This window comes from Inquilinus sp. Marseille-Q2685 (assembly GCF_916619195.1).
GTDB lineage: Bacteria > Pseudomonadota > Alphaproteobacteria > DSM-16000 > Inquilinaceae > Inquilinus.
The window spans coordinates 952,138-1,007,004 of sequence record NZ_CAKAKL010000002.1 but is presented as its reverse complement, the minus strand read 5'-3'; the positions used below and the strand labels follow the sequence as shown (position 1 = coordinate 1,007,004).

The 54,867-nt window shown below is 70.2% G+C and carries 58 protein-coding genes (2 of these 58 cut by a window edge); 40 read left to right on the top strand and 18 right to left on the bottom strand.

Annotation, left to right across the window (positions count from 1 at the left end; all coding sequences use genetic code 11):
* Positions 1–708, bottom strand: partial view of an MFS transporter gene (locus LG391_RS13910; protein WP_308013048.1) — the 5' portion only. It extends 576 nt beyond the left edge of the window; the window shows 708 of its 1,284 coding nt (coding positions 1–708); it begins with the start codon at positions 706–708; its stop codon lies beyond the left edge, outside the window.
* A gap of 114 nt (positions 709–822) precedes the next feature.
* On the opposite strand from LG391_RS13910, the gene LG391_RS13905 reads away from it, so the two are divergent.
* From LG391_RS13905 to LG391_RS13895, 3 genes are all read left to right on the top strand, one after another.
* Entirely contained in the window at positions 823–1,743 is a 921-nt protein-coding gene (locus LG391_RS13905) for a LysR family transcriptional regulator (protein ID WP_225768599.1), read from the top strand.
* A gap of 396 nt (positions 1,744–2,139) precedes the next feature.
* The gene (locus tag LG391_RS13900; RefSeq protein ID WP_225768598.1) at positions 2,140–2,841 is read left to right on the top strand and encodes a PhoH family protein; all 702 of its coding nucleotides are present in this window, start codon (positions 2,140–2,142) and stop codon (positions 2,839–2,841) included.
* Positions 2,842–2,931: 90 nt separating this feature from the next.
* Positions 2,932–3,438 (top strand): ferritin-like domain-containing protein, encoded by a 507-nt coding sequence (locus tag LG391_RS13895; protein WP_225768597.1) that lies wholly within the window; start codon positions 2,932–2,934, stop codon positions 3,436–3,438.
* A 110-nt stretch (positions 3,439–3,548) separates the two neighbouring features.
* Here the strand turns inward: LG391_RS13895 and LG391_RS13890 are convergent, their stop codons facing one another.
* Positions 3,549–3,860, bottom strand: a complete 312-nt coding sequence (locus tag LG391_RS13890; RefSeq protein WP_225768596.1) for a general stress protein — start codon at positions 3,858–3,860, stop codon at positions 3,549–3,551.
* A gap of 217 nt (positions 3,861–4,077) precedes the next feature.
* On the opposite strand from LG391_RS13890, the gene LG391_RS13885 reads away from it, so the two are divergent.
* Entirely contained in the window at positions 4,078–4,458 is a 381-nt protein-coding gene (locus LG391_RS13885; RefSeq protein WP_225768595.1) for a helix-turn-helix domain-containing protein, read from the top strand.
* Between the two features lie 2 nt (positions 4,459–4,460).
* Here LG391_RS13885 and LG391_RS13880 read toward each other — a convergent pair whose 3' ends face one another.
* A complete protein-coding gene (locus tag LG391_RS13880) occupies positions 4,461–5,171 on the bottom strand; it encodes a Crp/Fnr family transcriptional regulator (RefSeq protein ID WP_225768594.1) in 711 nt (236 codons plus the stop codon).
* A gap of 238 nt (positions 5,172–5,409) precedes the next feature.
* On the opposite strand from LG391_RS13880, the gene LG391_RS13875 reads away from it, so the two are divergent.
* Positions 5,410–5,925: a hypothetical protein gene (locus tag LG391_RS13875; RefSeq protein WP_225768593.1), complete on the top strand. Its 516-nt coding sequence runs from the start codon at positions 5,410–5,412 to the stop codon at positions 5,923–5,925.
* On the opposite strand, the gene LG391_RS13870 is transcribed toward LG391_RS13875, so the two are convergent.
* Positions 5,922–6,332, bottom strand: coding sequence for an NUDIX hydrolase (locus LG391_RS13870; protein ID WP_225768592.1), 411 nt, complete (start codon positions 6,330–6,332; stop codon positions 5,922–5,924). The genes LG391_RS13875 and LG391_RS13870 overlap by 4 nt on opposite strands.
* 101 nt (positions 6,333–6,433) lie before the next feature.
* Here LG391_RS13870 and LG391_RS13865 point away from each other — a divergent pair, with 101 nt between their 5' ends.
* Together LG391_RS13865 and LG391_RS13860 are read left to right on the top strand one after the other, a co-directional pair.
* Entirely contained in the window at positions 6,434–6,985 is a 552-nt protein-coding gene (locus LG391_RS13865; protein WP_225768591.1) for an AAA family ATPase, read from the top strand.
* A 16-nt stretch (positions 6,986–7,001) separates the two neighbouring features.
* Positions 7,002–7,469, top strand: coding sequence for a nucleoside deaminase (locus tag LG391_RS13860; RefSeq protein ID WP_225768590.1), 468 nt, complete (start codon positions 7,002–7,004; stop codon positions 7,467–7,469).
* A gap of 13 nt (positions 7,470–7,482) precedes the next feature.
* On the opposite strand, the gene LG391_RS13855 is transcribed toward LG391_RS13860, so the two are convergent.
* Positions 7,483–7,884, bottom strand: a complete 402-nt coding sequence (locus tag LG391_RS13855; RefSeq protein ID WP_225768589.1) for a YbaY family lipoprotein — start codon at positions 7,882–7,884, stop codon at positions 7,483–7,485.
* Positions 7,885–8,119: 235 nt separating this feature from the next.
* Between LG391_RS13855 and LG391_RS13850 the strand changes: the two genes are divergently transcribed.
* Positions 8,120–9,853: a calcium-binding protein gene (locus tag LG391_RS13850; protein ID WP_225768588.1), complete on the top strand. Its 1,734-nt coding sequence runs from the start codon at positions 8,120–8,122 to the stop codon at positions 9,851–9,853.
* A gap of 48 nt (positions 9,854–9,901) precedes the next feature.
* Here LG391_RS13850 and LG391_RS13845 read toward each other — a convergent pair whose 3' ends face one another.
* From LG391_RS13845 to LG391_RS13825, 5 genes are all read right to left on the bottom strand, one after another.
* Positions 9,902–10,387, bottom strand: coding sequence for a YajQ family cyclic di-GMP-binding protein (locus tag LG391_RS13845; protein WP_225768587.1), 486 nt, complete (start codon positions 10,385–10,387; stop codon positions 9,902–9,904).
* 36 nt (positions 10,388–10,423) lie between these two features.
* Entirely contained in the window at positions 10,424–11,332 is a 909-nt protein-coding gene (locus LG391_RS13840) for a ChbG/HpnK family deacetylase (protein WP_225768586.1), read from the bottom strand.
* On the bottom strand, positions 11,298–12,317 hold the full coding sequence (locus tag LG391_RS13835; protein WP_225768585.1) for a glycosyltransferase family 2 protein: 1,020 nt from the start codon (positions 12,315–12,317) through the stop codon (positions 11,298–11,300). The genes LG391_RS13840 and LG391_RS13835 overlap by 35 nt, the downstream gene beginning before the upstream one ends.
* 8 nt (positions 12,318–12,325) lie before the next feature.
* On the bottom strand, positions 12,326–13,939 hold the full coding sequence (locus tag LG391_RS13830; RefSeq protein WP_225768584.1) for a glycosyltransferase family 39 protein: 1,614 nt from the start codon (positions 13,937–13,939) through the stop codon (positions 12,326–12,328).
* A 331-nt stretch (positions 13,940–14,270) separates the two neighbouring features.
* Positions 14,271–15,014, bottom strand: a complete 744-nt coding sequence (locus LG391_RS13825; protein ID WP_225768583.1) for a CHAP domain-containing protein — start codon at positions 15,012–15,014, stop codon at positions 14,271–14,273.
* 654 nt (positions 15,015–15,668) lie between these two features.
* On the opposite strand from LG391_RS13825, the gene gabD reads away from it, so the two are divergent.
* The 7 genes from gabD to LG391_RS13790 all read left to right on the top strand — a co-directional run bounded on the left by gabD (position 15,669) and on the right by LG391_RS13790 (position 23,606).
* Positions 15,669–17,126, top strand: a complete 1,458-nt coding sequence (gene gabD, locus LG391_RS13820; RefSeq protein ID WP_225768582.1) for an NADP-dependent succinate-semialdehyde dehydrogenase — start codon at positions 15,669–15,671, stop codon at positions 17,124–17,126.
* Positions 17,123–17,833, top strand: a complete 711-nt coding sequence (gene rpiA, locus LG391_RS13815; protein ID WP_225768581.1) for a ribose 5-phosphate isomerase A — start codon at positions 17,123–17,125, stop codon at positions 17,831–17,833. The genes gabD and rpiA overlap by 4 nt, the downstream gene beginning before the upstream one ends.
* 76 nt (positions 17,834–17,909) lie before the next feature.
* Positions 17,910–18,590, top strand: a complete 681-nt coding sequence (locus LG391_RS13810) for a bifunctional 2-polyprenyl-6-hydroxyphenol methylase/3-demethylubiquinol 3-O-methyltransferase UbiG (RefSeq protein ID WP_225768580.1) — start codon at positions 17,910–17,912, stop codon at positions 18,588–18,590.
* A gap of 126 nt (positions 18,591–18,716) precedes the next feature.
* Positions 18,717–20,099: a glutathione-disulfide reductase gene (gene gor, locus LG391_RS13805; protein WP_225768579.1), complete on the top strand. Its 1,383-nt coding sequence runs from the start codon at positions 18,717–18,719 to the stop codon at positions 20,097–20,099.
* Positions 20,096–20,845, top strand: coding sequence for a bifunctional 2-polyprenyl-6-hydroxyphenol methylase/3-demethylubiquinol 3-O-methyltransferase UbiG (locus tag LG391_RS13800; protein WP_225768578.1), 750 nt, complete (start codon positions 20,096–20,098; stop codon positions 20,843–20,845). Before gor ends, LG391_RS13800 begins: the two co-directional genes overlap by 4 nt.
* Before the next feature lie 138 nt (positions 20,846–20,983).
* Positions 20,984–22,372 (top strand): class II 3-deoxy-7-phosphoheptulonate synthase, encoded by a 1,389-nt coding sequence (locus LG391_RS13795; RefSeq protein WP_225768577.1) that lies wholly within the window; start codon positions 20,984–20,986, stop codon positions 22,370–22,372.
* Positions 22,373–22,433: 61 nt separating this feature from the next.
* Positions 22,434–23,606 (top strand): nicotinate phosphoribosyltransferase, encoded by a 1,173-nt coding sequence (locus tag LG391_RS13790; protein WP_225768576.1) that lies wholly within the window; start codon positions 22,434–22,436, stop codon positions 23,604–23,606.
* 9 nt (positions 23,607–23,615) lie between these two features.
* Here the strand turns inward: LG391_RS13790 and LG391_RS13785 are convergent, their stop codons facing one another.
* Positions 23,616–24,140 carry a hypothetical protein gene (locus LG391_RS13785; protein WP_225768575.1) on the bottom strand — a complete coding sequence of 175 codons (525 nt, stop codon included), beginning with the start codon at positions 24,138–24,140 and terminating at the stop codon, positions 23,616–23,618.
* An 86-nt stretch (positions 24,141–24,226) separates the two neighbouring features.
* Between LG391_RS13785 and pabB the strand changes: the two genes are divergently transcribed.
* Both pabB and LG391_RS13775 read left to right on the top strand, forming a co-directional pair.
* Positions 24,227–25,648 (top strand): aminodeoxychorismate synthase component I, encoded by a 1,422-nt coding sequence (pabB, locus tag LG391_RS13780; protein WP_225768574.1) that lies wholly within the window; start codon positions 24,227–24,229, stop codon positions 25,646–25,648.
* Positions 25,648–26,451 (top strand): aminotransferase class IV, encoded by an 804-nt coding sequence (locus LG391_RS13775; protein WP_225768573.1) that lies wholly within the window; start codon positions 25,648–25,650, stop codon positions 26,449–26,451. The genes pabB and LG391_RS13775 overlap by 1 nt, the downstream gene beginning before the upstream one ends.
* A gap of 5 nt (positions 26,452–26,456) precedes the next feature.
* Here the strand turns inward: LG391_RS13775 and LG391_RS13770 are convergent, their stop codons facing one another.
* The 3 genes from LG391_RS13770 to thrS all read right to left on the bottom strand — a co-directional run bounded on the left by LG391_RS13770 (position 26,457) and on the right by thrS (position 29,477).
* Complete coding sequence (locus LG391_RS13770; RefSeq protein ID WP_225768572.1) at positions 26,457–27,374, bottom strand: PHB depolymerase family esterase; 918 nt, start codon at positions 27,372–27,374, stop codon at positions 26,457–26,459.
* Between the two features lie 80 nt (positions 27,375–27,454).
* Positions 27,455–28,174 carry a hypothetical protein gene (locus LG391_RS13765; RefSeq protein WP_225768571.1) on the bottom strand — a complete coding sequence of 240 codons (720 nt, stop codon included), beginning with the start codon at positions 28,172–28,174 and terminating at the stop codon, positions 27,455–27,457.
* 88 nt (positions 28,175–28,262) lie between these two features.
* Positions 28,263–29,477: a threonine--tRNA ligase gene (gene thrS, locus LG391_RS13760; RefSeq protein WP_225768570.1), complete on the bottom strand. Its 1,215-nt coding sequence runs from the start codon at positions 29,475–29,477 to the stop codon at positions 28,263–28,265.
* Positions 29,478–29,827: 350 nt separating this feature from the next.
* On the opposite strand from thrS, the gene LG391_RS13755 reads away from it, so the two are divergent.
* The 8 genes from LG391_RS13755 (at position 29,828) to LG391_RS13720 (ending at position 37,299) form a co-directional block, all read left to right on the top strand.
* A complete protein-coding gene (locus tag LG391_RS13755; protein WP_225768569.1) occupies positions 29,828–30,235 on the top strand; it encodes an MbcA/ParS/Xre antitoxin family protein in 408 nt (135 codons plus the stop codon).
* Positions 30,226–30,918 carry an RES family NAD+ phosphorylase gene (locus LG391_RS13750; RefSeq protein WP_225768568.1) on the top strand — a complete coding sequence of 231 codons (693 nt, stop codon included), beginning with the start codon at positions 30,226–30,228 and terminating at the stop codon, positions 30,916–30,918. The genes LG391_RS13755 and LG391_RS13750 overlap by 10 nt, the downstream gene beginning before the upstream one ends.
* Positions 30,919–31,031: 113 nt before the next feature.
* Positions 31,032–31,706, top strand: a complete 675-nt coding sequence (gene ribA / locus LG391_RS13745) for a GTP cyclohydrolase II (protein WP_225768567.1) — start codon at positions 31,032–31,034, stop codon at positions 31,704–31,706.
* Positions 31,703–33,013, top strand: coding sequence for a bifunctional diaminohydroxyphosphoribosylaminopyrimidine deaminase/5-amino-6-(5-phosphoribosylamino)uracil reductase RibD (gene ribD / locus LG391_RS13740; RefSeq protein WP_225768566.1), 1,311 nt, complete (start codon positions 31,703–31,705; stop codon positions 33,011–33,013). Before ribA ends, ribD begins: the two co-directional genes overlap by 4 nt.
* Before the next feature lie 113 nt (positions 33,014–33,126).
* A complete protein-coding gene (gene secD / locus LG391_RS13735) occupies positions 33,127–34,740 on the top strand; it encodes a protein translocase subunit SecD (RefSeq protein WP_225768565.1) in 1,614 nt (537 codons plus the stop codon).
* Positions 34,740–35,699, top strand: a complete 960-nt coding sequence (gene secF, locus LG391_RS13730; protein ID WP_225768564.1) for a protein translocase subunit SecF — start codon at positions 34,740–34,742, stop codon at positions 35,697–35,699. The genes secD and secF overlap by 1 nt, the downstream gene beginning before the upstream one ends.
* Before the next feature lie 7 nt (positions 35,700–35,706).
* Positions 35,707–36,816, top strand: coding sequence for an acetoin utilization protein AcuC (locus tag LG391_RS13725; protein WP_225768563.1), 1,110 nt, complete (start codon positions 35,707–35,709; stop codon positions 36,814–36,816).
* A gap of 12 nt (positions 36,817–36,828) precedes the next feature.
* The gene (locus LG391_RS13720; RefSeq protein ID WP_225768562.1) at positions 36,829–37,299 is read left to right on the top strand and encodes a DUF192 domain-containing protein; all 471 of its coding nucleotides are present in this window, start codon (positions 36,829–36,831) and stop codon (positions 37,297–37,299) included.
* Positions 37,300–37,301: 2 nt separating this feature from the next.
* Here the strand turns inward: LG391_RS13720 and LG391_RS13715 are convergent, their stop codons facing one another.
* Complete coding sequence (locus tag LG391_RS13715) at positions 37,302–37,607, bottom strand: hypothetical protein (RefSeq protein WP_225768561.1); 306 nt, start codon at positions 37,605–37,607, stop codon at positions 37,302–37,304.
* Between the two features lie 170 nt (positions 37,608–37,777).
* Between LG391_RS13715 and LG391_RS13710 the strand changes: the two genes are divergently transcribed.
* The 4 genes from LG391_RS13710 (at position 37,778) to LG391_RS13695 (ending at position 43,678) form a co-directional block, all read left to right on the top strand.
* Positions 37,778–39,034 carry an efflux RND transporter periplasmic adaptor subunit gene (locus LG391_RS13710; protein WP_225768560.1) on the top strand — a complete coding sequence of 419 codons (1,257 nt, stop codon included), beginning with the start codon at positions 37,778–37,780 and terminating at the stop codon, positions 39,032–39,034.
* Complete coding sequence (locus tag LG391_RS13705; RefSeq protein WP_225768559.1) at positions 39,034–41,019, top strand: MacB family efflux pump subunit; 1,986 nt, start codon at positions 39,034–39,036, stop codon at positions 41,017–41,019. The genes LG391_RS13710 and LG391_RS13705 overlap by 1 nt, the downstream gene beginning before the upstream one ends.
* A 2-nt stretch (positions 41,020–41,021) precedes the next feature.
* Positions 41,022–42,455 carry an efflux transporter outer membrane subunit gene (locus LG391_RS13700; protein WP_225768558.1) on the top strand — a complete coding sequence of 478 codons (1,434 nt, stop codon included), beginning with the start codon at positions 41,022–41,024 and terminating at the stop codon, positions 42,453–42,455.
* Positions 42,456–42,640: 185 nt separating this feature from the next.
* Entirely contained in the window at positions 42,641–43,678 is a 1,038-nt protein-coding gene (locus LG391_RS13695; RefSeq protein WP_225768557.1) for a helix-turn-helix transcriptional regulator, read from the top strand.
* 92 nt (positions 43,679–43,770) lie between these two features.
* Here LG391_RS13695 and LG391_RS13690 read toward each other — a convergent pair whose 3' ends face one another.
* From LG391_RS13690 to LG391_RS13680, 3 genes are all read right to left on the bottom strand, one after another.
* Entirely contained in the window at positions 43,771–44,445 is a 675-nt protein-coding gene (locus tag LG391_RS13690) for an O-methyltransferase (RefSeq protein ID WP_225768556.1), read from the bottom strand.
* Positions 44,442–45,905: a dihydropyrimidinase gene (hydA, locus tag LG391_RS13685; RefSeq protein ID WP_225768555.1), complete on the bottom strand. Its 1,464-nt coding sequence runs from the start codon at positions 45,903–45,905 to the stop codon at positions 44,442–44,444. Before hydA ends, LG391_RS13690 begins: the two co-directional genes overlap by 4 nt.
* Positions 45,906–46,137: 232 nt before the next feature.
* Positions 46,138–46,743: a S24/S26 family peptidase gene (locus LG391_RS13680; RefSeq protein ID WP_225768554.1), complete on the bottom strand. Its 606-nt coding sequence runs from the start codon at positions 46,741–46,743 to the stop codon at positions 46,138–46,140.
* An 82-nt stretch (positions 46,744–46,825) separates the two neighbouring features.
* On the opposite strand from LG391_RS13680, the gene LG391_RS13675 reads away from it, so the two are divergent.
* From LG391_RS13675 to LG391_RS13625, 11 genes are all read left to right on the top strand, one after another.
* Complete coding sequence (locus LG391_RS13675) at positions 46,826–47,056, top strand: hypothetical protein (protein ID WP_225768553.1); 231 nt, start codon at positions 46,826–46,828, stop codon at positions 47,054–47,056.
* Positions 47,057–47,088: 32 nt separating this feature from the next.
* Positions 47,089–47,316 carry a hypothetical protein gene (locus LG391_RS13670; RefSeq protein WP_225768552.1) on the top strand — a complete coding sequence of 76 codons (228 nt, stop codon included), beginning with the start codon at positions 47,089–47,091 and terminating at the stop codon, positions 47,314–47,316.
* Complete coding sequence (locus tag LG391_RS13665; protein ID WP_225768551.1) at positions 47,313–47,516, top strand: hypothetical protein; 204 nt, start codon at positions 47,313–47,315, stop codon at positions 47,514–47,516. Before LG391_RS13670 ends, LG391_RS13665 begins: the two co-directional genes overlap by 4 nt.
* Before the next feature lie 116 nt (positions 47,517–47,632).
* A complete protein-coding gene (locus tag LG391_RS13660; protein ID WP_225768550.1) occupies positions 47,633–49,396 on the top strand; it encodes a methanol/ethanol family PQQ-dependent dehydrogenase in 1,764 nt (587 codons plus the stop codon).
* The gene (locus LG391_RS13655) at positions 49,377–50,189 is read left to right on the top strand and encodes a substrate-binding domain-containing protein (RefSeq protein ID WP_225768549.1); all 813 of its coding nucleotides are present in this window, start codon (positions 49,377–49,379) and stop codon (positions 50,187–50,189) included. The genes LG391_RS13660 and LG391_RS13655 overlap by 20 nt, the downstream gene beginning before the upstream one ends.
* Position 50,190: 1 nt before the next feature.
* On the top strand, positions 50,191–50,736 hold the full coding sequence (locus tag LG391_RS13650) for a c-type cytochrome (protein WP_225768548.1): 546 nt from the start codon (positions 50,191–50,193) through the stop codon (positions 50,734–50,736).
* Positions 50,733–51,734, top strand: coding sequence for a cytochrome c oxidase subunit II (coxB, locus tag LG391_RS13645; protein ID WP_225768547.1), 1,002 nt, complete (start codon positions 50,733–50,735; stop codon positions 51,732–51,734). Before LG391_RS13650 ends, coxB begins: the two co-directional genes overlap by 4 nt.
* Positions 51,731–53,659: a cytochrome c oxidase subunit I gene (gene ctaD, locus LG391_RS13640; RefSeq protein ID WP_225768546.1), complete on the top strand. Its 1,929-nt coding sequence runs from the start codon at positions 51,731–51,733 to the stop codon at positions 53,657–53,659. Before coxB ends, ctaD begins: the two co-directional genes overlap by 4 nt.
* Positions 53,656–54,252, top strand: a complete 597-nt coding sequence (locus LG391_RS13635; RefSeq protein WP_225768545.1) for a cytochrome c oxidase subunit 3 — start codon at positions 53,656–53,658, stop codon at positions 54,250–54,252. The genes ctaD and LG391_RS13635 overlap by 4 nt, the downstream gene beginning before the upstream one ends.
* Positions 54,252–54,602: a hypothetical protein gene (locus tag LG391_RS13630; RefSeq protein WP_225768544.1), complete on the top strand. Its 351-nt coding sequence runs from the start codon at positions 54,252–54,254 to the stop codon at positions 54,600–54,602. The genes LG391_RS13635 and LG391_RS13630 overlap by 1 nt, the downstream gene beginning before the upstream one ends.
* Positions 54,599–54,867, top strand: the beginning of a protein-coding gene (locus LG391_RS13625) for a cytochrome c oxidase assembly protein (RefSeq protein WP_225768543.1). It continues 634 nt past the right edge of the window; the window shows 269 of its 903 coding nt (coding positions 1–269); it begins with the start codon at positions 54,599–54,601; its stop codon lies beyond the right edge, outside the window. Before LG391_RS13630 ends, LG391_RS13625 begins: the two co-directional genes overlap by 4 nt.

Below are 54,867 nucleotides of genomic sequence, written 5' to 3'. Positions count from 1 at the left end.
GAGCAGGGCCTGCGGCCGCAGCGGCCGGGGGGTGAAATGCGCCGAGGGCGGCAGGCTGCGCCAGAACAGCACGGCGCAGACCAGGCCGGTCAGCCCGACCACGCCGAGCCCGAGTCGCCAGGAGGCGAGGTCGGTCAGCACGCCGGCGATCAGGCGCCCGCCGAGCCCGCCCAGGGCGCTGCCGCCGATGAACAGCCCCATCGCCAGCCCGACCGAGCGCGGATGCATCTCCTCGCTCACATAGGCCATGGCGACCGCCGGCAGGCCGCTGAGCGTCAGCCCCATCAGCGCCCGCAGCAGCAGCAGGCCGTGCCAGGACGGCATCAGCGCGGCCAGCACCGTCAGCACGGCCGAGGCGAACAGCGAGGCCACCATCACCGGCTTGCGGCCCCAGGCCTCGGACAGGGCGCTGGCCACCAGCATGGCGAAGGCCAGCGTGCCGGTGGTCAGCGACAGCGACAGGCTGCTCTCGGCCGCGCCGATGCCGTAGGTCTCGGCGAAGACCGGCATCAGCGGCTGCACGCAGTAGAGCAGGGCGAAGGTGGCGAAGCCGGCGGCGAACAGCGCCAGGTTGGTGCGGTGGAACGCGGCGGTGCCGTGCTCGATATAGGCGACGACATCCTCGGCCGCGACCGTGCCGGCCGGCATGGTGCCGGCGATCGAAGGGGACGCGGAGGAGCGCGGCAGCGACTGGACCGATGAGGTCACGGGATCTCTCCGGCCGGGCCTGCGGAGGGGAAGGGCGCCCGGCGCTCAAAAAACATGGCCACCAGGATTGATACTGTCCAATATGTTTGGCGGCATGTTTGATAGTTTTGGCGAATGATGGAGCTGAGGCATCTGCGTTATGCCGTGGCCCTGGCCGAGGAGCTGCATTTCGGCCGGGCGGCGGCGCGGCTGGGCATCTCCCAGCCGCCGCTCAGCCAGCAGATCCAGGCGCTGGAGGAGGAACTCGGCGCCCGGCTGTTCGAGCGCAGCAACCGGCGGGTGGCGCTGACCGAGGTCGGCCGGCTGTTCCTGGAGCAGGCGCGGACGGTGCTGGCTGCGGCCGACCGGGCGGCGGAGGTGGCGCGCCGGGCGCAGCGCGGCGAGATCGGCGAGATCCGCATCGCCTTCACCGCCTCCGCCCCCTTCACCACGCTGATCCCGCAGACGATCTTCGCCTTCCGCCGCAGCCACCCGGACGTGCATCTGGAGCTGCAGGAGATGCCGACCCGGCAGCAGATCGAGGCGCTGGCCGAGCGCCGGCTGCAGATCGGCTTCCTGCGCAACCCGACCTTCCCGCCGGTGCCGGACGGGATCGAGGTGCGCGAGCTGTTCCGCGACCCGCTGGTGGCGGTGCTGCGGACCGACCATCCGCTGGCGGCGGATGCGCCGGCGCCGCTGGCCCTGGCCGAGCTGGCCGGGGAATCCTTCGTCTGCTACCCGCGCGACCAGGGCACCAGCCTGTACGACCAGATGATCGGCCTGTGCCGCGATGCCGGCTTCAGCCCGCGGCTGGGGCAGGAGGCGCGCGAGGTCTCGACCATCGTCGGGCTGGTCGCGGCCGGGCTCGGCGTGTCGCTGCTGCCCGCCTCGCTGCAGCGGATCCAGGTCGAGGGCGTGGTGTTCCGCCGGCTGTCCGACCCGGGCGCCGTCACCACGATGTGGCTGACCTGGCGCCGGGACGAGACCTCGCCGGCGGCGCGCGCCTTCATCGACATGGCGACGCAGGTCGATGCATCTTTTAGTGGTAGCCGCTAGATCTAGCCGCAGCCCGGCCAGGGTTCGGCCACAATTGGTATGAATTTTCCGTGTCGCCGCGTCTTTTCGCTGGTGCAGCACGAGGGTTGGTGCGACCCTCATCCCTGGCGACGCGATTTCCGTCGTCAGTGATCGGAAAGGCGACATGCGACGGGCAACGGCCTGGCATCACCATCCGCTTCCCGGCTCCGACCAGGGGCAGCATCAGCATCGACATTCGTTCGAACGCCCCCTCGCAGGGGCGTTTGTCTTTTTCGGCCGCCCGTTCCGATCCCCGACCTGTCCTGTTCCACCCGACCCGACGGAGGGTTCCGGCGAATGAGATCACCCGATCAAGGGGGCGGCGGCTGGGATCCGCTGTTCGAGGATGCAAGCGAGAGCAAAGGACGACGTTCCATGGCCAAACGCAACGCCTCCAGTGCCCGTGTCGTCGCCATCAGCGAGGGCTACGACGATGATTTCCGGGAGCAGAGCTACCTGAAGACGGTCAAGCCGCGGACCGCCAATCAGGAGGTCCTGATGAAGGCGATCGACGGCCACGCCATGACCCTCGCCCTCGGCCCCGCCGGCACGGGCAAGACCTATCTCGCCGTGTCCAAGGCGGTCGAGGCGCTGACCGCGGAGCGGGTCAGCCGCATCGTCATCACCCGGCCGGTGGTGGAGGCGGGCGAGAGCCTCGGCTACCTGCCCGGCGACATCAACGAGAAGATGGACCCCTGGATGCGCCCGATCTACGACGCGCTGTCCGACCGTCTCGGCGCCAAGCAGGTGCGCCAGATGACCAAGGAGGGGATCGTCGAGATCGCGCCCCTGGCCTATATGCGCGGCCGCACCATCTCGCGCAGCTTCGTCATCGTCGACGAGGCGCAGAACATGACCTTCCAGCAGCTGAAGATGCTGCTGACCCGGCTCGGCTGGCACTCGACCATGGTGATCACCGGCGACCCCGACCAGACCGACCTGCTGCCCGGCCTGTCCGGGCTGGAGGAGGCGGCGCGGCGGCTGGAGCCGCTGGACGGCGTCGCCGTCGTCCGGCTGACCACCGCGGACATCGTGCGCCACCCGCTGGTCGCCGCGATGATGCCGCTCCTCGCCTGATCGGAACCCCGGACCGGCCGCTGCCATTGGCTGGTGTGAGGGCCGCCGCGCCGTCGGCGGCCCTCGTCACCAGCAACAGCGAGGCCGGCCATGGCGACGAAGACGCTGCACGATCTGTTCCTCAATGAGCTGAGAGACATCTACAACGCCGAGAAGCAGCTGACCCGCGCGTTGCCGAAGATGGCGAGCGCGGCCACCAACCCGGAGCTGAAGCAGGGCTTCGAGCATCACCTCGAGCAGACCAAGGGTCAGGTCGAGCGCCTCGACACCGTGTTCGAGAGCCTCGACGCGCCATCGCGCGGCCAGACCTGCGAGGCGATGGAGGGGCTGCTGGCCGAGGCGCATGAGCTGACCGAGCTCGGGCTCGAGCCCGACGCGCTCGACGCCGCGCTGATCGCGGCGGCGCAGAAGGTCGAGCATTACGAGATCGCCACCTACGGCACCATCTGCACCTGGGCCAAGGCGATGAAGCACGAGAAGGCCCTGAACCTCCTGCTGGAGACCCTGGCGGAGGAGAAGGAGACCGACGAGACGCTGACCAAGCTGGCGAAGACCGCGGTCAACACCGCGGCGGCCCAGCACGCCCACGCGGCCTGAGACCATCGGCCGGGCCGTTCCTGCAGGACGGCCCGGCCGAATCGCGATCCGAAACAAAAAAGAAGGGCAGGCCCAGCCTGCCCCGATGACCCGAATTCAGCGCCGCGGCGTCAATGCGGCCCGTGGCCGGAGAGGCCGCCCTTACGGCCCGCTTCGGCCGCGCGCTCGCGGTCGTTGGCGAAGTTGCCGCCGCTTTCCTGCCCGCCCTTGCGGCCTGCCGCCGCGGCCCGGGCCGGATCGTTCTTGAAGTTCCCGCCGCTGTGCTGGCCGCCCTTGCGGCCGGCCTCCGAAGCGCGGGCGGGGTCATGGGCGAAGTTGCCGCTGCTCATCTGGCCGCCCTTGCGGCCGGCTTCCGCCGCACGCTCCCGATTGTAGGCGAAGTTCCCGGCGCCGCCCCGGTGCGGAGTCTGGCTGTTCGCCATGGTCCAAGCTCCCTTGCTGTGGGCTCACTTCATGGGAATAGGCCGCAGCGAGGCGAGGTTCCCAATGAAAAATCCTTAATTTCGAACCGGTTCGCCGGGCTTCGCTTGCACGGCTTCCGATATGTCTACGGACCTGCGGCAACGAGGCGGTTCCGTTCAGGATTTCAGTTCCGATAACATACCGTCGAGCTTTGTCGCGGCGGCGGAGGAACCGGTCATGGTGGCGCGCAAGATGGTGGACGGGGCGTTCCATCCCTGTCCGGTCCGGGACGTGCTGGACCGGATCGGCGATCGCTGGAGCCTGCTGGTGCTGCAGACGCTGGCGCCGGGGGTGAAGCGCTTCACCGTGGTCAAGCGCGAGATCGGCGACATCTCCCAGCGCATGCTGGCGCAGACGCTGCGTCGGTTGGAGCAGGACGGCCTCGTGTCCCGCACCGTGCATCCGACCATCCCGCCGCGGGTCGACTATGCGCTGACGCCGCTCGGCCGGTCGCTGATGGAGCCGCTGGACGCGCTGGTGCGCTGGGCCGACCTGCATCACGACAAGGTGCGCGCCGCCCGGATGGCCTATGTGCCGCCGGCCGCGGAGGCCGCCTGACGTCAGGCGGCAGCCGGCTTCTGCGCCACTCTTTCGAGCGCCGCCGCGTCCAGAAGCTGCAGCCGGCGACCCTTGATCCGGAACAGCCCGTCGCGCTGCAACTGCTTCAGCGTCCGGTTGGCGTGCACCAGCGAGATGCCCAGCGCGTCGGCGACATGCTGCTGGGTCAGCGGGAAGGGCATGCCGTCGTTCCGCACCATGTCGCGAGCCTCGGCCCGGCCGTACAGATCGAGGATCAGCGCCGCCACCCGTTCCAGCGCCGTGCGCTGGCCCAGCGACAGCAGCTGCTCCTCCATCACGCGCTTCTGGTCCGCAGTCAAGGCCGCGAAGCGGAAGGCGATCTCCGGCTGGTCCTGGTACAGCCCGGCGATGTCCTGGTAGGGGACGACGCAGAGCGAGATGTCGGTGATCGCCTCGATCGAGGTGACGGCCCGGTCGAAGAACTGGGCCTGAAAGCCGATCACGTCGCCCGGCAGGACGAAGGACAGGATCTGCCGGCGACCGTCCTTCAGCATCTTGAAGCGCATCGCCCAGCCGCTGGCGACGGTGTAGAGCGGCGGGTCGGGGTCGCCTTCGGTCATGATCCGGGCACCGGCGGCGAAGGCGACGTCCTCGACCCGGCGCCGCTGGATATAGTCGAGCAGCTCGGGATCGAGAATCTTGAGCTGCGGCATGTCGGCGTCGAGCTTCACGTTCAGGTCGTTCGGGGACATGGCGGCACTCCGGTGCTGATCGGCGCAGTCGGGTGGGCGGCGACGCCGCGGCGGAAACGAGAAAAACGCGGAAGCGAGCGGCTTGGCTTCGTGCCGTGGACATCACCAGAAACGTACCGATGCGGCGGCCGGTTCCGAACGGCGGGCCCGCGACGCGGACATCGGATTGACCCCGCGGCGGCGGCGAGGCTATGTCGGGGCGGGGCGTTCCGGCCCCGCCGGACTATCGGGAGCCCCCATGCTGCGTCGCCTGCCGCTCGCCCTTGCCCTTCTCGTCGCCGCCTGCGCCACCCAGCCGGTGCCGGGGCCGCGCACCGGCTATCAGCCGCAGACCACCGCGCATCTGACCGGGGCGATCGCGGTCAACCCGATGGACTATCGGCCGCGCGGCGGGGTGGCGCCGCAGGGCAGCGTTCGCGACGTGCCGGGATATGTCACCAGCGCCCTGAAGGCGGAGCTGCGTCGCGCCGGCGCCGGTCTGAACTCGTCGCGCTGCATCCTCGACGGCACGATCCGCGACTTCAAGGTCGACCGGGCCGGGCCGGAGGAGCATTACGGCGTCGATATCCGCTATGTGCTGGCCGTCGCGGGCAACGTCCAGTTCGACCAGGCCTTCGGCACCACCTTCACGGTGGCCCGCGGCCAGCCGGTCGACCGGGCGGTGGACGACGCCATCGCCAAGAACCTGAACTTCCTGCTGAAGGACGACTGGTTCGCCACCCTGCTGCTGCGCGAATGCAGCGCCCGCACCTAAGGGCCGGCCGAGTCCAGCGACCGCAAGATGTCGCGATAGGTCTCGATCGCGAGGTCGGTCAGCCGGACGGCCTCGTCGATCGGGATCCAGCGGATCTCGCTGTGCTCGTCACCCAGCATCCGCGGCTCGCCCCCGGTCCAGCCGGTGACGACGAAGACGTGGTACCGGGCCTCGCCGTTCCGGGACGGATCCGGATCCGGCAGCGTCGTGACCAGACGGTGGCGGACGGGCGTGACCCCGGCCTCCTCCTGCACCTCGCGGACCAGCGCCTGCTCCGGCGTCTCCCCGGCTTCGAGATGGCCGCCCAGCACGTCCCAGCAATCCGGATAGAAGCGGCGCTGCGGCGTACGGCGGCCCAGCAGGACGCGGCCGTCGCGCAGCAGGATGGCGCAGGCGATGTGCTTCATCGTGTCCCTCGGGCATCGTCGGCGGCGGGCTGTTGACATCGCGGTGATACCGTCGCGCCATGCCTGTCTACCACAGGCGATGACCCAGGAGCTTTGCCGCCGTGCCGATCGAAGCCGACCTGCCCGATATCCTCGTCGTCACCGGCATCATGGCGGCTGGCAAGTCGACCGTGGCCCAGGCGCTGGCCGAGAGGCTGCCGCGGGCGGTGCATCTGCGCGGCGACGTGTTCCGGCGCATGATCGTCTCCGGCCGCGTCGAGGTGACGCCCGACCTGCCGGCCGAGGCGATGCGCCAGCTCGACCTGCGGCACGAGCTGGCGGCGGCGGTGGCCGGCCGCTATGCCGAGGCCGGCTTCACCGTGATCTGGCAGGATGTGATCCTCGGCCCGACCCGGGCGCGGGTCGCCGAGCTGCTGCGCGGCCGGTCCTTCGGCATCGTCGTGCTGTGCCCGCCGCCCGGGGCGGTGGCCGAGCGCGAGGCGGGGGGGGCGAAGACGGGCTACGGCGCCCGGACGCCCGCCGATCTGGACCGCGGCCCGCGTGCCGACACGCCGCGGCTCGGGCTGTGGCTCGACAGCTCGGGGCTGACGGTCGGCGAGACCGTCGACGCCATCCTGGCCCGAGCGGTCGAAACCAGGACGGGCCTGTCATGACCGCGGGGAGAGAACGATGACCACGCATGAACGCTTCCTCGCCCAGGCGATCGAGCTGGCGCGGCGCAATGTCGAGGAACGGGGCGGCCGCCCCTTCGGCGCGGTGCTGGTGCGGGACGGTGCGGTGATCGCGACCGGCGTCAATGAGATGGGCGCCACCGGCGACCCGACGGCGCATGCCGAGCTGCAGGCGATCCGGTCGGCCGCCCATGCGCTCGGCGCGCTGCGGCTCGACGGCTGCACCGTCTACGCCAGCGGCCATCCCTGTCCGATGTGCCTTGCCGCGATGACCATGACCGGCGTCGCGGCGGTCTACTACGCCCATTCCAACGACGAGGGCGCGCCTTACGGCCTGTCCACCGCCGGGGTCTATGCGGAGCTGGCCAAGCCGCCGGCCGACCAGGCGATGACCATCCGGCACCTGCCGGTTCGGCTGGACGGGCTCGACCTCTACGCGCTGTGGCGCGACCGGCAGCAGGGCTGAGCGGGCGCCCGGCTCAGGGCGACCGGACCCGGGTCATGACGATGTCGACCGTGCTGCCGCCGCCCTGGGTCAGCACCGGATGGCGGGTGTCGGTGACGAACAGCTGCTTGCCGCCGCGTTCGACCCGGGCCGAGACGGCGTAGCTGTGGCGCCGATCGATCTGCGCCGGGTCGTAGGACAGGGTGAAGGCGGCCGGCACGCGCACCGGGGCGATGCGCTGCTCGGCAATCACGGTCGACGGCGCGTCGGCCAGAGAGACGTCGAGCAGCTGCACGATCAGCTCCGCATCCGCCGGCAGGGCGATGCGCTCGCGATAGGTCGCGGTGCCGGTGACGGCGGCGCTGGCAACCGGGATGGGCGCCGGCGCGGCGGTCTCCCCGGTAGGGCCGCAGGCGGTGAGAAGAAGTGTGGCCATCGTAAGGGTTGCTGGAAGGAACAAGCGGTTCATCGGCGGTCCTTAGCCCGGGTACTGCTCTGCTCACGACAACGTTCGACGGCCCGATCGGTTGCGCTCCGGTGATTGGGATGGGCGCAAAGTTTCAATAAGCGCTTATTATAATTACGGATAATTTTTCTGCGCATTGTCTTGATCCGATGGATGGAGGTATGGATGACGTCTCATATTGTGACGATTGGCCTAGGAGTTTGAAATGGCGTCGATTACAGGGACCAGCGGCAACGATTTCATTCACGTTCCCGGCCAGGGCGGCACCGCTCCCGGCTTCAACGACATGCCGGTGGCGACGGACTCCGGCGATACGATCAACGGCGTCGCAGGCAACGACCGCATCATCGGCGGCACGGGCGCGGACATCATCACGGGCGGGATCGGCGACGATACGGTCAATGGCGGTGCAGGGGACGATCTTCTACTGGGCAGCGCCGGTGCCGACACGCTGGCCGGCGGCACCGGTTTCGACACGTTGAGCTACGCCGCCAGCGCGGCCGGCGTGTCACTGATCACCAGCCCGACGCCCGGTAGCGGCGGCGACGCCCAGGGCGACCTGATTCTGCAGGATTCATCGATCGAAAAGTTCATCGGCTCTGCTTTCGACGATCACATCACCGCCGATGCCGGCGTCCTGGATGGCGGAGATGGCAACGATGTGCTGTCGGTATTCAGTTACTATTATCGAGGGCCCGTCACTCTCATAGGAGGAGCCGGCGACGATACGCTGAACGGCAACGGGCTTGACGCGACATTCATCGGTGGCGCGGGCGCAGACCGATTCGTCGGTGCTGCGAGTGGTCCGGCAGCCGGCGTCGGCACCGTGTCCTATGCCGACAGCTCGGCCGGCATCCGCATCAACCTGACCGGCGGGGCAAATGGAGGGGCAGCCGGTATCGGCGGCGATGCCGAAGGCGATATCTTCATCCGTATCAAGAGCGCAATCGGCAGCTCCTTCGACGACATCCTCACGGGCAACGATGGCGGCAATGTCCTCCGCGGCGGGGATGGCAATGACATCCTCCTGGGACGGGGGTCGGATTCACCCGATTTCCTGGGTCGCGATATCCTCGATGGTGGAAACGGAATCGACACGGCCGATTATGGCGCCAGCACCGTGGGCGTTCATGTGGACCTGATCCAAGGAGTAGGCGACGACGGATCGTCTCTCGCGGACCAGTTGACCTCGATCGAGAACGTGACTGCCAGCAGCCATGACGATGTCGTGATCGGCAATGGCGAGGTCAACGGTCTCTGGGGGTTCGCCGGCGACGATAACCTGTCGGGCAACGGCGGAAACGATTCCCTGAAAGGCGGGGCCGGCCAGGATCTGCTCGAAGGCGGGTCGGGCGCTGACCGCCTCGACGGCGGCGATGGTATCGATACGGCGACCTACACCCATTCGGCCCTGGCGGTCACCGTCGATCTCGGGACCAATCGCGGGCTGTTCGGCGAGGCGCAGGGCGACACCTTTGCCGGCATCGAGAACGTCGTCGGCTCCGCCGGTGGCGACACGCTGACCGGCAGCGCCGGCGCCAACATGCTGTCCGGCGAGGACAGCAACGACCGGTTGACCGGGGCCGGCGGGGCCGATGTGCTGAACGGCGGCGCCGGCGGGGACCTGTTCACCTACCGCACCGTCGGCGACAGCACCGTCGCCGTCGCAGGCCGCGACACGATCCAGGACTTCAACAGCCTGGAACAGGACAGGATCGACCTCGGCCAGATCGATGCGGATGGCAACGCCGGCAACGGTGGCAACGCCTTCAGCTTCATCGGCACGGGCCCCTTCACCGGGGCGGGGGCCGAGGTGCGTTTCACCGCCGCGGGCGACGACCTCATGGTCGAGGGTGATACGAACGGCGACAAGATTGCCGATTTCGCCATCCTGGTGCAGGGGACCCTTACCCTCACCGCGGCCGATTTCGTGCTGTGACCGGGTGGGCGCCGGTTCCCGTGGGAATCGGCGCCCAAAGCCCCCGGGTCAGTCGCGGAAGTTCAGATACTGCAGCGGCTGCTCGATCTTCAGGCCGCGGACCAGGGCGATGGTGGCCTGCAGGTCGTCGATCTTCTTGCCGGTGACGCGCAGCTCGTCGCCCTGGATCGCGGCCTGGACCTTCTGCTTGCTGTCCTTGATCGCCTTTATGATGGTCTTGGCCAGGTCGCGGTCGATGCCCTGCTTCACCACCACCTCCTGCCGCACCATGTTGCCGGAGGCCTTCTCCGGCGTCTTGAAGTCGAGGGCGCCGGCATCGAGCTTGCGCCGGGCGAAATAGCCGCGCAGCAGCTCGTGCATCTGCTTCAGCTTGAGGTCGTCATCGGCCAGGATCGTCAGCGTGTTGTCGCTGCGCTCGATCGTGCATTTCGACCCCTTGAAGTCGAAGCGCTGCGCCACCTCGCGGGCGACGCCGGCGATGGCGTTGTCGACTTCGGTGAGATCGGTCTTGGAGACGATGTCGAAGGACGGCATGGGATTCCGGAGATCTGCGGTGCGTGACCGAAGAGTCTAGCCGATTTCTCGCCGGAGGGGAGCCTCCGCGGCCGGGGCGGGGCCGTTGGCCGCCGCCGGCGCGCCGAAGGGCGCCAGCGCCGCGCCATGCCGCCGCAGCGCGGCCGGGAAATCCGGCCCGGCGAAGTAGCGATACTCCACCGCACGCATCCCGGTGACTGGGTCGAGGGCGGCGAGCCTGGCGTCGACCAGGCCGGGATGGCACATGATCACCGCCCGGTCCGGCGCGGTCTCGAGCCAGCGCTCAAACAGCACGCCGTAGCCCCGGTCGACGAAGTCGTAGATGCCGCAGAAGCTGTCGTTCCGCCGGCCGGCCACGCCGGCGAGCACCGCGTCCGAGCGCAGGCTCAGCGCCTGCAGGGCCAGGGATTTCGCGGCAAAGGGACGGCGCAGGATCCGCCGCGGCCGGTCGCCGCAGCGCCGGATCCAGCGCGGCCGCAGCCCGGCCGAGCGCAGGGTCAGGGCCAGGGTCTCCGCGACGCCGGGCAGCAGATGGACATGCTGGTGCCCATCGATGAAGTCCGGCGGCCGGCCGAAGGCGGCGGCGAAGGCGGCGTGCTGCGCCTCGATCTCGGCCGACAGCGCCCCCGGCGGCAGGCGCCGGGAGAGGCTGAGCCGGATCAGGGCGGCGAGGGTCGGGAACCGGCGCCAGCCGGCATCGACGCGCAGCTGCGGCGACAGCGGGGCGAAGGGGCCGGTGAGGCAGAGATGCAGGCCGATCTCGATCGACCCGGCTGAGGCAGCCAGGTCGCGCAGCGGGCCGGCCGCCTCCATCCAGAAGCGCCCGACGGTCAGGCAGCTGGTGCCGGACAGCCGGCCTTCGGCCAGCAACTGGCGGATCGCCAACGACACGCCGGGGGCGAGACCGTAATCATCGGCGACCAGGGTGATACGCCTGGAGGGCATGGCTCATCTCTTCCACGCGGTCGCGCCGCCTGTGCTCGGCGACGACATAGAGGGGACGGTCCTTCACCTCGTCGAGGATCTGGCCGAGATACTCGCCGAGGATGCCGAGATTGATCAGCAGCACGCCGCCGATCAGCACCAGGATGGCGATAACCCCGGGCACGCCGGGCAGGGCCACGCCGTGAACCAGGCAGACGACGGTGATCCAAAGCCCGTAGGCGAAGGCGGTCAGGGCCATGGCGAAGCCGAGCAGCGTCGAGATCCGCAGCGGCATGCGGCTGAAGGAGGTGACGCCGTTGAGCGACAGCAGCAGCAGCTTCCAGAACGACCATTTGGTGGTGCCACCGATCCGCTCCGCCGGCTGATAGTCGATCCGGCGCTGCCGGAAGCCGACCCAGACCGACAGGCCCTTGAAGAACCGGCCGCGTTCGCGCAGGCCGCGCAGCGCCTCGGCTGCCCGCGCCGACAGCAGCCGGAAATCGGCTGCATCCGGCGTGATGCGGAAGGTGTTGCCGGAATTCATCAGCCCGTAGAAGGACTTGACCAGCAGGCGGTAGACCGGTCCCTCCTGCCGCCGGCGGCGGACGGCGTAGACGATGTCGTCGCCGTCGACCAGCCAGTGGCGGACGAAGGTGTCGATCAGCTCCGGCGGGTGCTGGCCGTCGGAATCCATGAACACCACCGCATCGCCCGTCGCGGCATCGAGGCCTGCGGTCAGCGCCGCCTCCTTGCCGAAGTTGCGGCTGAGGCGGATCAGCTCGACCTGTACCCGGCCTTCCGGCAGGGCGGCGACGATCCCGGCGCTGCCGTCGCGGCTGCCGTCGTCGACATAGATCGCTTCGACCGCCAGGCCATGCGCCTCGTCGAGCCGGGCGGCCAGGGCCTCCAGCTGGCGGTGCAGCGCCGCGATCGAATCCGCCTCGTTGTACAGCGGCACGACGATCGACAGGCGGCGCGGGGTGATGGTCGCGAGGGTGTGGTTCATCGCAGCCCTCATGCTGCAGGGCAGGTGACGGCGGGGGCGGCCCGGCCGGGCAGAATGGCGAGCCAGACGGTGCGGCTTTCGAGCGCCGTGCCGAGCGCCGTCCGTGCCGGCCAGGCGAAGGCGGTGACGTCCTGCGGGCACAGCCCGGCGATCGGGCGGCCCGGCACGGGCTCGCGGCGCGAGGCGTAGACGGCGCCGCTACGCAGCAGGCGGCCCTGGTCGACCCAGGGCGAAAGCGCCGGATCGGCATCCTCGAACACCTGCGGCCGCGCGGTGCCGTAGAGAGAGACGGTCCCGGCCTCCGGGATGGTGCCGATCACGGTCTCCGGCGCGCCGGGCTGGCTCTTCCGCCACAGCGCCTCCGCCGCCGCGGACAGGGCCGGGCCGTCGAGATTCATGATGTTCGGCCTGCCGGACAGGCCGGGCTTGACCAGCATCAGCGCGGCGAAGCCGATCACGAAGGTCGTCGCCAGGGCGGAGGCGGCGGTGCGGAAGCGCGGCGCCGAGAGACCCGTGGCGGCGAGCGCCGGCAGGAGGAGGGCCAGGAGCGGCGGCGCTGCCAGAACGAAGCTCATGCCCCACATCGTCCGGATGCGGATCCCGGTGGCCGCGGAGGCGAAGGCGAGGGCGGCGATCGGGACCATATAGACGAAGGCGAGATAGCACCCGGCCGGGGAACGCAGCCGCCGGCGGGCGAGATGGAGGAGGACGGCGATCCGGTCCCGCCCCAAGGGGGTGAGCCCGATCGCTGCCGCCAGCAGCATCGGGGCGATGGCGAAGACCTGGTCGCCGAGGAAGGCGAGGGGGGCGATCAGATGCCCCGCCGGGCCGACCAGCGTGCCGTCGCTGCGCTCGGCCAGGTAGCCCAGCGTGCTGAAATCGTTCTGCGCCAGCCACAGCAGGTGCGGCGCGATCACCAGCAGGAAGGCGGCCAGCCCGAGATAGAGGCCGGGCCGAGCGAATTGCCGCCGGCCGGCGGGCGACAGCAGCAGATAGGCGAGCAGCGTGGCCAGCAGCACGGTGATCGAATACTTCGCCAGCAGGCCCATGCCGGCGACAAGCCCGGTCAGGAGCCACCAGACCGCACGGTCGCGGGTGACGGCGCGCCAGAACAGCGCCATCGTCCAGGCCCAGAAGGCGAACTGCACGGTGTTCGGGTTGAAGCGCGGCGCGGCGTAGGTGGTGAAGTGCGTCAGGGCCAGCAGCACCACCGCGACCAGCGCGGCGCGGCGCCCGGCGATGTCGCGGGTCACCAGCCAGACGGCGGCGAAGGCGGTGGCGATGAAGGCCTGGCTCAGCGCGTAATAGGCCCAGTTGGCGCTGCCGAACGCGGCATGCACGATCTCGGAGGACCAGGCGGCGAGCGGCGGGTGCTTGTGGTAGCCCCAGAGCCAGTGCTGCCCCCAATAGAGCCCTTCGAGCGTGTCGGGATGCAGGTTGCCGGCCAGCAAAGCCGGCAACAGGGTCCAGGCCAGGAAGCTCGCGCCGAGAAAGGCGGGAACCCAGAGGGGGTGGATATTGCGGATGGTTGAGCGCGCCGCCGTGCCGGGGCCAGGATGCGGGTTCCCCAGGATGGCCGGGGGGGCGGTGACGGATGCGGATCGGACCGCCTCGGTGCTCACGATGTCGTCGCAGCTCAATGGAAACGCTCGGCCACGGCCCCGGTCGTTGGGTGGCGGGGATGCAGCACGATTAGAAATAATGATTCCGTTGGGCTTCCGGTATTTACAATTTTGTATACATTTATGGTATGGCGGTTACTTGGAGATGCGAGCTCGTGTCACGGACATCGGCCGCTTCTCGATCAAGTATTATGGAGAGAAGTTAAAACTTTCCGGAGGCGGAAAGCTGTGATCTTGCTTATGGCCCTCTTGTTCGACAGCCCCGCAAAGACGAAGGCCCGCCGGCGGTCGCGGGCGGGCCTCGCTGGAACCAAGGAGCGGGAAGTGTCGGTCAGTCGGCGCGTTCGGCGACCTGGGTGTTCGGCGCGTAGATGAAGCCGTAGGTCGGATAGACCGTCGTCCCCATCTGGCCGGTCGGCTGGTGCCAGAAGCGGGTCTGGCTCCAATCGTTCTTCGCCGACACGTCGATCACCCGGGCCGGCTCGTTCACCCGGCCGCGCGGCGCCCAATTGGCCTGGTCGACGATGATCTCGCGGGAGCTGACCACCCGGCGCACCACCGCGACATGGCCGCGTCGCATCGAACCGTAGCGCTTCAGCACGATCACGGAGCCGGCGACGGGCATGCGGCCGCGGTTGTATCGGCCGGCGGCGGCATCCCACCAGCGCCATGCATCGCCGGAGATCTGGAAGCCGGTCAGCTCGCGGGCGAAGGGGACGCAGGACCAGCGGCGGCCTTGGGCCTTCAGCGCGGCCACGCGCTGGATCTGCCGCTGTTCGGTGACGTTGCGGGCCGTCAGCTGGGCGCGCGGGATCGGCGCATCGGCCACGGCAGGAGCCCGGGGGCGCATCCGGGGCGCCGGCGCGGCGGCCGTCTTCCGCTCGGTACCCGGGGCCGGGCTGGCCGCCCGGTTCGTCGCGGCCTGGTCGGTGGTCACGGCATTGCGAACGGCGCCTTCGACCTGATCGCTGGGCTGGCCGGCGGCCGCGGCCGCTGCGGCGTTCAGCTCACGCGTCGTGCGCGACGCGGCATGCGCTGTTTCGCTGAGAAGGGCGACGCTGCAGACGAGCGTCAACAGACTTGCAGTGAGGGTCCTGAGAGGGCGCTTGGCCCGACGTCGAGGTCTGATTTTGAGATCATAGTCAGTGTCGCGGGTCATCACTGGCCCGTCCCCCCTGCGCTGTTCAACCGGACTGCACTCGCTCCCTTGGCGCTCCAAACGGATGCAGCGCCCTTCCGTCCGGCTCGTCCGATGACCCCAGTCATCGCCCCCTCGCCGGCAAGGACGTCTAGTAACATTCTGAAATATTCCCGCCAAGCGAAAATGACACCTTTTCGCCCGATTCCTGCCCGCTTTGGAGCGCCAATACAGAAGCGACGCCGGTTCATGTATTGCAGGCGGGCGTAAAAAAATTATTCGACTTTTCTGGAGTGCATAGGTCGCTTCGATCGCCTATTCGTCCGGCCGAAAACACGATGCTGGAAAGTCGAGTGGTTCAATTGATTGGTAAGACTATTTAAGAGCAGAGAAGCGAAGCGGCTGCTAACATCTTCAACGTCCGACAAATCCGGACGGTGTTCCGGTTTTGGACCTTGCGGCGAAGCGGCAAGCCCCGCGTCCGGCGCATAGCAGAATTCCGGGCGCCCTGGCAGCCCCCGGCCGGCCGCGCTACAACCTCCCTCCGAGATCCAGGCGGACGGACACGCCGAGAAGAGGGAGACCGAACCGATGCAGCTCACCGACTCGAAGCTTTTCCGCCAGCAATGCTACATCGACGGGCGCTGGGTGGACGCCGATGACGAGCGGGTGATCGAGGTCACCAACCCGGCCGACGGCGCCAGGCTGGGCGTCGTGCCGCGGGCCGGCGCCGCCGAGACCCGGCGCGCCATCGCCGCCGCCGACAAGGCCTGGCCGGCTTGGCGCGCCAAGACGGCGCAGGAGCGGGCGACGGTCCTGCGGCGCTGGTTCGAGCTGATGATGGCGAATCAGGAAGACCTGGCGAAGCTGATGACGGCGGAGCAGGGCAAGCCGCTGGCCGAGAGCCGAGGCGAGATCGCCTATGCCGCCAGCTTCATCGAATGGTTCGCCGAGGAGGGCAAGCGGATCTACGGCGACACCATCCCGGCGCCGGCCGGCGACCGCCGGATCGTCGTGATCAAGCAGCCGGTCGGCGTCTGCGCCGCGATCACGCCCTGGAACTTCCCGGCGGCGATGATCACCCGCAAGGCCGGCGCGGCGCTGGCCGCCGGCTGCACCATGGTGGTCAAGCCGGCCAGCGAGACGCCCTATTCGGCCCTGGGCCTGGCCGAGTTGGGCGAGCGCGCCGGCATCCCGGCCGGCGTGTTCTCGGTCGTCACCGGCAGCGCCGGCGAGATCGGCGGCGAGATGACGTCGAGCCCGATCGTCCGCAAGGTCACCTTCACCGGGTCGACCGAGATCGGCAAGCTGCTGATCCAGCAGTCGGCCTCGACGGTGAAGAAGGTGTCGATGGAGCTGGGCGGCAACGCGCCCTTCATCGTCTTCGACGACGCCGACCTCGACGCCGCGGTGCAGGGGGCGATCGCGTCCAAGTACCGTAACACCGGCCAGACCTGCGTCTGCGCCAACCGCCTGCTGGTGCAGGACGGGGTTTACGACGCCTTCGCCGCCAAGCTGGCCGAGGCGGTCGGCAGGCTGAAGGTCGCCGACGGCATGGCCGACGGCGCGCAGCAGGGGCCGCTGATCAACATGAAGGCGGTCGAGAAGGTCGAGGAGCACATTGCCGACGCGGTCGGGAAGGGCGCGCGGGTCGCGCTCGGCGGCAGGCGCCACGCCCTGGGCGGCACCTTCTTCGAGCCGACGGTCCTGTTGGACGTGACGCCGGAGATGAAGGTGGCGCGGGAGGAGACCTTCGGCCCGCTGGCGCCGATCTTCCGGTTCAAGACCGAGGAGGAGGCGATCCGCATGGCCAACGACACCGAGTTCGGCCTCGCGTCGTACTTCTACAGCCGCGACATCGGCCGGATCTGGCGGGTCGGCGAGGCGCTGGAATACGGCATCGTCGGCATCAACGAAGGCATCATCTCGACCGCCGTCGCCCCCTTCGGCGGGGTGAAGGAGAGCGGCCTCGGACGCGAGGGCTCGCATTACGGCATCGAGGACTATCTCGAGGTCAAGTACCTGTGCATGGGCGGGCTGAACCGGTGAGCGAGACGCTGTCGCCGCAGGAACGAGGCAAACGCGCCGCGGGCGAGGCCGCGGCGGCGCTGGTCGAGGACGGCATGCGCCTCGGCCTCGGCACCGGGTCGACCGTCCGCTGGGTGCTGGAGGCGCTGGGCCGGCGCATCCGGGAGGAGGGGCTGCGCGTCGCCGGTATCCCGACCTCGGAGCAGACGGCCGAGCGGGCGCGGGCGCTCGGCATTCCCCTGACCGACTTTGCCGCGACCGAGGCGCTGGACCTCTGCATCGACGGCGCGGACGAGGTCGAGCGCGGCACGCTGCGCCTGATCAAGGGGCTGGGCGGGGCGCTGCTGCGCGAGAAGATCGTGGCCGAGGCCTCGTCCCGCTTCATCGCCGTGGTCGACGCCTCGAAGATCGTCGATGTGCTCGGCGAGAAGGCGCCGCTGCCGGTCGAGGTCACGGCGTTCGGCTGGGAGGCGACGGCCCGTCGGCTCTCGGCCCTCGGCGGCGCCCCGGTGCTGCGGCAACGGGACGGCGCGGCGGTCCGTACCGATGGCGGCAACCTGGTCCTGGACTGCGGGGGCTTCGCGCCGATCCGCGACCCGGACGGGTTGCAGCGGGCGGTCAAGTCGATCGCAGGCGTGGTCGAGACCGGGCTGTTCCTGGGCGGGGCCGAGCAGGCGATCATCGGCCAGGCCGACGGCACGACGACCTCGCTGCTGCCTTCGCATTGAAGTCTCCGAACCGGGGCGGACAACGCGGTCCGCCTCGGCTATGGTCCGGCGCTTTGTCGAGACCAGGAGATTCCGCATGAGCACCCGGGCGAGCTACGGCACCTGGCACGCCGACCCTGCGCGCGAGGTCGCCATGGCGGACGGCCACCGGCCCTATTGGGAGCATTTCATCGGCCTGGTGCCGGAGATGGACCTGGCCGGCAGGGACGTGCTCGACTTCGGCTGCAACCGCGGCGGCTTTCTGCAGCTTCTGCACGCGCGGCGGCCGTTCCGCTGGGGGCTCGGCGTCGACATCGCCACCGATTCGATCGCCGCGGCCGAGGCCGCCAAGGGCGACCTGCCGGTCGAGCACCGTGTCGCGACCGACCTGTCGCCCTGGGCCGGCCGCTTCGACATCGCCTTCAGCTACGAGGTGATCTACCTGCTGCCCGACATCGCCGGCCATGCGGCGCAGGTCTTCCAGGCGCTGCGCCCGGGCGGCGTCTATTACGCGGTGACCGGCTGCCACACCGACAGCCCGTTGTGGCCGCAATGGCGCAGCCTGATCGGCGGGACCACCAACGCGCCGGTGCAGGACCGGTCGCCCGACGACTATGCCGAGGCCTTCGCCGCCGCCGGCTTCGCGGTCTCGGTCAAGAAGTTCGGCTATGACGGCTTCGTGCCGGCCGGCAAGGATCGGCGCTACTACCCGAGGCTGATCGACGCTGTGACCTACGGGGCGGAGCACAAGCTGCTGTTCCGCATGATCAAGTCATAGCCGCCCTGCGGGCTGAACGGGCTTGCCTCGAAGGGGCACGGCGGCCCAAATGCCAGGTGAACCTCTTCCCGCGCGGCCGGTCCAAGGCCGCGCCGCTTTGACCGCGCCAGGCGGTCTGGACGTGCCATGACCGGATTCGATTTCGACTATTTCGTCATCGGCGGCGGCTCGGGCGGCGTGCGCTCGGCCCGCATCGCGGCCCAGCACGGCGCCCGCGTGGGCATCGCCGAGGAGCGCTACTGGGGCGGCACCTGCGTCAATGTCGGCTGCGTGCCGAAGAAGCTGCTGGCCATGGCGGCGCATTTCTCCGCCGATTTCGAGGACGCCGCCGGCTTCGGCTGGACCGTGCCGGGCGCGACCCATGACTGGGCCACGCTGATCGCCCGCAAGGACGCCGAGATCGGGCGGCTGAACGGCATCTATCGCAACCTGCTGACCAATGCCGGCGCCACCATGTTCGACGCCCGCGCCGTGCTGGTCGACGCCCACACGGTCGAGGTCGGCGGCCGGCGCGTCACCGCCGACCGCATCCTGGTCGCGACCGGCGGCTGGCCGGTGCTGCCGGACAAGCCCGGCGTGCGCGAGCACGCCTTCACCTCGAACGAGGCGTTCCATCTGGAGCGGATGCCGCGTCGCGTCGTGATCGTCGGCGGCGGCTACATCGCGGTGGAGTTCGCCGGCATCTTCCATGGCCTGGGCGCCGAGGTGACGCTGGTGCATCGCGGCGATATGGTGCTGCGCGGCTTCGACGACGACCTGCGCGTCCACCTCGCCACCGAGATGGGCAAGGCCGGGGTCAATCTGCGCCTGGGCTGCCAGGTCGAGGGCGTCGCCAAGGTCGGCGACGCTCTGGCGGTGACGCTGAGCAATGACGAGGTGATCGCCGCCGACGGGGTGATGTACGCCACCGGCCGCAAGCCGAACACGGCGGGGCTGGGGCTGGAGACGGTCGGCGTCGCGCTGGATGCCGACGGCGCCATCGTGGTCGACGAGCGGTACCGCACCAGCGTGCCCAACATCTATGCCCTGGGCGACGTCACCGACCGGCTGAACCTGACGCCGGTGGCGATCGCCGAGGGCCATGCGCTGGCCGACACGCTGTTCGGCGGCAAGCCGCGGGTGCCGTCCTACGAGAACGTGCCGACGGCCGTGTTCTCGAACCCGCCGATCGGTACGGTCGGGCTGACCGAAGCGGCGGCGCGGCAGCGCCATGGCGAGGTCGACGTCTACCGCGCCGTGTTCCGGCCGATGCGCCACACCCTGTCGGGCCGGGAGGAGCGGACGCTGATGAAGCTGGTGGTCGATCCGGCGACCGACCGGGTGCTGGGCTGCCACATGGTCGGGCCGGACGCGCCGGAGATCGTGCAGGGGCTGGCGATCGCGCTCGTCTGCGGCGCCACCAAGGCGCAGTTCGACGCCACCATCGGCATCCATCCGACCGCGGCGGAGGAGTTCGTGACCATGCGCAGCAAGGTCGAGCGGCCGGCCAGCCCGGGGTTGGCGCAATGACCGACGCGCCGCAGAACATCTACGACGATCCGACCTTCTTCGCCGGCTACGCGGCGCTGCGCGACGCCGAGAGCGGGCTGAACGCCGTGCTGGAACAGCCGGCGCTGGCGCGGCTGCTGCCGGCCTCGCTGGCGGGCTTGCGCATCCTTGATCTCGGATGCGGCTTCGGCGATTTCGCCCGCAAGGCGCGGGCGCAGGGCGCCGCCTCGGTGCTGGGGGTGGATGTCTCGGCGAAGATGCTGGCCGAAGCCCGGCGGCGGACCGACGATCCGGCCATCCGCTACGAGCAGGCGGCGATCGAGACGCTGGCCGTGGAGCCGGGGGCGTTCGACCTGGCGATCTCCTCTCTCGCCCTGCACTACGTCGCCGACTATGCGGGCGCGGTCCGGAAGATCGCCGCCGCGCTGGCGCCCGGCGGTCGCTTCGCCTTCTCGGTCGAGCATCCGATCTGCACCGCGATGGCCGTCTACGAATGGCATCGCGATGAGGCCGGCGCCGAGCTGCACTGGCCGGTCGATCGCTACGGCGAGGAAGGCCGGCGCGACACGCGCTGGTTCGTCGACGGGGGGGTCAAATACCATCGCACGGTCGCCAGCTATGTGAACGGCCTGGTGGACGCCGGATTGTCGCCGGCGCGGCTGGAGGAGCCCGAGGCCGATCCGGCGGCGCTGGCGGCACGGCCGGACCTCGCTTTGCAGCGCCGGCGGCCGCCTTTCCTGCTGCTGGCGGCGGACAAGCCGGCATAGCGGCTGCACGCGGTTCTTGTCATGAGAGGGCTGCGCTGCGACGCTGGCAAAGCCGGAGGCGCAGGCGTATAGCCTCACATCCGGTCCCGTCCGCAGGGGAGAGAGCGGACGGGGGCGCAAGGTGCGGAGTGTACGGCGATGGCGGAACGGTGGACCCCTGACTCCTGGCGTTCGATGCCGGTGAGGCAGATGCCGCAATATCCCGACGCGGCCAAGGTCGCGGCGGCGGAGCAGACCCTGTCGAAGTACCCGCCGCTGGTCTTCGCCGGCGAGGCCCGCTCGCTCAAGGCCGCGCTCGGCCGCGTCGCCGACGGCCGCGCGTTCCTGCTGCAGGGCGGCGACTGCGCCGAGAGCTTCGCCGAGTTCCATCCCGACAAGATCCGCGACACCTTCCGCGTGCTGCTGCAGATGGCGGTGATCCTGACCTTCGGCGGCGGCCTGCCGGTGGTGAAGGTCGGCCGCATGGCCGGGCAGTTCGCCAAGCCGCGCTCCGCCGACCTGGAGACGATCGGCGGCGTCTCGCTGCCCTCCTATCGCGGCGACATCGTCAACGGCGTCGATTTCGACGAGGCCTCGCGCGTGCCCGATCCGGCCCGCATGGTGCAGGCCTACAACCAGTCGGCCGCCACCCTGAATCTGCTGCGCGCCTTCGCCCAGGGCGGCTATGCCGACCTGCACAAGGTGCATCAGTGGAACCTCGGCTTCGTCACCCGGTCGCCCTGGGGCGAGCGCTACGAGGCCTTCGCCACGCGCATCGACGAGGCGCTGGAGTTCATGGCCGCCTGCGGCGTCACGGCCGAGACCACACCGGCGATCCGCGAGACCGATTTCTACACCAGCCACGAGGCGCTGCTGCTGCCCTACGAGCAGGCGCTGACCCGGATCGACAGCACCACCGGCGACTGGTACGACGTCTCGGCCCATCTGCTGTGGATCGGCGACCGCACCCGCCAGGCCGATGGCGCGCATGTCGAGTTCCTGCGCGGGGTGAAGAACCCGCTGGGCCTGAAATGCGGCCCGTCGCTCGAGGGCGACGACCTGATCCGCCTGATCGACGCGCTGAACCCGGACAACGAGGCCGGCCGCCTGACCCTGATCGTGCGCATGGGCGCCGACAAGGTGGTGGACAAGCTGCCGCCGCTGCTGCGCCGGGTGCGCGACGAGGGGCGGGCCGTGGTCTGGGCCTGCGACCCGATGCACGGCAACACCATCGCCTCGCCCTCCGGCTACAAGACCCGGCCGTTCGACCGGATCCTGTCCGAGGTGCGCGACTTCTTCGACCTGCACCGGGCCGAGGGCACCCATCCCGGCGGCGTGCATTTCGAGATGACCGGCCAGGACGTCACCGAATGCACCGGCGGCGCCCAGGCGATCACCGACGAGGCGCTGTCGCTGCGCTACCAGACCGCGGTCGACCCGCGGCTGAACGCCAGCCAGTCGCTGGAGCTGGCCTTCCTGATCGCCGAGAAGCTGAAGCAGGAGCGCAGCGCCCAGGATGCGGCCCGGCGGGCCGCGGCGGCCGAATAAGGACATGCGGCCCGTCGTGCGGCGGCCGCGGAATAGCAACCCTTCCAGGGGAACGGCGTCCATGACCCCTTCGGTCGACGATCTGTCGCGCTGGACCGACAAGTACTTCCTGCGGACCAAGGGGATCGTGGAGCGCTTCGGCGACACCCGCGTCACCTACGCCGTGTTCATGCGCCGGCCCGTGGTGGCGGCGCCGCGGCTGGCCGTCGAGTGGCTGCAGCAGGTGGCGAAGGAGCGCGGCTTCGCGGTCGAGATCGACCTGCGCTATGCCGAAGGCAAATGGGTTGGGTCGGGCGAGCCGATGCTCTACATCACCGGCCCGCTGCGCCACCTGGTCGATTGCGAGACCGTGCTGCTGCAGAAGCTGGGGCCGGCCTGCGTCGCTGCCTACAACGCCTACACCATGTGCGCCGAGCTGCCCCGCGCCGCATTCCTGGCGATGGATGCGCGGCACTGCGCCGGCACCGAGATGGCGGAATCGATGGCCTATGCCGCCAGCGTCGGCTCGGCCCGCGCCAAGCGCAAGCACGACGCCAAGGGCTTCGTCGGCAATGCCACCGACGCCACGGCGCATTTCTTCGGCCAGACCGCCGGCCTCGGCACCATGCCGCACGCCCTGATCGGCTATGCCGGCTCCACCGTCCGCGCCGCGGAGATGTTCCACGAGGTGTTCCCGGACGAGGCGCTGACCGTGCTGGTCGACTACTTCGCCCGCGAGGTCACCGACGCGCTCGAGGTCTGCCGCCGCTTCCCGGAGATGGCGGCGGCCGGCCGGCTGTCGGTGCGCATCGACACCGGCGGCGGCCGCTACATGGAAGGGCTGGGGCCCGGCGAATCCTATGCGGTGCTGGAACGCCACGTGCCCGAGGCGGTGCGCGGCTATCGCAGCGAGGAGGAGCTGCGCCACCTGATCGGCACCGGCGTCTCGGCCGCGGCGATCCATCACCTGCGCGACAAGCTGGACGAGGCCGGCTTCGGCAAGGTGAGGATCGTGGTCTCCAGCGGCTTCAGCCCGGCCAAGTGCCGGGTGATGGCGCTGGCCAAGGCGCCGATCGACGTGGTGGGCACCGGCAGCTTCCTGCCCGAGCGCTGGAGCGAGACCTACGCCACCGCCGACATCGTCGAGTACGACGGCAAGCCGATGGTCAAGGTCGGCCGCGAATGGCTGCTGCGGCTGCGCCCGGACGGCAGCGCCCGGCCGGGGCCGGATACGATGGCGGGCTCGGGAATCTGACGGCCGGCATCAGGACGGGGACGGTTTGCGCCGCCGGACGCGCGGCGTCTCGCCTTCCTCGTCATCGGTGTCGTCGACCGCGCCCCGCTCGATGTCGCGCTCGACCGAGGCGCTGAGTCGCTGGAACAGGCCGAGGCCCAGCATCATGCCGGTCCCCGCCACGATCAGCGCGGTCGGGTACAGCAGCAGGTTCACGTCGTCGCGCGCCACCTTGAAGATCACCACCAGGGCTTCGAGGAAGACGGCGATGATCATGGTCGAGATGAACTTGGTCAGGCTCTTGCGGACCTCGGAGGCGCGGCGCCGCTCCTGGCCGCGCGCGACCTCCTCCTCCAGCAGGTATTTGGCGACGTCGAAGACGGCGGTGGCGATGATCAGGTAGCCGATCACGTCCAGCATCGCCGTGTCGGTCGCGGCGTGCGGCGTCTGGAAGGTCATCACCACCGAATAGATCGCATAGGCGGTCAGCCCGGCGGCCAGAAGCATCAGGATGACGCTGACGAGAAAGAAGGCCAGGCGGGAAACGAGTTCCATGAGTGCCCTCCCGAAGGCGTGGCGGTGTGTGCCGGCCCGCCGCGTGCTAGCTTCGGGCTGCGCTGTCTTCGGAGCCCGCTCGATACGTGAACCACAGCCTGGCCACTCCGTTCCCTTCGCCCGTCGCTGCGGCGCATGAGGTCCTGTGTCGCCCGGTCCCGTGGCGCGACCCGGTCGAGGCCTTCGCCGCGATCCGGCATCGTCCCCGGCCGGTGCTGCTGGACTCGGCCCTGGTCGACGGCACCCGCGGCCGCTGGTCGCTGATCGCGGCCGATCCGTTCCGTTGGGTGGAGGTCGGGGCCGCGGAGACGCCGGCCGACCCCTTCGGCGCGATCGCCACCCTCCTGGCCCGCTACCGCGTCGAGCCCGATCCGGATCTGCCGCTGCTCGGCCCAGGCGCGATCGGCTTTCTGGGTTATGAGGCCGGTCGCTTCGCCGACCGCATGCCGGCGCCGCAGCCGGCCGGGCTCGACCTGCCGGACATCGCCTTCGGCCTCTATGACTGCGTCGCCGTGTTCGACGCCGTCGAGCGGCGCGCCTGGGTGCTGTCGACCGGCTGGCCCGAGGAGGATCCCGTGGCCCGCCGCCACTGGGCGCAGGCGCAGGCCGACGACCTCGCCGCGGCGGTCGCGGCCGCCCCGCCGCTGCCGCCGCCAGACCCCACGCCCCGCGGTGTCTGGCAGTCGGAGATGCCGGCGGATGGCTATCGCGACGGCGTCCGGCGGATCCGCGGCTGGATCGGCGCCGGTGACATCTACCAGGCCAACCTGACTCAGCGTTTCCTGGCCGACCTGCCGGACGGGCTGGATCCCTTCACGCTGCACCGCCGGCTGCGTGCCCTGTCGCCCGCGCCCTTCGCCGCCTTCCTCGACCTGGGAGACGGGCGCTGGATCGCCAGCGCCTCGCCGGAGCGGTTCCTGGCGGTCGATCCGGCGGGGCGGGTCGAGACCCGGCCGATCAAGGGCACCCGGCCGCGCGGCGTCGATCCGGCAACGGATGCGGCGCTGGCGGCGGAGCTGCAGGCCAGCGTCAAGGACCGGGCCGAGAACCTGATGATCGTCGATCTGCTGCGCAACGACCTGTCGAAGGTCTGCGCGGTCGGCAGCGTGCGGGTGCCGGTGCTGTGCGGGCTCGAGACCTTCCCGAGGGTCCACCACCTGGTCTCGGTGGTGGAAGGCCGGCTGGCGCCGGGCCGCGGTGCGGTCGACCTGCTGCGCGCCTGCTTCCCCGGCGGCTCGATCACCGGTGCGCCGAAGATCCGGGCGATGGAGATCATCCGGGAGCTCGAGCCGGCACGGCGCGGGCCCTATTGCGGCTCGGTCGTCCATCTCGGCTTCGACGGATCGATGGATTCCAGCATCGTCATCCGCACGCTGTGCGGGGCGCAGGGCCAGGTCGCGGCCCAGGCCGGCGGCGGCATCGTCTACGATTCCGACCCGGATGCCGAATACGACGAAGCCATGGTGAAGGTCCGGCCGCTGCTGCAGGCCCTGGCGGGGACAAGCTGATGCCCTGGCTGAACGGCCGGCTGCTCGCGGCCGGGGAGGCGTGGATCGATCCCGCGGACCGCGGCTTCACCCTCGGCGACGGTCTGTTCGAGACCATCCGGGTCAAGGACGGCGCCGCGGTCTGGCTGGACCGGCACTTGAGGCGGCTGGCCGAGGGCCGCGCCGTGCTCGGCATCCCGGCCCGCTTCGGCGACGCTGCCTTGGCCGAGGCCTGCGCCGCGGTGATCGCGGCGGAGGGGATCGAGGCCGGAGCCCTGCGCCTGACCGTCAGCCGCGGCGTCGGTCCCCGCGGCGTGCTGCCCCCGGCCGCACCAGTGGCGACCGTGCTGGTCGCCGGCCATGCCGGGCTGCCGCCGCAGGGGCCGGTGGCGCTGGTCGTGGCCCGCGGCACCTGCCGCAACCAGGCCTCGCCGCTCAGCCGGATCAAGTCGCTGAACTATCTCGATGCTGTTCTGGCCCGGCGCGAGGCGGCGGAGCGCGGCGCCGACGACGCGGTGATGCTGAACACCGCGGGCCGGGTCGCCGAGACCACTATTGCCAACCTCTTCGCCCGGATCGATGGCGCCTGGGCGACGCCGCCGGTGGCGGAGGGGGGGCTGCCGGGGATCATGCGCGCCGAGGTGCTGGCACGGCTGGGGGCGGCGGAACGACCGCTCGACGTCGAGGATCTGCAGCGGGCGGAGGCGTTGCTGCTGACCAATGCCCTGTCGATCCGCGCGGTCGCCCGGCTGGAAGGCGCGGCCCTGCCCGAGGACGAAGACACGGCCGTCAGGCTGCGCCGGGAGCTCGGCCTGCCGGCTTGACCCTGCTACAGCCGCGGATGGTCGGCGAAGAAGTGCCAGATATGCGGCGTGGCGGCGAAGCCGGGGGTGTCGGTGCCGTCCGGCCAGGCATGGATGCCGCCTTCGACCACGTCGAACCGCACCGCGGTTCCCGCCTTGCAGTCCGGATAGTCCTCCGCCTTGATTCCCGTCACCGAGTCCCGCGTGACCGGTTTCGTCCGGCAGCCGTCGAAGGCGGCCCAGAAGGCGACCGAGTCCCGCCCCGGCGGGCACTTGGCGCGGGCGGAGCTCTCCCGCTCGGCGGTGCCGTCGAACGGGACCGCCGTGTCGTCGGTGCCGTGGATGTGGATCACCGAGACCGGGCGGCTCGGGACGCACGACGGCACCAGGACGGCGCCCGAGACCACGGCGATTCCGGCGAAGATGTCGCCGGCCTCGCAGGCCAGGCGATAGGCCATCATGCCCCCGGCGGAGAAGCCGGCGGCGTAGATGCGGTGGCGGTCGACCGCGCGCTCCTGCTCGACCGTCGACACCAGGGTACGCAGGAAGCCGACATCGTCGGCTTCCTGGCGCATCGCCGCGCCGCAGCAGTCGCCGGCGTTCCAGCTGAACTGACCGGCGGTCTCCGCGGTCGGCTTCGCGCGGCCGGTGCCGTTCGGATAGGCGACGATGAAGCCCTCCGCATCGGCCTCGGCGCTGAAGCCGGTCAGCGCGATCGCGCTGTCGGCATTGGCGCCGCCGCCGTGCAGCACCACGACCAGCGGCAACGGGCTGTGACCCGTCGCCGTCGGCGGCAGGTGGAGGATATAGCTGCGGGGCACGCCGTCGACGGCCAGCGTCGCCTCGACATCCGTGCCGGCCGCACGGCCTGGAACCGCCGGCAGTGAGAGAGCGAGGACCGCGATGGCCGGGAACATCAGCGCCTGTGCAAGCCGTCGTATCATCTCTGCCGTCTCGATCGGGTCCGCCGGCAGGATAGCGTGCGCGGCACGGCGGCCTGCCCGCGATGAACGGTCGCGGGCCGCTATCCGCCGGCAGCCCTGCCACGACGCCTGTCGGCGTCCTGCGCCAGCTGCTCGATCAGCCCGACGAGCTCGCGATGGGTGGGGCTCGCGGGATCGCGCAGGGCGGAGCTCGGCTGGTCCTCGGTCAGATGGCTCAACCGCACCAGGGCACGGATCCGCTGCCGCCGCGTCTGCTTGAGATCGGACGAGCGGTGCCGGAACAGGATCCGCGCCAGCTCGCCGTCGCCGAACAGGCCGTTCAGCTCGGCGGCCGTGGTGTAGATCAGGAACAGCACGAGGATCCAGGTCTGGATGAAGAGGAAGCGGTGCCAGGAGAACTGCTCGGCCAGGGCGACGCCGAAGCCGCCGATCCGGCCGGTGTCGGCGACATGATGGATGAAGGCCTCGAGCAGCCGGGCGATGAAGACGAAACACCAGTAGACGAAGGTCTTGAACAGGATCGGCAGGATCAGCGGCGCGTTGTCGAAGCGGCGCAGGAACGGCATCTTGTCGGCGACCAGCACCGCCTTGCCGACCACCAGCGCCGCCGTGGTCGCCACCAGGAAATTGATCGACCGGGCAAGGTATTCGGACAGCACCAGGTTTTGCGTGAACACGATCAGGTTGAAGCCGACCAGGAAGAACAGGGTCGGCGGCAGGACGTGGCGGACCTCCCGGCCGAGATGGCGAAGGACGCGGTGCAGACGGCCGTCCTGCGCCGCCAGGGAGGTGCTGGCCATCACCGTCTCCGACGATTGGGATCGGGACGGACGGATCTTCGCGCCGAAGCGGGGCGCGGCAAAGCATATTCCGCCGCGCCCCAGGCGGTCAGGCGGCGAGGGCAGGGACCTCCGAAGGCGACCGCGCCTCCGCCTCCAGCCGGGCGATCGCCGTGGCCAGGGGCAGGGATTCCTGCCGGCCGTCGCGGAAGCGCAGCGCGACGGTGCCGTCCCGCACCTCGCGCGCGCCGATCGCGGCCAGCACCGGCACGCCGTCGCCATGGGCGTCGACGATCTTGCGCGACAGTCGCTCGGGCCGCGCATCGAGGGCGACGCGCAGCCCCGCCGCCTCGAACGCCTCGGCCACCCGGCAGGCCGGGACAACGTCGTCGGCGCCGATCGAGGCGACCACCAGCTGCTCCGGCGCCAGCCACAGCGGCAGCTTGCCCTCATGATGCTCCAGCAGGACGCCGATGAAGCGCTCCAGGCTTCCCAGCACGGCATGGTGCAGCATCACCGGCTGCTGCTGGGTGCCGTGCTCGTCGACATAGGCGGCGCCCAGCCGCTCCGGCATCACCAGGTCGAGCTGGATGACGCCGCACTGCCAGCGCCGGCCGCGACTGTCGCGCAGATGGAACTCCAGCTTCGGGCCGTAGAAGGCGCCCTCACCGGGCAGGGTCTCGAAGTCCAGCCCGGCCTGCCGCGCCGCCTCCGCCAGCGCCGCCTCGGCCCGGTCCCAGACCTCGTCCGACCCCGCCCGCTGCGCCGGCCGCGTGGCGAAGGCGACGTCGAAGCGGTCGAAGCCGAAATCGGCGTAGATCCGGCGCAGCAGGCCGCAGAACCGCGCCACCTCGGCCTCGATCTGGTGCTCCAGGCAGAACACATGGGCGTCGTCCTGAACGAAGCCGCGGGCCCGCATCAGCCCCTGCAGCGCGCCCGACGGCTCGTTGCGGTGCACGGCGCCGAACTCGAAATAGCGGATCGGCAGCTCGCGGTACGATCGCACGCGCTTGTTGAAGATCTGAACGTGACCGGGGCAGCTCATCGGCTTCAGCGCCATGATCCGGCCCTCATCGGCCACGGCGAACATCTGGGCTCCGAATTTCTGCCAGTGGCCGCTGCGGTTCCACAGGCCCCGGGCCAGCAGCTGCGGTGTCCGCACCTCGCGATAGCCGGCCCGGGCCATGCGCCTTCGGACATGGTCCTCGACCACGCGGTACAGCGCCCAGCCGCGCGGATGCCAGAAGACCATGCCGGGGCCGTCCTCCTGCTGGTGGAACAGGTCGAGGCGGTTGCCGAGGCTGCGGTGATCGATGTCGTCCATGGGAAGTCTCCGTTGCGGTGGACCGGCGCAGGGAGAGCCCAGAAAGACCAAGGGCCCCGTCCGTCGCCGGCGGGGCCCTTTGGGATCAGAGGCGCTGTCCGATCAGCGCGCACGACCTCCGCACGACCCGCCACTGGCGGTGGTCGTTTTGGTGGTCGCGGTAATGATCGAACGGATCGCGCTCATGGCGTCAGTAGAGCCATGGCCGGGGGACCGCGTCAATCGCGATGCAACACGGGGGAGGGCTGCCGTGTTGATGGGGCGGGACTTGTCACGGGGCGGGTGTCTCGCTATATTTGTCTCAAACGAGATCAAAAATCTCAGATGAGTTTGGAGAGAGGAGCGGTTCGATGATGGCGCGGGAGGCGGCAGTGGCGCCGCGCGGTGCCGAAGGGCGGCTGGCCCGGGCGGGCCTGAACGCCTTCTTCAACATCGCCGAGGCCTGGGGGCTGAAGGACGAGGAGAAGCGCGTGCTGCTGGGCCGCCCGTCCAAGGCCACCTTCTACCGCTGGAAGGCCGGTGCGACCGGCCATCCCTCGGCCGACACGATGGAGCGGATCTCCTACATCCTCGGCATCTACCGGGCGCTTCAGATCCTGTTCAAGGACGCGAAGCTGGCCGACGGCTGGGTGCGGCGGCCGAACGCGGCCTCGCCCTTCGGCGGCCGCTCGGCGCTCGACCGGATGCTGTCGGGCAACGTCGCCGACCTGTTCGTGGTCCGCCGCTACCTGGATGCGGAGCGCGGCGGTTGGGGCTGATCCTGCCGGTTCGCCGGGTCGAATGGCCCGAATGCTGGCGCATCATCCCCAGCCGGTATCCGCCGATCGACCTGTTCGAACGGGTGGCGCCCCCCGAGGATTGGGAGCTGCTGATCGAGCTCGAATCCCGCACCAACGACCGGCTGCGCGACCAGGTCGGGCAGATCTCGCTGATCCCGCTGGAGGAGCGGATGAGCGGCCCGGGCACCAGCTTCATCATGGCGCCCTTCACCCATCTGCATCCGGACGGCAGCCGCTTCACCGACGGCACCTATGGCGCCTATTACGGCGCCGCGGCGCTGGACACGGCGGTGGCGGAGACCAGCTATCACCGCGCCCGCTTCTTCGCGGCGACGGCGACGCCGGCGACCACGATCGACATGCGCGTGCTGATCAACAGCCTGTCCGGCGACCTGCACGACATCCGCGGCCTGGGCGACGAACTGCCGGGCGTCTACGACCCGGTCGACTATTCGGCCGGCCAGGCGCTGGGGCGGCGGCTGCATGCGGACGGCTCCTTCGGTGTCGCCTATGACAGCGTCCGCCACCCGGGCGGCCACTGCGCCGCGGTGTTCCGGCCGCGCAGCGTGCTGACCCCGGTGATCCAGGAGCGGCACCTGTCCTATCACTGGGACGGGACCCGGATCGCCGCGGTGCACGAGATCCGCGCTTTGCAGACGTAGCGAACCGCATAGCCGGTCTCCGTTCGTTGGGGCTGGGAATAACGGGGCCGGCCACCGATATTGTGCCCCACGGTTTCACGAGGTCGGTCGCGGCGCGGCCGTCGGGGTATTCGATGCAGGCACCGGTCGAGATCCGCACCACCGTCACCATCCCGATCCTGGACGGGGCGGGGAAGGGCGTGTTCCACACCTTCAGCGGCTTCGCCGACGGCGGCGAGCATTTCGCCATCGCGCTCGGGCCCGAAGGCCGCGACGTGCCGCTGGTGCGCGTGCATTCCGAATGCCTGACCGGCGACGTCTTCGGCTCGCAGCGCTGCGACTGCGGCCCGCAGTTGAACGACGCCCTGCACCGCATTGGAAAAGAAGGCGGTTTCGTCCTCTATTTGCGGCAGGAGGGGCGCGGGATCGGCCTCTATGCCAAGCTCGACGCCTATGTGCTGCAGGACCAGGGGCTCGACACCTACGAGGCCAATGAACGGCTGAACTTCCCGCATGACATGCGGGACTTCACGCCGGCGGCGCAGATGCTGCTGGCGCTCGGCGTCAAGCGGATCCGGCTTCTGACCAACAACCCGGACAAGGCGAAGCAGCTCGAGGCCGCCGGGATCGAGATCGCCGAGATCGTACCGACCGGCGTCTTCGTCACCGAGCACAACATCCAGTATCTCGAAGCCAAGGTGAAGAAGCACGCACACCGTATTGATCTAACGGAAATTTCAGATCAGGCCACGGTGCTGCCTCTGGCAGTTGGCGACACCCCGGGGGTGCGCCGCCTGGGCAAGCCTTGACCCTGCCGGCCGGGTTCTCGCTGCGGCCGGGCTTCGGCTTCGGCGGCGTCTTCCGCGACACGCTGCCGGAGGCGTTGCGCGACGCCGCGCCCCCGGCCCGGACGACAGGCGACGACGAAGCCTGGATGCTGGAGACGCTGCGGACGGCGATGACCCATAACGGGCTGTCGGACCCGAACCCGGTGGTGGGCTGCGTCATCGTCCGCGACGGCCGCGTGGTCTCGCGCGGCGCCACCGAACGGATCGGCGAGCGCCATGCCGAGCGCGTCGCAGTCGAGGCGGTGGCCGACCGGTCGGCGTTCCGCGGCGCCACGGCCTATGTCACGCTGGAGCCCTGCAGCCATCACGGCCGCCAGCCACCCTGCGCCGACCTCCTGGCCTCGCTCGGGCTGGCGCGTTGCGTGGCGGCGCTGCGCGATCCGTTCCCGCTGGTCGACGGTGCCGGCCTGGCCCGGCTGCAGGCCGCCGGCGTCGATGTCAGCCTCGGCACGCTGGCGCCGGAGGCGGCGGCCTGGCACGCGCCCTTCCTTCTGCGGCAGCGGCTCGACCGGCCGCTGGTGGCGGCGAAATGGGCGCAGACGCTGGACGGCCAGCTCGCTTTTGACGATGGCGCCGAGCGCTGGCTGACCGGCAAGGCGGCGCGCGCCCACACCCATTGGCTGCGCCAGAAATACGACGCCATCCTGGTCGGCGCCGGCACCGTGCTGGCGGACGATCCGGCCCTGACCGTGCGTGACGCCGCCGGCGACCGGCACCGCCATCCGCTGCGCCTGGTCTATGATCCGAACGGCCGGGCCCTGGCCGCCCTGCCGCAGCGGTTGGACCGATGGAAAGCCGGGCTGCTGTCCGCCGATGCGCCCACCGTGTTCCTGCTGGGCCGGGCGGCGGCGCGTCAGGCCGGCGCGGTCGAGGCGATGCTGCCGCCCTCGGCGGCGATGCTGGCGCTGCCGGACGGGCCGCCGGTCGACGCGCTGTTCGACACCCTGGCCGGGCCGGCCGTGGTGGCGCGGCTGGGCCGGCCGGTCGGATCGGTCATGGTCGAAGGCGGTCCGCGCCTGCTCGGCCTGCTGCTGGAGGCTGGGCGGGTCGACCTGGCCCATGTCTTCATCGCGCCGGCGATCGGCGGCGGCGAGCGCAACCGCATCGCCTTCCCGGGCAGCGCCGCCGCCACCCGCGACTGGCGGCCGATCGCCACCGCCGCGCTGGGCCCGGACCTGCTGGCGGAATACGTCTCGCCGGCCGTGGCGGCGCATCTGGCGCGGCTTGTCGACGCCAGCGTCATCGAGTCGCCACTTCGCCATGGCTAAACGACCGCGCGCATTGTACCGTGCGCGCCCTGCGGACCGGCATGCCGGTCCGGATCTGTGACGTCTCGGCCGGGCCAGCCCGAACCGACCGAACCCATGAGAGCTTGCCGTCGATGATGTATTTCGCCCCGTGGAAGAAGGTCACCATCCTGGTGGTGTGCCTCCTCGGCGTGATCCTGAGCCTGCCGAACATCCTGCCGCGCAGCACGCTCGACGCGCTGCCGTCCTGGATCCCGGCCCGGCAGATGAATCTCGGCCTCGACCTCAGGGGCGGTTCCTACCTCCTGCTGGAGGTCGACATGAAGGCGGTGATCGACGGCCGCCTCTCCAACATCCAGGATTCGATCCGCAGCCTGCTGCGGCGCGAGAACATCGCCTACAGCGACCTTTCGGTGAACGACCATTCGGTCAACTTCACCCTGTCCGATCCCACCCAGGCCGACCGGGCGCGCACGCTCCTGGCCGAGAACCTGCTGACCGGCGCCGTCGATCCGCTGGCCGGCGGCCAGCGTGACCTCGACATCAACGTCGGCGGCGACGGCAAGGCCAGCCTGACCCTGACCGAGGTAGGCCTGCGTGACCGCGAGGCCCGGGCGGTCGAGCAGTCGATCGAGATCGTCCGCCGCCGCGTCGACGAGAGCGGCACCCGCGAGCCGCTGATCTCGCGCCAGGGCAACAGCCGCATCCTGCTGCAGCTGCCCGGCGAGCAGAACCCCGACCGCATCCGCCGCCTCCTGGGCCAGACGGCGAAGATGACCTTCCACCTGGTCAACCTGGACTACCAGGAGGGCCAGCCGGTGCCGCCGGACACGGAGGTGCTGCCGATCGAGAATCCGCGACCGGGCGAGCGCACCTCGATCGCGGTGCGCAAGCGGATCGAGGTCGACGGCGCCAACCTGGTCGACGCCCGCGCCGGCACCAACCCGCAGACCGGGCAGTGGATCGTGAATTTCGAGTTCGACAGTGCCGGCGCCCGCCGCTTCGGCCAGGTCACCCAGGCGAATGTCAACAAGCCCTTCGCCATCGTGCTCGACGACAAGGTCATCACCTATCCGAACATCAACGAGCCGATCCTGGGCGGCCGCGGCCAGATCAGCGGCAACTTCACCGCCCAGACCGCCAACGACCTGGCCGTGCTGCTGCGCGCCGGCGCGCTGCCGGCGCCGCTGACCATCGTCGAGGAGCGGACGGTCGGCCCCGACCTCGGCGCCGACGCCATCCAGGCCGGCATCATCGCCGTGGCGGTCGGCTTCGTTCTGGTCGTCACCTACATGCTGCTGGCCTACGGGCTGTTCGGCCTGTTCGCCAACGTCGCCCTGATCATGAACCTGGTTCTGACCGTGGCGGTGCTGTCGCTGCTGGAGGCGACGCTGACGCTGCCCGGCATCGCCGGCATGCTGCTGACCCTCGGCATGTCGGTCGACGCCAACATCCTGATCAACGAACGATTGTACGAGGAGACGAAACGCGGGCGGTCGCCCTTCTCGGCGATGGATGCGGGCTTCAGCCGGGCCTTCGCCACGATCTTCGACGCCAACATCACCTCGCTGATCAAGATGGCGATCCTGTACACGCTGACCACGGGGCCGGTGCGCGGCTTCGCCGTCACCACCGGGATCGGCATCCTGACCTCGATGTTCACCGCCGTGGTGCTGGTGCGGCTGATGATGGTCACCTGGATCCGCCGCAAGCGTCCCACCGTCCTGCCCGTGCTGAGGAAAGCGTGATGTTCTGGCTCCGTCTCGTCCCGGACGACACCAAGATCCCGTTCATGCGGGGCCGCATCGCCGGCCTCGCCGCCTCGGCCTTCCTCAGCATCGCCTCCGTCGTGCTGTTCTTCTATCCGGGGCTGAACTACGGCGTCGACTTCAAGGGCGGCATCGCCATCCAGATCCAGACGCCGCAGGCGGCGGATTTCGGGCAGCTGCGCACCGCCCTCGACGATCTCGGCCTCGGCCAGGTCCAGCTGCAGCAGTTCGGCTCGCCCAACGACGTTCTGATCCGGATGGAGGCGCAGCCGACCGAACAGCAGCAGCAGGCGGCGGTCGACACGATCAAGAAGACCCTGACCGACACGGTGCCGGGGACCGAGATCCGCAGCGTCGATTCCGTCGGCGGCACGGTCTCGGGCGAGCTGTTCCAGAACGGCATGCTGGCGCTCGGCCTCGCCCTCGTCGCCATGTTGTTCTACATCTGGTTCCGCTTCGAATGGCAGTTCGGCGTCGGCGCCGTGGTCACCATGATCCTCGACGTCACCAAGATGGTCGGGGTCTATGCCGTCACCGGAATGCAGTTCAACCTGACCTCGATCGCGGCGCTGCTCACCGTCCTCGGCTATTCGGTGAACGACAAGGTCGTGGTCTATGACCGCGTGCGCGAGAACCTGCGCCTGTACAAGTCGATGCCGCTGAGGGCGCTGATCGACCTGTCGATCAACCAGACCCTGAACCGCACCATCGGCACCTCACTGGCCACCTTCCTGGCGTGCCTGCCGCTGGCGATCTGGAGCGGCGAGAACTTGCAGGAATTCGCCATCGTCATCCTGATCGGGGTCGTGGTCGCCACCACCTCCTCGATCTTCATCGCGGCGCCGATCCTGCTGTTCCTCGGCGAGGAGAAGCTGTTCCGCAAGAAGGCGCCGCCGGCGGCTCCGGCGGACGGCACTCCGGCGGGCAAGGGCGCCTGAGCGGAAGATGGCGGCGGCGCGGCCGATCCTGATCGGCAGCGAGGTCTATCGGCATTCCAGCTACGGGCCGAAGCATCCGCTCGCCATCCCGCGCGTCTCGACCGCGCTCGACCTGATCCGGGCGCAGGGCTGGCTGGCCGACGGGCAGTACCGCGACGGGCCGTTGGCCGGGGTCGAGGCGCTGACCCGGTTCCATCACCCGGACTACGTCGCCGCGGTGCAGGATGCCGAGCGCGACCAGGATCTCGATCCGGCGCGCCGGCAGCGGCACAATCTCGGCGGGGTCGAGAATCCGATCTTCGCCGAGGTGTTCCGCCGCCCGGCCACGGCCTGCGGCTCCTCTGTCCTCGGCGCCGGCCTCGTGGCCGAGGACGCTGTGGTCTACAGCCCAGCCGGCGGGCTGCATCACGGCCGGCCCGACCGTGCCTCGGGCTTCTGCTACTTCAACGACCCGGTGCTGGCGATCCTCGACCTGCTCGACCGCGGCGTCGACCGCATCGCCTATCTCGACGTCGATGCCCATCACGGCGACGGGGTGCAGGATGCCTTCGCCGGCGACGCTCGCGTCCTGACCGTCTCGGTGCACGAGGCGCAGCGCTGGCCGTTCACCGGCGCGGTCGAGGACCGCGGCGGCGGCAACGCCCGCAACCTGCCGATGCCGCGCGAGCTGAACGACGACGAGATGGCGGCGGTGCGCGACCAGGCGCTGCTGCCGCTGGTCGAGCGCTTCCGCCCGCAGGTCGTGGTGCTGCAATGCGGCGCCGACGCGCTGCATGATGATCCGCTGAGCCGCCTGTCGCTGTCCAACCACGCCCTGTGGGACGTGGTGGCGGCGGTGCGCGACGTCGCGCCGCGCCTGCTGGTGCTGGGGGGCGGAGGCTACAATCCCTGGACTGTCGGGCGCTGCTGGGCCGGGGTCTGGGCGGTGCTCAACGGCTTCGACCCGGCGGCGCCGCTGACCGCGGAGTCCCGCGCAGTGCTGGCCGGCCTGTCCTGGTCGCGCCGCCGCGGCACCCCGCCCGAGCCCGCCTGGTTCGACCGCATGGACGACGTGCCGCGGCCGGGCCCGGTGCGGCCGGAGGTCCGGGATGTGATCCGCGCCGTCATGGCACCCTGACGAGATGGGACGATGATGAAGACGCTCCTCGCCGCTTTCGCCCTGCTGCTGGTCGCCGCCGGTTCCGTCCCGGCACAGGAGGCGGCCCAGCCCAAGACCAGCGACCTGACCATCGAGACCGCGGCGGGCAAGAGCTTCCACTTCACGGTCGAGCTGGCGCTGACGCCGGAGCAGCAGCAGCGCGGCCTGATGTTCCGAGAAAAGATGGCGCCGGATGCCGGCATGCTGTTCGTGTTCGACCAGGCCGGGCCGCAGGCCTTCTGGATGAAGAACACGCTGATCCCGCTGGACATGATCTTCATCCGCACCGACGGGACGATCGCCAACATCCTGGAGAAGGTGCCGCCGCAGACCCTGGACCCCCGGAGCTCGGACGGGCCGGCCAAGGCGGTGCTGGAGCTGAACGGCGGCATCGCCCGGTTCCTCGACATCAGGCCGGGCGACCGGGTGGTCCATCCGCTGATCGCCGCCACCAAGGGCTGAGCTCAGCGCGGCCTGGTGGTCTCCTCGTCCGGGCCGGGCAGGGGCGGGGCCCAGCTGCGGCCGGCGGCGATCATGCAGGACTGCCCGTCCGGACCGGTGTAGAGCAGGGTCCAGCTCCGCCCCTTCGGCGCCGTGAACAGCTCGACCCGGCCGCCGCTGTTGGCCGTGCCGGCACCCGCCGGCGTCTCCTGGAAGGCACGCGCCAGATAGTCGGCCACCACGTCGTGCGGGCCGCAGGAGGCCGGCGCCGCCTGGACCGGGGCGGTCAGGAGTAGGACGGAAAGCGCAATACCAGCCGCACGGGCCATGCCTGCCTCGATAGCCGTGTCGGAGAAGCCGTATCGGAGTCTGGGGCCAGGAGGCCTGCGAAACGATATAATCGGGTCGCCTCGGCCAGACCAGCCGGATCAGAGGCGGCCTTGCGCCGGAAATTCCCAGCCGGGCCGTGAAGGGACGACACCAGTGCGGGCCGAGGGGAATGCCGGACACCAGGACTGAGATCGAGCCGAGGCTGCGGGAGGCGGCGCCGCCGCCCTTGCCCGGACCGACCCGGACAACGCGCAAGTCATCCCGCCGGCGCCGCTTCCTGCTGCTGGCGCTGCTGGTGCTCGGCCTGACGGTGGCCGGCGGCGCCTGGTACCGCTGGGGCCGGGCGGTCGCGCCCGATCAGCTCTGGATCACGGCGACGGCCGAGCGGGGCGACATCGAGGACGCGATCACGGCGCTCGGGACGCTGCAGCCGCTCAGCTATGTCGATGTCGGCACCCAGGTCTCCGGCCAGCTCAGGACCCTGCATGTCGCGATCGGCGACCGGGTCAAGGCCGGCGACCTGCTGGCCGAGATCGACCCCACCGTCTACCAGTCGCGGGTCGAGGCCGACCGGGCGCAGATCGCCAACCTCGCCGCCCAGCGGGCGGAGAAGGAGGCGCAGCTGCTGCTGGCCCGGCAGCAGGCCGAGCGGCAGCGCAACCTGAAGGCGTCCCGCGCCACCAGCGACGACGCGCTGCAGGTGGCCGAGGCGGCTTATGCCGCGGCCCAGGCCCAGCTGGACGCAATCGACGCCCAGACCCGCCAGATCCAGTCGACCCTGAAGGGCGACGAGGCCAATCTCGGCTACACCAAGATCTATGCGCCGATCGACGGCACGGTGGTGTCGCAGTCGGCGCGCCGGGGCCAGACGCTGAACGCCAACCAGTCGGCGCCGATCATCGTCCAGGTCGCGGACCTGACGACCATGACCGTCGAGGCGCAGGTGTCGGAGGCCGATGTCAGCCGGCTTCGGCTCGGCATGACCGCCTATTTCACCACCCTCGGCATGCCCGACAAGCGCTGGTACGGCGCGCTGCGGCAGATCCAGCCGACGCCGGAGGTGGTCAACAACGTCGTGCTCTACAACGCCTTGTTCGACGTGCCGAACCAGGACGGCGCGCTGATGACGCAGATGACGGCGCAGGTGTTCTTCGTCTCGGCCGCGGCCCAGGACACGCTGCTGGTGCCGGTCACGGCCCTGTCGGGCCTGTCGCCCGGCACCTCCTCGGCCGCGCCGGGGCGGGCCACGGTCCGCGTGCTGAAGCCGAGCGGATCGGTCGAGACCCGCGCCGTGACCGTCGGCGTGACCAACCGGGCGCAGGCGGAGATCCTGAGCGGGCTGGAGCCGGGCGAGCAGGTGATCACCGGCAGCCGCCGGCCGAATGCCGCGCCGCCATCCGGGCCGGTGCGGACCCCGAGGCTGTGATGGACATCCGCGAGCCGGTCCACGGGACGTCCGGCCGGGCCGCCACCCGGCCGCTGGTGTCGCTGCGCGACGTCACCAAGACCTATGTCAACGGCGACCTGGCGGTGGAGGTGCTGCACGGCATCTCGCTGGAGATCCACCCCGGCGAGTTCGTCGCTATCATGGGCGCTTCGGGCTCCGGCAAGTCGACGCTGATGAACATCCTCGGCTGCCTCGACCGGCCGACCACCGGGACCTACCGGGTCGACGGCACCGATGTGGCGACGCTGGACGGCGATGCCCTGGCGCATCTGCGGCGCGAGACCTTCGGCTTCATCTTCCAGAGCTACAACCTGATCCCGTCCGCCACCGCGGCCGAGAATGTAGAGGTGCCGGCGATCTATGCCGGCATCGCCGCCGCCGAGCGGCGCGAGCGGGCGGAGCAGCTGCTAGCCTCGCTCGGCCTCGCCGACCGCACCGACCACCGGCCGAACCAGCTGTCGGGCGGCCAGCAGCAGCGCGTGTCGATCGCCCGGGCACTGATGAATGGCGGCCGGGTGATCCTGGCCGACGAGCCGACCGGCGCGCTGGACAGCCGCAGCGGCGCCGAGGTGATGGCACTGCTGAAGCGGATGAGCGAGGCCGGCCGCACCGTCATCCTGATCACCCATGACCGGGCGGTGGCGGAGCACGCGCACCGGCTGATCGAGATCCGGGACGGGCGGATCGTCGGCGACAGCGGCGTGCGCGGACCCGCGGTGACCGCGGCCGGAGCCGATGTGACCCATGGCGGCGATGCCGGCGCGCTGGGCGTCGCCGACATGGCGGAGGCGGTGAAGATGGCGCTGCGGGCCCTGCGCGCCAACCTGTTCCGCACCATCCTGACGCTGCTCGGCATCGTCATCGGCGTCGGCGCGGTGATCGCCATGCTGGCGATCGGCGACGGGGCGAAGCAGTCGGTGGTCGACCGCATCTCGGCGATGGGCACCGACCTGCTGCTGATCCGCCCGGCGCAGAGCAACAACCGCACCGCCGACGGGGTGATCGCGACGCTGGTGCCGGAGGATGCCGAGGCGCTGGCGGAAGTGCCCAACGTCGCCGCCGCGGTGCCGGAGCTGACCGGCACCGTCACCCTGCGCTACGGCAACACCGACTACTCGACGCAGGCCGACGCGACGACGCCGGACTTCACCCGGGCGCGCAACTGGTCGGTCGAGCGCGGCAGTTTCGTCTCGGCGGGGGACCAGGCCAGCTACGCCCCGGTGATCGTGCTGGGGCAGACCGCGGCGCGGATCCTGTTCCCGGAGGGCGTCGACCCGCTGGGCCGCTACGTCCTGGTCAACAACATCCCGTTCCAGGTGATCGGGCTGATGGAGGCGAAGGGCGCGACGCCCTACGGCGCCGACCAGGACGACATCGTCTTCATGCCGCTGTCGACCGGCAGCTTGCGGATGTTCGGCAAGCGCTTCGTCCGCTCAATCACCGTGCAGGTCGAGGACACGGCCCGGATCGACGAGACCCAGGCCGAGGTGCAGGCGCTGCTGGAGGAGCGGCACCGCCGTCCGGACGTGCAGATCCGCAACATGTCGTCGCTGATCGAGACCGTCTCGGCGACGCAGAACACGCTGACCATCCTGCTCGGTTCGGTCGCCGCCATCTCGCTGCTGGTCGGCGGCATCGGGGTGATGAACATCATGCTGGTCAGCGTCACCGAGCGGACGCGCGAGATCGGGGTAAGGATGGCGACCGGGGCCCGGATGCGCGACATCCTGCAGCAGTTCATCACCGAATCCGTGGTGGTCTCGGCGATCGGCGGGGCCGTCGGCGTGGCCGGCGGCCTGGGGGTGGCGGCGGCGCTGCAGGCCTTCGGCACGCCGATCCAGTTCTCGCCCGGGCCGGTGCTGCTGGCCTTCGGCTGCGCCTTCCTCACCGGCCTAGTCTTCGGCTATATGCCGGCGCGCAAGGCCGCCACCCTCGACCCCGTCGTCGCCCTCTCCGCCGAGTGACCATGCCGCGTCCGTTCCGCTTTCATCGCCCTCTCGCGGCGGTCCTGACCCTCGCCCTGCTGGCCGGCTGCGCCGGGCCGGAGGACGACAAGCCCGCCCTCGACATCCCCGGCGGCTGGAAGGCGGATGGGCCGGCCGGCACCACCTGGCCGGAGACGACATGGTGGCGCAGCTTCGGCTCGTCCCAGCTCGACAGCCTGATCCGCACTGCCCAGCGGAACAACCAGGACATCGGCGCGGCTGTGGCCCGGGTGCTGCAGGCCGACGCCCAGGCGCGGATCGCCGGCGCGCCGCTGCTGCCCAGCGTCGGGGCGACGGGCGATGCCTCGCATTCGGTGTCGCCGGAGCGCGCCAGCAGCTTCGGTACCGGCTCGAGCCGGACGGTCAGCGACCAGTTCTCGGCCGGGCTCTCGGCCAGCTACGAGATCGACCTCTGGGGCAAGAACCGGGCGGCGCTGCAATCGGCGCAGGCCTCGGCGCTGGCCAGCCGCTACGACCGCGACACCGTCGCCCTGACCGTCACCTCGAGCACCGCCACCACCTACATGCAGGTGCTGGAGTTCCAGGACCGGCTGGCGATCGCGCGGGACAACCTGGCCAACGCCCAGCAGGTGCTGAACGTGGTGCTGGCGCAGGAGCGGGCGGGCGCCGCCTCGGCCCTCGACGTGGCGCAGCAGCGCACGGTGGTGGCGCAGCAGAAGGCCGCGATCCCGCCGCTGGAGCAGCAGCGCCAGCAGACCGAGACGGCCCTGGCCCTGCTGCTCGGCGAGCCGCCGGAGCGGCTGTCGCTGCAGCGCCAGTCGCTCGACGACCTCGAGATCCCGGTGATCGCCGCGGGCCTGCCGTCCTCGCTGCTGGACCGCCGGCCGGACATCCAGAACGCCGATGCCCAGCTGCTCGCCGCCCGGTTCAACGTGAAGGAGGCGAAGGCGCAGCTGTTCCCGTCGATCCAGCTGACCGGCCAGGGCGGGTTCCAGAGCGCGGCGCTGGGCACGCTGTTCAACTCCGCCAACACCCTCTACAGCCTCGCCGCCTCGCTGACCCAGCCGATCTTCGAGGGCGGCGCGCTGCGCGGGGCGGTCCAGCTCACCCAGGCGCAATACCAGGAGCTGGGCCAGACCTATGTGAAGACCGTGCTGGCGGCCTTCGGCGACGTCGAGAACGCGCTGATCGCCACGCAGCAGACCGGGCTGGCTTATCAGGCGCAGCAGGAGGTGGTGGCCCAGGCGCGCGAGGCGTTCCGCCTGTCCGACGCGCAGTACCGGGCCGGGGCGGTCGACCTGCTGACCGTGCTGAACGCGCAGCAGAGCTACTTCTCCGCCCGCGACCAGCTGGTGCAGGCCAAGTCCGACCGGCTGCAGGCCGCGGTCGCCCTCTACAAGGCGCTGGGCGGCGGCTGGTCGGCCGGATCGGTGAAGACTGCGGCCGCAAGCTAGGAACCGAAGCTCACCCAAACGGAGTATATGGCTCGGCCGGAATTCCGCACGCTCCCGACCGATGTTATGTTTTGCATCGCAACATCCGGCGGGGAACATCGGATTTGGATGGGTCGGATCGTGCGGCCGTCCTGATCGACCGAATCTATGCGGCGCTGGTCGGCGAGATCGGGTGGGAACTGTTCTTGCAGGAGGTCGCGGCCTGCCTGCCGAACGGCAAGGCGGTGCTGTTCTTCCATGACCTCGACAGCGGCTGCGGCGCGTTTTCGCTGAATGCAGGCTTCTCGGCCGATGCCATGGCCGCCTACGGCAGCCATTTCAGCCGGGTGAACCCATGGATGCGCGCGGCGGCGCAGCGCCCGGTCGGGCTGGCGGTCCGGGCGGAGCAGATGCTGCCGCGCCATGACCTGTTGCGCACCGAGTTCTACGCCGACTATTTGCAGCCGCACGGCCTCGGCACCGCCGTTGGGGTGACGGTGTACAAGGAGGAGCGCTGCAACTTCATGCTCAGCGTGCTGGGCGCGGAGACGGACGACGCCACCGTGGACGCCGCACGTGCGCTGCTCGGCCAGCTGGCACCGCATCTGCGCCGGGTCTTCGCCTATTACCGCCGCTCGCCCCAGGCCGGCGCCGCCCTGCAGGACGGTCTCTCGCTGCTCGACCTGCTCGGCATCGGCCTGATCCTGGTGGCGCCGGACCGGCGAATCCGCCACGGCAACCGGGCAGCGGAAGCCCTGATCGCCGCCGGCGGCGCGGTCGGCCAGGACGGGGAGGGGCGCCTGCGCTTCTCCTCGCCCGACGTGACCGTCGCGCTCGACCGCGCGCTGGGAACGATCCGCCTGGGCCTGTCGCGCGGGCTGCTCGACACCCAGCTGCTGCGGCGCGACGGCGGCCGGCCGCCGCTGCGGGTGCGGTTCGTGCAGCTGGATCCCGCATCGGTGCAGGTGTTCTTCGCCGGCGCCGCGGCGATGGTGCTGATCGAGGATCCGGCGGTCTCCTCCGCCGCGGCGCGAATCGAGAGCGCCCGCGCCGCCTATGGCCTGACCGCGGCGGAGCTGCGCGTAGCCCGGCGGCTGATCGAGGGGCTGACCCCGGCCGAGATCGCCGCGGTCGACGGCGTCTCGCCGCTGACGGTGCGCAGCCAGCTGAAGAGCATCTTCGCCAAGACCGACACCCGCCGCCAGGCCGAGGTGGTGCGGAAGCTGTCGGCCGGGGTGCTGTAGGGCGAATTCGTGGGTTGGGTTCGCCGGACGAACCCGACATCCTGCCGCCGGAGCCCGTTGGGTTCGCTTGGCGAACCCAACCTGCAGCAGGCTTACCCTTCGGCCGGCTCCCGCTTCCGCGCCAGGGCGACGCCGTCGCCGATCGGGATCAGCGAGAAGTCGACCCGGGGATCGTCACGCAGCATGGCGTTGACCCGGCGGATCGCCTCGGTGCCCGGCGTCCGGTCGGCCGGGTCGGCGACGCGGCCGCTCCACAGCGCGTTATCGACCAGCAGCAGCCCACCCGGGCGTAGCAGGCCGATCGCGGCCTCGGCATAGGCCGGATAGTTGTCCTTGTCGGCATCGACGAAGACCATGTCGACGGTCCCGGCCCAGTCCGCGCGCGTCAGCTCCCCGAGCGTGTCGAGGGCCGGCTGCAGGCGCAGCTCGATCCGGTCGGCGACGCCGGCCTCCTGCCAGTAGCGCCGGGCGACCGATGTCCATTCGTCGCTGACGTCGCAGCACAGCAGGCGCGCCTCCGGCGGCAGCGCCAGCATCACCGCCAGCGCGCTGTAGCCAGTGAAGGTGCCGATCTCGACCAGCCGGCGGGCGTCGATCAGCCGGGCCAGCAGGGCCATGAACTGGCCCTGCTCCGGCGTGATCTGCATCCCGGCGCGGTCGGCCGCGACCCGGCGCGTCTCCCGCCGCAGCCGGGCCAGGATCTCCGGCTCGCGCAGCGAGGCGTCGAGCAGATAGCGCTGCAGCGCGTCGTTCAGGCCGATGCTCATGGCGTCACATGCACGCTGGGGTCGCGCTTCACCGGAACCGGCCGGCGCAGCTCGTTGCGGATCTTCATCGCCTCGAACACCGGGGCGGTGCCGGGGCGCGGCACGAAGCGGCCCTCGCCGCGCTGCACCTTCAGCTCCCTGTTCTCCCACACCACCTTGCCCTGGCTCAGGGTGATGACCGGCAGGCCGCGCACCTCCATGCCCTCGAACACATTGACCTCGATATTCGAGTGCTGCGTGGCGGCGCTGATGGTCTTGGTTGCCGCCGGGTCCCAGACCACGAGGTCGGCATCGGCGCCGGGCGCGATCACGCCCTTCTGCGGGTAGATGTTGAAGATCTTCGCGGCGTTGGCCGAGGTGACGGCGACGAACTCGCTCGGGGTCAGGCGGCCGGTGTTGACGCCGTGGGTCCATAGCACCGCCATGCGATCCTCGATGCCGCCGGTGCCGTTCGGGATCAGGGTGAAATCGTCGATGCCCATGCGCTTCTGCTCGGCCTTGAAGGCGCAGTGGTCGGTGGCGACGACCTGCAGGCTGCCGGAAGTCAGCCCGTCCCACAACGACTTCTGGTGGTCCTTGGAGCGGAAGGGCGGGCTCATCACCCGGGCGGCGGCATAGGCCCAGTCCTTGTTGCGATACTCGCTCTCGTCGAGGGTCAGGTGCTGGATCAGCGGCTCGCCATACACCCGCTGGCCATTGGCGCGGGCGCGGGCGATCGCCTCATGCGCCTCGCGGCAGGAGGTGTGGACGACATAGAGCGGCACGCCGGCGGCGCCGGCGATCATGATCGCGCGGTTGGCGGCCTCGCCCTCGACCTCGGGCGGGCGCGACAGGGCATGGCCCTCCGGCCCGGTGATGCCGGCCTCGAGCAGCGCCTTCTGCAGCAGCCAGACGATGTCGCCGTTCTCGGCATGCACCATCGGCAGGGCGCCGAGCTCGCGGCAGCGGGTGAAGCTGTGCATCAGCACGTCGTCATCGACCATCAGGGCGTGTTTGTACGCCATGAAGTGCTTGAAGCTGTTGACGCCGTGCTCGGCCACCAGAGTGCCCATCTCCTCCCGCACCTGGTCGGACCACCAGGTGATGGCGACGTGCAGCGACCAGTCGGAAACGGCTTTCTCGCCCCATTCGCGCCACTGGCGATAGCCGTCCAGCAGGCTCTGCTGCGGGCCGGGGATGCAGAAGTCGATGATCATGGTGGTGCCGCCGGACAGCGCCGCGGCGGTGCCGGTGTAGTAGTCGTCGGCCGCCACCGTGCCCATGAACGGGAACTGCATGTGGGTGTGCGGGTCGATGCCGCCCGGCAGCAGGTAGCTGCCCGAGGCGTCGATCACCCGCGCGCCGGTCGGGGCCTCGAGGTCGGGGCCGACGGCGACGATCCTGCCGTCGTCGCAGATCACATCGGCGCGGAAGCTGCGGTCGGCGTTCACCACCGTGCCGCCCTTGAGTGCGATCGTCATGGCCGGCGCTCTCCTCTTGTCGCGTGCCTTGGTTCCCTGTCGATGGGGAGAGTGGGACGGATCGCGAGGAGAGGCAAGGTCGATCCTGACCGTTCGGTCAAGCCGGCTGACATACAAAAAGGCCGGGGCGCGAAGGCCCCGGCGAGGTCAGGGAGGAAAGCGGCTCATGCGGAGCCGATGAATACGTTACGTATCTTTCTTTTGCGCGTCAATACGAATCGTATCTTGTCGCCTAGTCGCGCATCACCCATTTGACCGGCACAGCCCATTCGATCGCGACGTCGGAGATCAGGGGTGCGTTGTAGCTGAACAGGGTGAACAGGCCGGGGCCGCTGCCGCGCATCAGGATCTTGACGAAGGTCCGGCCGTCGGCCAGGCGGATCACGCATTCCCGGCCGATCAACTGCTCCGGATCGGCCCGGACGTTGCGGTAGTAGATGACGTCGCGGTCTCGGAAGGCGGGCGCCATCGAATCGCCGCGAACGATGACGGCGACGGTGTGCTCGTCGGCCGCCGGAGGGGCATCGGCCTCGTCGATCCGCTCAGTCGACTGGTCGCCCTCGAGCATATGCACCTCGGCCCCGGCGCCGACATGGCCGACGACCGGCACCATCGGCCGCAGCCCCGCCGGCGCGCCCTCGCCGGTGAGCAGCCAGGCTTCGGATACGCCGAAGGCGGCGGCGTAGCGCGCGGCGGCATCGCGGCGCAGCCCGCGCAGCCCGGATTCATGGGCGCGGTAGGTGATCGGGCTCCAGCCGAAGGCGCGGGCGGCGTCCGCCGCGGTCTCGTGACCGGCCTTGGTCCGTGCCAGCACCAAGCGTTGATGCGGTTCCAGCATGCATGGCATTTAGCACGTTTTGTAACCTGCAGACAATTCATTTCGTATTGCCTTAACTGGATACGAAACGTATCGTCAGGACATGGACGAGACGATCACCAGCTTCGACGACCTGTTCACCCGCTGGCCGCGCCAGGGCCACCTCTCCGCCGATCTCGGCGTCTCACCGCAGCATCTGCGGATGATGCGGGTGCGGCGGTCGATCCCGGTGCGCTTCTGGCCCCGCGTCGTCGCCGCCGCCGCCCGGCGCGGCATCGGCGGCGTCGACTACGCGCTGCTGGTCCGGCTGCACGTTCCGGATGAGCCGCGGTGAACCTCCGCCCGAAACCCGACATGGAGAGTTTCATGAGCATCCTGCCGACCCTCGACCAGATCGAGGGCATGCCGATCGCCGCGGTCGCGGCGTTGCCGGCCGAAGCGTTGGCCCAGCTGGTCGACGATCTGGTCGTCCTGGTCGAGCACAGCCGCCGGCTGCAGGCGGTGATCGCCGCCGCGCTGGCCCTGCGCGCCGGCCGGCCGGCCCTGCTGGTCGCCGGCGGCTACGCAGCCGAAGCGACGGGGTGGCCGCGATGAGCGAGCCGCGCAGCAGCCTGTCGCGGCACCGGCCGCGCCCGCCGCTGGAGGCGGAGCGGTTGCGCCGGATGCGGGAAGCGGCCTGGCAGAGCCAGGGCGTCGCGGTGATCCGGCCGGAGGATATCGAGGACGACTGGGTCCGCCAGGCGATCGTGAACGAGGCGGACCGTCTCTACGGCAAGCGCAAGAAGGAGCCGTGACGGTACCGGACTCCGGTCCGAATCGTACTTTGGAACCCCGGCCGTCGCGACCCTGTTGGCCAGCCGTCGGAGGGCAGGATCGAGGGATCGAATTGCGCCACCGGATCCTCGTCGCGATGGGCATCCTCGTCTGGGCGGGCGTCGCGACGGCGCAGGATCTGCCGCAGCCGCCCGCCGCTGCGGCCCCGCCCGAGGACGGGCAGTGGGCGATGCCGGCGAAGAACCACGCCAGCACCCGCTACAGCGGCCTCGACGAGATCAACGCCGGCAACGTCGCCGGGCTGCAGCCCGCCTTCACCTTCTCGCTCGGCGTCAACCGTGGGCAGGAGGCGCCGCCGCTCGTCGTCGGCGACACGATGTACATCCAGGCGCCCTATCCGAACATCCTCTACGCGCTCGACCTGACCAGGCCGGGCGCGCCGCTGAAATGGATGTACGAGCCGAAACCCGAGGCCGCGGCTCAGGGCGTGGCCTGCTGCGACGTGGTCACCCGCGGCCCCGCCGTGGCCGACGGCCGCGTCTTCCTGAACACGCTGGACGGCAACACCATCGCCGTCGACGCCGCGACCGGCCATGAGATCTGGCGGACGAAGCTCGGCGACATCAATATCGGCGAGACCATCACCATGGCGCCGCTGGTGGCCAAGGGGAAGGTGCTGGTCGGCAATTCCGGCGGCGAGTACGGGGTGCGCGGCTGGATCGCGGCGCTCGACGCCGCCACCGGCAAGCCGGCCTGGAAGGCCTACAGCACCGGGCCCGACGCCGATGTCCTGATCGGCCCGGACTTCAAGCCCTTCTACGAGGCGGATCGCGGCAAGGACCTCGGCGTCTCGACCTGGCCGCCCGGCGCCTGGCAACAGGGCGGCGGCAATGTCTGGGGCTGGATCTCCTACGACCCCGATCTGAACCTGATCTATCACGGCACCGGCAATCCCGGACCTTGGAACCCGGATCTCCGCCCTGGCGACAACAAATGGACCGCCGGCATCTTCGCCCGCGACCTCGACACCGGCGCCGCCCGCTGGGCCTATCAGTGGAGCCCGCACGACCTCTACGACCATGACGGGATCAACGAGAACATACTGCTCGACATGGATTGGCAGGGCCAGCCGCGGAAGGTCCTGGTCCGGCCGGAGCGCAACGGCTACGTCTATGTGCTGGACCGTGTCACCGGCGAGGTGCTGTCGGCCAAGCCCTTCGTGCCGATCACCAGCAGCAGCGGCGTCGACCTGAAGACCGGCCGCCTGGCGATGGTAGCGGACAAGGCGCCTCAGACCGGCCGGGTGATCCGCGACATCTGCCCGGCGGCGCCGGGCGCCAAGGACTGGAACCCTTCGGCCTATTCGCCGCGGACCGGGCTGCTCTACATCCCGCACAACAACCTGTGCATGGATGTCCTGGGGATAGAGGCGAACTACATCGCCGGCACCCCCTATGTCGGCGCCGAGGTGCGGATGAAGCCCGGCCCCGGCGGCCATCGCGGCGAGGTCACCGCCTGGAAGGTCGCCGAGGGCGAACCGGCCTGGACGGTGCAGGAGAATTTCCCGGTCTGGAGCGGGGCGCTGGTCACCGCCGGCGACGTGGTCTTCTACGGAACCTTCGAAGGCTGGTTCAAGGCGCTGGACGCGCGCAGCGGCAGGCTGCTGTGGCAGTTCAAGACCGGCTCCGGGATCATCGGCCAGCCCACCACCTATCGCGGGCCGGACGGGCACCAGTATGTCGCCATCCTGTCCGGCGCCGGCGGCTGGGCGGGCGCGGTCGTCGCCGGGGACCTCGACCCGCGCGACCAGACCGCGGCGCTGGGCTTCGTCGGCGCCATGGGCGACCTCAAGACGGCGACGACGCGGGGAGGCATGCTCTATGTCTTCCGCCTTCCCTAGGCTGCTGCTGGCCGCGGTGCTGGCGCTGGCCGCCGGCGGCGCCGGGGCACGCGAGCTCAGGGTCTGCGCCGACCCGAACAACCTGCCGTTCTCGAACGAGAAGGAGGAGGGTTTCGAGAACCGCATCGCCGCGCTGGTGGCGCAGGATCTCGGCGCCACCGTGACCTACACTTGGTGGGCGCAGCGCCGCGGCTTCATCCGCGAGACGCTGCAGGCCGGGCTGTGCGACCTGGTCCCCGGCACCATGCTGGGGCTGGAGATGCTGCGCTCGACCCGGCCCTATTACCGCTCCGGCTACGTCTTCGTCACCCGCGCCGACGGCCCGCAGATCCGGTCCTTCGACGACCCCGCCCTCAAGGACCTGCGCATCGGCGTGCAACTGGTCGGCGACGACGGCGCCAATCCGCCGCCGGCCGAGGCGCTGGCCCGGCGCGGCCTGGCCGGGCACGTCGTCGGCTACACCGTCTACGGGAACTACGCCGAACCGAGCCCGGCCGGCCGGATCGTCGCGGCGGTGGCGAAGGGCGAGATCGACGTCGCCGTGGTCTGGGGGCCTTTCGCCGGCTATTTCGCACCTCGCCAGCGGGTTGGGCTGACGGTCACCCCGGTGCAGCCGCAGACCGAGGGGCTGATGCCGATGGTGTTCGACATCGCCATGGGCGTGCGCCGCGAGGACAAGGGGCTGGCCGACGAGGTGAACGCCGCGCTGAGCCGGCATCGCGGCGAGATCGATGCGATCCTGGCGCGATACGGCGTGCCGCGCCTGGACCTCGCCCAGCATGTGGGGCCGTGAGATGGGCCGGACTTCGATCCTCCTGCTGCTCTCCGCCGTCCTGCTGGCCCCCGGGTGCCGGCGCGAGGAGCGCGACTACGACACGTCGCGGGCGGAATCCGCCGCCGAGACGATCGTGGCGCTGGCGCCGTTCTCGCCCGGTGGGAATCCGCCGCAGACGGCGGCCGATCCCAGGGGGCCGGAGGTTGAGCGGAACGCCTATGCCCTGAGCCAGGGCAAGCGGCTGTTCCAATGGTTCAACTGCAGCGGCTGCCACGGCAATGGCGGCGGCGGCTCCGGCCCCGCGCTGATCGACGACAAATGGATCTACGGCAGCGGCATCGACAACATCGTCGCCACCATCCGCGAGGGCCGGCCGAACGGCATGCCGTCCTTCCGCGGCCGCATCCCGGATGACGAGATCTGGCAGATCGCCGCCTATGTCCGTTCGGTGGGCCGCTTCGTGCCGAAGGATGCGGCGCCGTCGCGCAACGACGGCATGCAGTCGCGCCCGGCCGAGAACCGGCTGCCGCCGGCGGAGCCGCGCCCGGTCGGGGTGCCGCAGTGACGCGGCTGCTCGTCCCGCTTGGGGCCGCGCTGCTTGCCGGCTGCAGCCGGTGGCCGGGGGCGCTGTCGCCGATGGGCGAGGGCAGCGATCGGATCGCCGGGCTGTTCTGGCTGTTCACCGCCGTCTGTGCCGCGGTCTGGCTGCTGGTTGCGCTGGCCCTGGCGATCGGCATCGCCCGCCGCCGCGCCGACCGGCCCGACCCGCTGGCGGAAGAGCCGCGGCGCGACCGTGTGGCGTACCGGGTGGTCGGCACCTGCGTGGCCGCGACCGGCCTGATCCTGGTCGCGCTGACCGGCTTCAGCTGGTGGACCGGCAAGGGGCTGGCGGCCCTCGGGGAGAGGCCAGCGCTGACGCTGAAGGTCACCGCCAGCCAGTGGTGGTGGCAGGTGCAGTACGAGGACGACCAGCCCAGCCGGGTGCTGACCACGGCGAACGAGATCCACATCCCGGTCGGCGAGCCGGTGCAGATCAAGCTGGAGGCGACCGACGTCATCCATTCCTTCTGGGTGCCGCAGCTGACGGGCAAGGGGGACCTGATCCCCGGCCGCCAGAACGTGATCACCGTCAAGGCCGACGCGCCCGGCCGCTATCGCGGGCAGTGCGCCGAATTCTGCGGTCTGCAGCATGCGAAGATGGCGCTGCTGGTGATCGCCGAGCCGCGCGCGGAATTCGATGCCTGGCGCGAGGCTCAGCTGGCCCCCGCCGCCGAGCCGCAGGAGGCGGAGGCGCGGCGGGGGCGCGACGTCTTCCTGTCCAGGCCTTGCCTGATGTGCCACCAGATCCGCGGCACGTCGGCTGGCGCCCGCTCGGGGCCGGAGCTGACCCATTTCGCCAGCCGCGAGACCATCGCGGCCGGCGTCCTGCCGATGACCCGCGGCGCCCTGGCCGCCTGGATCGCCGATCCGCAGGCGGTGAAGCCGGGCAGCAACATGCCGCGGGTCCGTCTCGACGCCGACGAGCTGAACGCCCTCGTCGCCTATCTCGAGGCGCTGAAATGAGCGTGCACGCCCTGCCGCCCGACACCGCGCCGAGCGGCCTGCGCGACACCGGCCTCGACGACGCCACGCTCGACCGGCTGCTATCCCGCACCTGGGGCACTGGCCGGGGGCTGCTGGCACGCCTCGCCACCGTCGACCACAAGATCGTCGGCCGCCGCTACATCGTCACGGCATTCTTCTTCCTGATTCTCGGCGGCCTGGCGGCGGTGGTGATGCGGCTGCAGCTGGCGCGGCCCGAGGCCGGCGTGGTCGGGCCGGACCTCTATAACCAGCTCTTCACCATGCATGGCACGACGATGATGTTCCTGTTCGCCGTGCCGGTGATGGAAGCCTTCGCGATCTATCTGGTGCCGCTGATGGTCGGCACCCGCAACATCGCCTTCCCGCGGCTGAACGCCTTCAGCTACTGGGTCTATCTCTCCGGCGGGCTGATGATCTGGATCGCCTTCGCGCTCAACGCCGGGGCGGATGCCGGCTGGTTCAGCTACGTGCCGCTGGCCGGGCCGGAATACGGCATCGGCAAGCGCAGCGACCTCTGGGCCCAGATGGTCACCTTCACCGAGGTCTCGGCCCTGGCGGTGGCGGTCGAGATCGTCGTCACCGTCTTCAAGCAGCGCGCACCCGGGATGTCGCTGGACCGCGTCCCGCTGTTCGTCTGGGCGATGCTGGTCACCGCCTTCATGATCCTGTTCGCCATGCCGGCGGTGATGGTGTCCAGCACCATGCTGATCCTCGACCGGCTGGTCGGCACCCATTTCTTCAACCCGGCCGAAGGCGGCGACGCCCTGTTGTGGCAGCACCTGTTCTGGTTCTTCGGCCATCCCGAGGTCTACATCATCTTCCTGCCGGCGACCGGCATGGTCTCCGCCATCGTCGCCACCTTCGCGCGGCGCCCGGTCTTCGGCCATCTCGGCATGGTGCTGGCGCTGATCGCCACCGGCTTCCTGTCCTTCGGCCTGTGGGTGCACCACATGTTCGCGACCGGGCTGCCGCAGCTCGGCGCCGCCTTCTTCACCGCCTCCAGCATGCTGATCGCGATCCCCAGCGGGCTGCAGATCTTCTGCTGGATCGCGACGCTGTGGGGCGGCTGGCCAGTCATGAAAACGCCGATGCTGTTCGTGCTCGGCTTCATCGTCGTCTTCGTCATCGGCGGTCTGACCGGGGTGATGGTCGCGTCGGTGCCGATCGATCTGCAGGTGCACGACACCTATTTCGTGGTGGCGCATTTCCATTACGTGCTGATCGGCGGCGCGGTCTTCCCGCTGCTCGGCGCCGTCTATTACTGGTTCCCGAAATTCACCGGCCGGATGCTGGGCGAGCGGCTGGGGCGCTGGAACTTCTGGCTCGCCTTCATCGGCTTCAACGCCGCGTTCTTCCCGATGCATCTGCTCGGCCTCTCGGGCATGCCCCGCCGGGTCTACACCTATCCCGAGGCGTCGGGCTGGGGCGGGACCAACCTTTTCGTCACCGCCGGGGCGGTGGTGCTGGCCACGAGTTTCGCATTGCTGCTGGTCAACGTGGTGCGCAGCCTGCGGCGCGGCGAGGTCGCGGGGCCGAATCCCTGGGATGCCGGCACCCTCGAATGGGCGACAACCTCGCCGCCGCGGCCCTACAACTTCGCCCGCATCCCGGTGGTGACGCATCTCGAGCCGCTCTGGGCCGCGCGTGGCGATCTGCCGGTCGCGACCGGCCTGCGCGTCGATGCGCGCGAGTTGATCGCGGGTACTCTGGCCGAGGCCGAGCCGGAGCTGCGCGAAGCTTCGCCCGAGCCGTCGATCTGGCCGCTGCTGGCGGCGCTCGCGGTCGGGGCCGCCTTCCTCGGCTCGATCTTCACCCCCTGGGCGGTGATCTGGGGCGGCATCCCCGTCGCGATCACCCTGATCGGCTGGTTCTGGCCCAAGGGCACGCCGGAGGACGAGGAATGAAGATCCGCCCCGTCGCCGACGTCTCGAACCTGCCGACCTACGGCTTCGGGTCGCAAAGCCCGATCTGGTGGGGGACCCTGGCCTTCGTGGCGCTCGAAGGCACCGGTTTCGCCCTGGCGATCGGCGCCTATCTCTACCTGGCTCATCTGGCGCCGAGCTGGCCGATCGCGCCGCCGCAACACGATATCTGGGCCGCCACGATCCTGACCCTGCTGCTGCTGGCCAGCGTCGTGCCCAACCTGCTGCTCGACCGGTGGGCCAAGCGGCAGGACCTGCGGAAGGTGCGGTTCGGCCTGGTGGTGATGAGCCTGTTCGGCATCGCGCCTCTGGTTGCTCGCATTTTCGAGTTCGGCGCCCTGACGGTGCTGTGGGACACCAACGCCTACGGCTCGGTGATCTGGTTCCTGCTCGGCCTGCACACGACGCATCTGCTGACCGATGCCGGCGACACCATCGTCCTGACCGTGCTGATGTTCACCCGCCATGCCAGGAGCGGGAAGCGCCTCAGCGATGTCAGCGACAATGCTTTCTACTGGCATTTCGTGGTCGCCTCCTGGCTGCCGATCTACCTCCTGCTCTACTGGGTGCAGTGATGGGCGCGGGCGTCTTCACCCGGATCCGGCTGCATGGGCTGTCCTGGGCCGGGCTGCTGTCGGGGCCGGCCGCCTGGGCGCTGTCGACGCAGCTGAACTATGCGCTGGTGCCCTGGGACTGCCCGCGCCAGTGGGGCGTCGTACCGTGGTCGGCGCTGCTGCTGGTCCTGCTCGCGCTCGCCGGCGGAGCGCTGTCCTGGCGCGCCTATCGCCGGCCCGGCATCACCGCCCGGCCGGTCAGGACCGAGCGTTTCATCGCCCTGCTCGGCATCGGCGCGGCGCTGCTCTTTGCGCTGATCGTGGCGCTGCAGGGCTCGGCCGGGCTGGTGTTCACGGGGTGCGAGAGATGAAGCGCTTCAGCCTTGCCGTCGTGATCCTGCTGATGCCGCCAGTGGCGCTGGCCCATGCCGGGCATGATCACGGCATGGACTATCCCTGGACCTGGGATCCGTGGGTCACCGGGCCGCTGCTTCTGACCGCACTGCTCTATGCCGGCGGCGTGGCGCGGCTGTGGCGGCGCGCCGGGCCGGGACGCGGCGTCGGTTCCGGCCAGACGGCGATGTTCGCCGCCGGCTGGCTGGCGCTCGCCGTCGCGCTGGTCACGCCGCTGCACGC

Excerpts from the sequence above, each read along its gene's own strand:
- LG391_RS13900 (WP_225768598.1), top strand. The coding sequence starts at position 2,140 with ATGGCCAAACGCAACGCCTCCAGTGCCCGTGTCGTCGCCATCAGCGAG.
- LG391_RS13755 (WP_225768569.1), top strand. The coding sequence starts at position 29,828 with ATGATGGCGCGGGAGGCGGCAGTGGCGCCGCGCGGTGCCGAAGGGCGG.
- gabD (WP_225768582.1), top strand. The coding sequence starts at position 15,669 with ATGCAGCTCACCGACTCGAAGCTTTTCCGCCAGCAATGCTACATCGAC.
- LG391_RS13770 (WP_225768572.1), bottom strand. The coding sequence starts at position 27,374 with ATGATACGACGGCTTGCACAGGCGCTGATGTTCCCGGCCATCGCGGTC.
- LG391_RS13705 (WP_225768559.1), top strand. The coding sequence starts at position 39,034 with ATGGACATCCGCGAGCCGGTCCACGGGACGTCCGGCCGGGCCGCCACC.
- LG391_RS13675 (WP_225768553.1), top strand. The coding sequence starts at position 46,826 with ATGGACGAGACGATCACCAGCTTCGACGACCTGTTCACCCGCTGGCCG.
- thrS (WP_225768570.1), bottom strand. The coding sequence starts at position 29,477 with ATGGACGACATCGATCACCGCAGCCTCGGCAACCGCCTCGACCTGTTC.
- LG391_RS13860 (WP_225768590.1), top strand. The coding sequence starts at position 7,002 with ATGACCACGCATGAACGCTTCCTCGCCCAGGCGATCGAGCTGGCGCGG.
- LG391_RS13800 (WP_225768578.1), top strand. The coding sequence starts at position 20,096 with ATGACCGACGCGCCGCAGAACATCTACGACGATCCGACCTTCTTCGCC.
- LG391_RS13665 (WP_225768551.1), top strand. The coding sequence starts at position 47,313 with ATGAGCGAGCCGCGCAGCAGCCTGTCGCGGCACCGGCCGCGCCCGCCG.
- LG391_RS13795 (WP_225768577.1), top strand. The coding sequence starts at position 20,984 with ATGGCGGAACGGTGGACCCCTGACTCCTGGCGTTCGATGCCGGTGAGG.
- LG391_RS13650 (WP_225768548.1), top strand. The coding sequence starts at position 50,191 with ATGGGCCGGACTTCGATCCTCCTGCTGCTCTCCGCCGTCCTGCTGGCC.
- LG391_RS13635 (WP_225768545.1), top strand. The coding sequence starts at position 53,656 with ATGAAGATCCGCCCCGTCGCCGACGTCTCGAACCTGCCGACCTACGGC.
- secD (WP_225768565.1), top strand. The coding sequence starts at position 33,127 with ATGATGTATTTCGCCCCGTGGAAGAAGGTCACCATCCTGGTGGTGTGC.
- LG391_RS13875 (WP_225768593.1), top strand. The coding sequence starts at position 5,410 with ATGCTGCGTCGCCTGCCGCTCGCCCTTGCCCTTCTCGTCGCCGCCTGC.
- LG391_RS13690 (WP_225768556.1), bottom strand. The coding sequence starts at position 44,445 with ATGAGCATCGGCCTGAACGACGCGCTGCAGCGCTATCTGCTCGACGCC.
- LG391_RS13890 (WP_225768596.1), bottom strand. The coding sequence starts at position 3,860 with ATGGCGAACAGCCAGACTCCGCACCGGGGCGGCGCCGGGAACTTCGCC.
- LG391_RS13715 (WP_225768561.1), bottom strand. The coding sequence starts at position 37,607 with ATGGCCCGTGCGGCTGGTATTGCGCTTTCCGTCCTACTCCTGACCGCC.
- gor (WP_225768579.1), top strand. The coding sequence starts at position 18,717 with ATGACCGGATTCGATTTCGACTATTTCGTCATCGGCGGCGGCTCGGGC.
- LG391_RS13845 (WP_225768587.1), bottom strand. The coding sequence starts at position 10,387 with ATGCCGTCCTTCGACATCGTCTCCAAGACCGATCTCACCGAAGTCGAC.
- ctaD (WP_225768546.1), top strand. The coding sequence starts at position 51,731 with ATGAGCGTGCACGCCCTGCCGCCCGACACCGCGCCGAGCGGCCTGCGC.
- LG391_RS13885 (WP_225768595.1), top strand. The coding sequence starts at position 4,078 with ATGGTGGCGCGCAAGATGGTGGACGGGGCGTTCCATCCCTGTCCGGTC.
- LG391_RS13790 (WP_225768576.1), top strand. The coding sequence starts at position 22,434 with ATGACCCCTTCGGTCGACGATCTGTCGCGCTGGACCGACAAGTACTTC.
- LG391_RS13895 (WP_225768597.1), top strand. The coding sequence starts at position 2,932 with ATGGCGACGAAGACGCTGCACGATCTGTTCCTCAATGAGCTGAGAGAC.
- LG391_RS13660 (WP_225768550.1), top strand. The coding sequence starts at position 47,633 with ATGGGCATCCTCGTCTGGGCGGGCGTCGCGACGGCGCAGGATCTGCCG.
- hydA (WP_225768555.1), bottom strand. The coding sequence starts at position 45,905 with ATGACGATCGCACTCAAGGGCGGCACGGTGGTGAACGCCGACCGCAGC.
- LG391_RS13870 (WP_225768592.1), bottom strand. The coding sequence starts at position 6,332 with ATGAAGCACATCGCCTGCGCCATCCTGCTGCGCGACGGCCGCGTCCTG.
- LG391_RS13835 (WP_225768585.1), bottom strand. The coding sequence starts at position 12,317 with ATGAACCACACCCTCGCGACCATCACCCCGCGCCGCCTGTCGATCGTC.
- LG391_RS13630 (WP_225768544.1), top strand. The coding sequence starts at position 54,252 with ATGGGCGCGGGCGTCTTCACCCGGATCCGGCTGCATGGGCTGTCCTGG.
- LG391_RS13840 (WP_225768586.1), bottom strand. The coding sequence starts at position 11,332 with ATGCCCTCCAGGCGTATCACCCTGGTCGCCGATGATTACGGTCTCGCC.
- LG391_RS13720 (WP_225768562.1), top strand. The coding sequence starts at position 36,829 with ATGATGAAGACGCTCCTCGCCGCTTTCGCCCTGCTGCTGGTCGCCGCC.
- LG391_RS13855 (WP_225768589.1), bottom strand. The coding sequence starts at position 7,884 with ATGGCCACACTTCTTCTCACCGCCTGCGGCCCTACCGGGGAGACCGCC.
- ribA (WP_225768567.1), top strand. The coding sequence starts at position 31,032 with ATGCAGGCACCGGTCGAGATCCGCACCACCGTCACCATCCCGATCCTG.
- LG391_RS13785 (WP_225768575.1), bottom strand. The coding sequence starts at position 24,140 with ATGGAACTCGTTTCCCGCCTGGCCTTCTTTCTCGTCAGCGTCATCCTG.
- LG391_RS13775 (WP_225768573.1), top strand. The coding sequence starts at position 25,648 with ATGCCCTGGCTGAACGGCCGGCTGCTCGCGGCCGGGGAGGCGTGGATC.
- LG391_RS13670 (WP_225768552.1), top strand. The coding sequence starts at position 47,089 with ATGAGCATCCTGCCGACCCTCGACCAGATCGAGGGCATGCCGATCGCC.
- LG391_RS13680 (WP_225768554.1), bottom strand. The coding sequence starts at position 46,743 with ATGCTGGAACCGCATCAACGCTTGGTGCTGGCACGGACCAAGGCCGGT.
- LG391_RS13880 (WP_225768594.1), bottom strand. The coding sequence starts at position 5,171 with ATGTCCCCGAACGACCTGAACGTGAAGCTCGACGCCGACATGCCGCAG.
- LG391_RS13710 (WP_225768560.1), top strand. The coding sequence starts at position 37,778 with ATGCCGGACACCAGGACTGAGATCGAGCCGAGGCTGCGGGAGGCGGCG.
- LG391_RS13700 (WP_225768558.1), top strand. The coding sequence starts at position 41,022 with ATGCCGCGTCCGTTCCGCTTTCATCGCCCTCTCGCGGCGGTCCTGACC.
- LG391_RS13905 (WP_225768599.1), top strand. The coding sequence starts at position 823 with ATGATGGAGCTGAGGCATCTGCGTTATGCCGTGGCCCTGGCCGAGGAG.
- LG391_RS13765 (WP_225768571.1), bottom strand. The coding sequence starts at position 28,174 with ATGGCCAGCACCTCCCTGGCGGCGCAGGACGGCCGTCTGCACCGCGTC.
- LG391_RS13850 (WP_225768588.1), top strand. The coding sequence starts at position 8,120 with ATGGCGTCGATTACAGGGACCAGCGGCAACGATTTCATTCACGTTCCC.
- LG391_RS13810 (WP_225768580.1), top strand. The coding sequence starts at position 17,910 with ATGAGCACCCGGGCGAGCTACGGCACCTGGCACGCCGACCCTGCGCGC.
- LG391_RS13655 (WP_225768549.1), top strand. The coding sequence starts at position 49,377 with ATGTCTTCCGCCTTCCCTAGGCTGCTGCTGGCCGCGGTGCTGGCGCTG.
- secF (WP_225768564.1), top strand. The coding sequence starts at position 34,740 with ATGTTCTGGCTCCGTCTCGTCCCGGACGACACCAAGATCCCGTTCATG.
- LG391_RS13725 (WP_225768563.1), top strand. The coding sequence starts at position 35,707 with ATGGCGGCGGCGCGGCCGATCCTGATCGGCAGCGAGGTCTATCGGCAT.